Below are 56,976 nucleotides of genomic sequence, written 5' to 3' on the forward strand. Positions count from 1 at the left end.
TTGTCGTTGGTGGCGATCGGCTGGGAGAAGCCGCGGCCTTCGACAAAGAAGCGCTGCGAGTTGACCCCGTTCTGGGACAGCACGCGGGCCACCGAGGTGGCGCGCTGCTGGGAGAGGGTGAGGTTGTAGCTCGCCGAGCCGGTGGAATCGGTGTGGCCGATGATGTCGACCAGCGTCTGATTGTACTTCTGGAGCACCAGCGCCACCGAAGTAAGCGTCGACTGGAACTGGGGCTGGACGTCGGACTGGTTGACCCCGAAGGTGATGTTGGAGGGCATGTTGAGCACGATGTTATCGCCCATCCGGGTCACCGAAACGCCGGTGCCCTGAAGCTGGGCGCGAAGCTCGGCTTCCTGCTGGTCCATGTAGTTGCCGATGGCGCCGCCCGCCAGCGCGCCGACGCCCGCCCCGATCAGAGCACCGATACGCGCATCGCCAGCCGCCGCGCCGATCAGGGCGCCGCCGAGAGCTCCACCGCCCGCGCCGATCAGCGCTCCGCCCGCGGTGTTGGAGATCTGGCTCTCGCCAGTGAACGGATTGGTCGTCGTGCACCCTGCCAGCAAAAGTGCCGATAACGCTGCGAACGCGACTGCCTGTTTTCTCATGATTCTTCCACCGCTTTGAAATTGTACCGGATGTGTTGCAGATCAATTGCGGCAGGAACTTGGTTGCCGCCTTGTTTCGACACCTTTGTACCCCGATTTGACCTCGATGTCAGGCCGTCGTGCGAAACGCGTTGAGACGCTCGCGCAATTCGGCCACTTCGATCGCCAGATCGCGCCCCGCCTCGCTAGCCCTGCCCACGAACCCGGCATTCTCCTGGGTCAGCCGGTCGAGTTGGACGATGGCGGAGTTGATTTCGTTGAGCACGTTGGCCTGCTGCTTGGTGGCGTTGGAGAAATCTCCCATATGTTCGGAAATCCTCCCCACTCGCGTAACGATGTCGGTCAGCGCCTCGCCGGTTTTCTGCACCATGCCCACCCCGTTCTCGACCTCGCCCGAGGACTGCTTGATGAGGCTCGACACGTCCCGCGCGGCCTGGGCGCTGCGCTGGGCGAGCGAGCGCACTTCGGTCGCGACCACCGCAAAGCCCCGGCCTGCGTCGCCAGCCCGCGCCGCCTCGACCGCCGCGTTGAGCGCCAGAAGGTTGGTCTGGAAAGCGATTTCATCGATCACCGAGATGATCGAGGAGATCTTGGCCGAGGATTGCTCGATCCGTCCCATGGCCTGGACGGCCTGCTCGACCACCGCGCCACCGCCCTCGGCGGCGGCGTTCGCCCCTTCGGCGATGCGGGCGGCATCGGCCGTGCCCGAGGCCGTCTCGTTGACCGTTCCGGTCACCTCGTCGAGCGCGGCGGCGGACTGCTCGATGGCCGAGGCCTGCCGCGTCATGCGGTCGGAGAGATCACCCGCCGTTTCCGCAACGGTATCGGCATCCCGGCCCATGGCGTCGACGGAGCGGCGAATCGAGATCAGCGCCTCGTCGAGCCCCGATGCGGCCACGTTGAAATCGGTCCTGAGCTTGTCGAATTCCCCGGCGAACGGCGCTTCGATCCGCACCGAGACCTCGCCCTTTGCCAGCCGCTGCAGAGCATCCCCCGTAACGCCCAGGACATGCTGCTGGGCCCGCGCGGTCTCTTCGGCCTCGGCCCGACTGGCTTCGAGTTCGGTTTCAAGGCGGGAGAAATAGGTCGTGACGGCAATGTCGATATCGACCATCACCGCCTTGATCAGATCGGCCAGCCCGGCGGCCATGGCATGGGTGGCATCCATGATCTCGGCGGGCTTGCGCCTGCGCATCTGGGGCAACTCCCCCGCCATCCAGTCCGCCAGCGCGCCCTTGACGATGGTTTCGATGATGAGGCCATACCCGCCGATATACCATTGCGGCTCGAGCCCGATCTTTGCGTGCCGCTCACCGATGGCAAGGCTCGATGCGTAATAGGCCTCGTCGAGCTTTCCCGTAGCGATCACGCCCCAATGGCCGCCCTGCTTGTCCTTGGCGTGGTCCATATGGGCGGGGTCCGAGAAGAATCTGGAGACGTCCGGGGTGCGCGCGATGCTGGCATAAAACCGCGTCAGTGCCGGTGCGATATGGGGCACGACCAGCGGCGATATCTTTGCGATGCGGTCCTGGGCCGCCTTGTCCAGTCCGAGAAATTCAAGTCGGTCCGCCAGCGGGGACGGATCGTAAGCAGGCACTGCACTCATGGGGGATGTCACTTCAGGCCGAAAGGTTGTTCTTGAACCTCCAAGCTAGAAGTTGCAGGGTTAACAAAGGCTTCATTGCGCAAAGTTCGGGGGATGGATGTTCGCGCGTCATTGCGTCACGCTGGTCAAGGTGGATGACACGCCCTATCATTCGGCTGTCAGCGCGTTGGGCTGGGGACTGCCGTATCGTCTTGTGGCGATTAACGGTTTGATCTGAATCATGGCCCGGATTACATACTGGCAATAAGCCCCGATGCGGCGGTGCCAGCCGCGCCGGACACAAACCTTGCAAGGTGCCCATGCCCGGCAGGCCGCCGGGTATTTCAAGAGGCGCCGCTGGAGTAGGCCTCATGGACTATCGCGGCATTTTCGACGACGCGGTCGATGCTCTTCGCAGTGAAAAGCGTTACCGGGTCTTTGCCGACCTCGAGCGCGTGGCGGGCGATTTCCCCCGCGCCATCTATCGCGACTCGGCGGACAATGCCCGCGAAATCACCATCTGGTGCTCCAACGACTATCTGGGCATGGGCCAGCATCCCAAGGTCATCGCCGCCATGCAGGAAACGGCGGGCCGGATCGGGGCGGGCGCGGGCGGCACGCGCAACATCTCGGGGACCAACCGCCCGCTGGTCGAGCTCGAGCGTTCGCTCGCCGATCTGCACCGCAAGGAAGCCGCGCTGGTTTTCACGTCGGGTTTCGTTTCCAACGAGGCTTCGATCTCGACCATTGCGCGGCTCATTCCCAATTGCCTCATTTTATCCGACCAGCTCAACCACGCCTCGATGATCCAGGGCGTGCGGCAATCGGGCATGGAAAAAAAGATTTTCCGCCACAACGATGTCGCGCACCTGCGCGAATTGCTGGCGGCGGCGGGCAAGACGCGACCCAAGCTCATCGTTTTTGAATCGGTCTATTCCATGGATGGCGATATCGCGCCCATCGAGGCGATCGCCGATCTTGCCGATGAATATAACGCCCTCACCTATATAGACGAGGTGCATGCGGTGGGCATGTACGGCCCGCGCGGCGGCGGCATCTGCGAGCGCGACGGGCTGATGGACCGCATCGACGTGATCGAAGGCACGCTCGCCAAGGGTTTTGGCGTCATGGGCGGCTATATCACCGCCAACGCCTCGATCGTCGACGCCGTGCGCTCCTATGCGCCCGAATTCATCTTCACCACCGCCCTGCCCCCGGCACTCTGCGCGGCGGCGCACGCCTCAATCGAACACCTCAAGACCTCGACGGCCGAGCGCGACGGCCACCAGCGTCAGGCCAATCGGGTGAAGCATGTGCTGGCCGAGGCCGGGCTGCCGGTCATGGCGACCAGCACCCATATCGTTCCGCTGATCGTGGGCGATGCGCGTCAGTGCAAGGCGGCCAGCGACATGCTGATGGAACGGCACGGTATCTATATCCAGCCCATCAACTACCCCACGGTCCCCAAGGGCACCGAACGGCTGCGCATCACGCCCACCCCCTACCACACCGACGAAATGATCGCCGAATTGCGCGACGCGCTCAATTCGGTCTGGGAGACGCTCGATCTCAAGCGCGATTTCGACATGACGAAACTCCAGGCCAACAAGCTGACCGCAGGCGACCTGACCTTGCCATCAGTGGGGGGCTGATCCGAGGGCTGTATCGATATTTACGATCGCGGGGCTAGCATCGCTGGCCCCCTCACCCCCAGCCCCTCTCCCACGAGGGGAGAGGGGGGCTCACATGGCAGCCCCATGCCTCCCCTTCTCCCCTTGTGGGAGAAGGTGGGCTTTCGCGCAAGCGAAAGGTCGGATGAGGGGGCTGCGATGCCGGCAACAGAGCAAATGCTCTAACGCCCCGCAAACCACCCCGCACCACCGCCCTGCGTGTTCGTCGCCATCATCTCAAGAAGGCGCGAGGTCGTCTCGAAGCTCGACATTGCCGTGCTCAGCATGTTTTCCGAAAACCCGGCGGCCTGCCGCACCTCGGGGGTCAGGGACGAATAGATGGAGATGATGTTGCGGGCAAAGGCCGTCGGATCGCTGCTTTTGGCGGCGTCTCGGTAGCCTTCCGAGAGCGCCACGTTCGCCCTGTTGCGGATTTCGGCCGTCGCGGCCCGCACTTTCTCGCCCGAGAACAGGCCGTTACGGTTGTGCACGATCGCCGAGACCGTTTCAGCATCGAAAATGCCCAGATCGATATAGGCGCCGCGCGTATTGCTTGCGTCGAAGGTGGGTATGCGCCCCTCCTGCCGGGCTTTTTCATATTGCTTGTCGAGCGCAGCGCGCAGCCCTTCTTCGAGCGAAACCGGATCAGTTGCCGCTTCCTTCTCCGTCGTGGCCCGCTTTTCGAGCCATGCCGCGACAGGATCGTTCGCGATACCGGCGGGCGATGTGCCCTTCTCCCCGGCCAGTCTGGCGAGCGCAGTATCGATCGCGGCGCGGGCATCCTTCCATTGGGGCGATGCCTTCTGCTCGGGGCCGAGGGCATCAAGCCAGGTGGCGGCGGCGCGATAGAGGGGGCGGTAGTCGGCGGTCAATTCGCTTATCGCGATGGGGCCTGTCATCGCGCTGTCGAACCGGCGCTGCATCTCGATCTCGGCGGCTTTGCGCTCATCGGAGGTGAAAAGGCCGTCATCGTTCACGGTAATGGCGTAAAGCTCCCGCTCGCCGAGGCGGGTCATGTCGAGGGCGAGCTTGTCGTTCTCGAGCGGCGATGCCCGTTCGGCCTCGGCCAGCAACTGGTTGAGCGTTTCGCGCGCGGCGGCGAGAACCTGGGAGAAATCGGGCACCGATGCCGCGCTGCGGGCCGCCTCGGACAGCGTCACCACCGTGGCCTGGCTGTCATCTTCCTGCCGGGGCGCGATGTTGCGGGCTTCGGCGCCGCCGTGAACGGGATAGCCCTGGGTGTGCCGCGCGTTGGCATACGCATTGGTGCTGTAAAATCCGACCTGCATGGCCCTGTCCTGATCGTGGTCGAATTGATCAAAGCAAGTTCCATGCCCACCCCGCAACGCCCCGGTTTGCGGCTGTCTTCGCCGTTCCGGCACAATATCATCCGTGCAGATTTTGCCGATGGTGGGCAAATCCGGCCCTGCATCGGCCGGAATTTCAACTCGTCAGGACGATCCGCATCAGGTCCGCCGTGTTCCGCGCACCCAGCTTTTCCATCACCCGCGCGCGGTGGACCTCTATGGTGCGCGGGGATATGCCCAGTTCCCGGCCTGCTTCCTTGTTGGACTGGCCGTTGGTGATGAGCTGGAGCACTTCGCGTTCGCGGGGGGTCAACTGGGTGAAGCCGCGGATTTCCACCTGCCGCTGCCCGTTCTGGACGGCGGCAATATGGACGTCGCGGCGCAGGGTTTCGCGCACGGCGGCGGCCAGTTTTTCGCCATCGACCGGCTTGGTGAAGACATCGCTCGCACCCAGCCGCATGGCTTCGACCGCAAGGCTCACATCGCCCTCATCGCCCAGCATGAACACCGCGATTCCCGCCCGCATGTCCTTGATACGCCCCAGCATGGGCAGCATGTTCTCCCGATGGAGACTAAAATTGAGCACCACGATATGGGGCCGCCGCCGCTCGAACGTGGCAACGAACGCCCCCGCATCGTTGGATGTAGCGATCTGGAAGCCATCGAGCCTGAAAAGCGTCGCAAGGCTGTCGCACACTGCCACGTCCGCATCGGCGATATGGATCAGCCGGTCGCGATTTAAAAAAGAGCGATAGAAAAAGTCATTGTTCATGCCGTTCTCCCTTGGGGCACGGCGCGGGGAGGCATGGACACAGGAAGCCTCTCCGCACCAGCCTCGTCAGATCAACTCATGAAGCGGCGCGCCTTGGTTCGCCGCAACGCGCTCAGGTCCGTCATGCGGCCCCCCCCCTTGAGTGAATCGCGTAAACAGTCTGCTATAGGTAATCTTTCTTGCCGACCGGAAGAATACGTAGGAGTGATTAGGCGATTATACCTTTGACACACCCATGAAAGTATGGTTTAACTGAATCAAGGAGTTAAGCCATGTCTATTCTCAGCGCCGCATATTTCCACGACGAAGCAGCAGCCTTCGAACATGTGGAATCCATTCTGTGGGCCAATGGCCCTGTCTGTCCTCATTGCGGCGGCTATGATCGGATCTACGCGCTCAAGAATGTGACTGGCAAAACCGGCAAGGTCCGCCACGGTCTGCGCAAGTGTGGCCAGTGCCGTAAGCAGTTCACTGTTCGCATCGGCACCATCTTTGAAGAAAGCCACTTGCCCATGCATAAATGGCTACAGGCCATCTATCTCATGGCGTCCAGCAAGAAGGGTGTTTCCGCCCACCAGCTTCACCGCACCTTGGAAGTGACCTACAAGACTGCATGGTTTCTGGCCCACCGTATTCGCGAAGCGATGCGCGCTGGCGATCTGGCACCGCTTGGTGGCAACGGCAAGGCTGTGGAGGCTGACGAAACCTATTTCGGCAAGTCCGATGACCAGCCCACCATGCGCACCGATGGCAAGCCCTTCCTGACCCGTGGCAAAAAGCGCCGCGGCCCTGCTGGCAAGCGTTCCGTCGTTGGTCTGGTTGAGCGCGGCGGTTCTGTCCGCACCTTCCACATTGACCGCGCCACCAAAGCCGCAGTCGGTGAAATTGTCGCAAACAACGTGAACCGCGAAACGGTTCTGAACACCGATGAAAGCCGCCTCTATACCGAGATTGGCCGCGAGTTCGCGGGTCACGAAACGGTCATGCACACCGCTAATGAATACGTTCGCGGCGATGCGTACACCAACACCATTGAAGGCGTGTTCAGCATCTTCAAACGGGGGATGAAGGGCGTTTACCAGCATTGCAGTGAGAAGCATCTGCACCGGTATCTGGCGGAGTTCGATTTCCGCTACAACAACCGCATTGCCCTAGGGATTGATGATAAGGCCCGCGCTGGCCGCGCCCTTGAAGGCGTGAAGGGAAAGCGGCTCACCTATAAAAGGACTTACGAAACCACGATCTCCGCGTAAGGGATTCACAAACGAAGACGGCGGTGATAGAACACCGCCGTCCCAAGTCTCGCTGATTTGGCCCACGATTGAGGCTCTGCAACCCTGCCAGGTTGTGGAGCCTTTTCAGTTAGCCCGCGCCGCGTCCGTGAGCGTGACCACGGCTAGAGCAACCCTCCTGTTCATCATCAATCTCCTTAGCGGTTGAACATCGGCAATGTGCCTTAGATTCGCCGCCCCCGTCAACAGGCAATCAATACGGACGTAAAACCAGTGTGGCGCTCCTTGTTGACGTGTCAGAGGTTTTGGGCGATATTCACTCCCAACAGGAGTGACGCCATGACCGAAAAACAGACTAAGGACCGAAGCCCGTCTTTCCCGTTCATTCCCCTTGAGGAGGTCGTTAAGCGGCTACAAGCCTTCGAGCAAACATTCGGCCGCCATCCTGCTCCGGCATCCAAAGCGGGGCTCGCGTGGGGAATGAAGGAAAATAGCAGCCAAGCCAACCAGACGCTGGCGGCAATGCGCGCATTTGGTCTGGTGCGCTACGAAGGTAGCGCTGCGGAACGCAAGGCTTTACTCACAGACGACGCCCGCACCTATCTTCGCGCTCAGCAGGAGAGTTTGAAGCGGGACGTATTGAAAAAGATTGCGCTGGAACCTGCGCAGATAAAAAAATTCTGGTCAGTTTGGGGCGCTGATCGTCCCCCTGACCCGGTATGTCTGGACGATCTTGTGCTTAAACATGCGTTCACCGACAGCGCTGCCCACACCTTTTTGAAGGTATATGACGCTACTATTGACTATGCAGGGCTGACGGATTCTGATACGATCGTAGAGCCAACTGACGATGACGCCGATGCCGCTCCCCCGGCTTCTGATATTAAAGTTGGCGATCTTGTCCAGATCGAGATCGGAGGCGCGTTTCAGCTTTCAGAGCCGAAGCGCGTACGGGCGATTCAAGGTCATGAGGGGCATGATTGGGTGTTCATTGAGGGGAGCGAAACGGGGTTCGAGATGAGCCAAGTTGTTTTGCAAGAGCCAGCCGCCGCGCCCACAGCGAAGTCGCCGCCTCGCCTCGCAATTGACCAACCTTTGGCACCTAGCGGCGGGTGGAGCGAAGAAACACTCATCGATGACGCGGGCGATGAGATCAAGATACGCTATCTCGGAAAGGCCTCCGTTGAGCGATATGAGTTTATCCGTGATTATCTTGACTTTAAGATCGCGCGCTTGAAGCCGAAACCCGCGAAGGCCACCGATGACGCACAAGGACAAGGATAGGCGATCTCAGTCCGACAAATTCAAAGAGCTTGCCCGCGAGCTTGAGGCGGACGAGTCCGCCGAACACTTCGACCGCAAGCTAAAGAAGATCGTGAAGTCGCCCCCACCCAAGGATGGCGATAAACCCAAGAAGGACAAGCCCGGCCAGTGAGCCGGGCTTTTTAGTGGAGATAGAAATGGCGAAGAAAGCGGCTCGGCTACTGGTGATATGGATGGCTCGGTTGTTGAGAGTGCCTGTAGCCATCCACCAGAGCCACTATCGCGAGTCCATAAAAGCCTTAAAGCGCGTCAAGTCCTGAACTCCCCTCGACGCATGTCCTTTAGGGACTGACAGGTTGATGACCAGCAGTAGGTCGTCAGAATTGGTGCGAGAGTTGGCGACAATTTCATCCTTCAAACCACTGGAATTCTTGTCCGACTCCAGCAGGTAGAACGACGTTGGTTCATCCCAATAGGCGTGCCCGCCAGCGGCTTCGATTGCTTCGGTCAATGAAATGTATCGGGCATCGTAATTGGGCCCGTCTTGGATTCTGAACGCTACAGCAAATAGAGCCATGTCCCCCTCCTTTGGCTACACCAAAAGTTAACCAAATTGGAGCGGGTGTGTCAAAGGTATAATCGCCAGTGATTACCTAAGTACTAGGAATAAACACCTACAACAAGAAAGGCAAGTACCGCGCAACCGGGGCTGCGCGGTCTATGTATGTTGAGCGGGATTGGCCGGTTCCGTCGTCGAGAGCGTTCAACTATTGATGAGATACCATCAGCCTACCTCGCCGTTATCCCGAGCTTGATCCGGGATCCATAGCGAGCCATCCACTTTTGCGGGTGTCGCGGCGTGGCCCCCGGCTTTCGCCGGGGAAGGTAAAACACCCAAACGCTATGATTCTACCCCTTGGCCTTGAGAATATCGCGGATCTCGGCGAGCAGCACTTCCTCGCGCGGGGGCGCGGCGGGTTCGGCCGGCGCTTCTTCCTTTTCGCGGCGCAGCATGTTGATGCCCTTGACCAGCATGAACAGCGCGAACGCCACGATAGTGAACTTGACGATTGCGTTGATAAACAGCCCGATATTGAGCGTTGCAACGCCGGCCGCCTGCGCGACAGCGAGCGATGGCACGGCCACGCCGTCGGGATTGGAGAGCACGATGAACAGGTTGGAAAAATCGACCCCCCCAAGGATCAACCCGATGAGCGGCATGAAGATGTCGTCGACCAGCGACGACACGATCGTGCCGAACGCCCCGCCGATAATGATGCCGACCGCCATGTCGACCATGTTGCCCTTGACGGCGAATTCCTTGAATTCCTTTAGAATGGACATGTCCTGTCTCCCTGGCCCTGCTGCTCTGGCCGATATAGCTAGCCCCGATTTGTGCCGCTTGTCCATTGGGATAACTTGACAGTCGGGGCGTTGGGGTGGACCAAGGGGCGACAGGTTTTGAGCCGGCCATGAGCGAGACAGTCCAGACGATACCTAGCGCGCTTGCCGATCCGCACTTGCGGGCGGCCCTCGAGCATCTGCCCTATGGCTTGGCGCTTTTCGACGAGAACCTCGATCTGGTGCTGGCCAATGCTACCTATCGGGCGGGGCTGTCACTGCCTTCAACACTGGTCGCGCCTGGCACGCCGATCGACGATATATTGCTGTTTCTTGCCCGGCGCGGCGATCTGGGGCCGGGCACGCCACAGGTTCTGGCCGATCAGCGCAAGCGCCTCATCGCGCACGAACCGGCGACGCTCACCCGGCGCCAATCGGTGCTCGGGCGGCATCTGGAGATCCACACCAGCGCCCTGCCCGGTCAGGGGCTGGTCATCTCCTTTTCCGACGTCACCGACCGGATAAAGGCCGAGGCAGCGCTCGAACAGGTCAACCATACGCTCGAGGAGCGGGTCGATGACCGCACCCGCGCGCTGACCCTGCTCAATGCCGAACTTGAAAAAGCGCGCACCAAGGCCGACGCGGCCAATCACGAAAAGACCCGCTTTCTCGCCGCCGCGAGCCACGACCTGCTCCAGCCGCTCAACGCGGCGCGGCTCTATACCTCGACCCTTTACGAGCGCACGCGCGGCACGCCCATGGCCGGAATCGCCGAATCGATCGATGCCTCTCTCAACGCCGTCGAGGACATCATGTCGACCCTGCTCGACATCTCGCGCATGGATTCGGGCGCCCTCAAGGTCACCCCGTCCAATTTCAACGTGCTCGATCTTTTAAAGAAGATCGAGATCGAGTTTCAGCCCCAGGCGCTCGAAAAGGACATCGACCTGCGCGTCGTGGGGGCCAGCCTGATCGTCCGGTCAGATCGGATGCTTCTGGCGCGCGTCGTCCAGAATCTGGTCTCGAACGCCATCAAATACACCAAGCCGGGCGGCCGCGTGCTGGTGGGCTGCCGCAAGCGCGGAAACATGGTCAGGCTCGATGTGATCGATACCGGCATCGGCATCGACCGGCGGCAGCACAATCTCATCTTCACCGAGTTTTCCCGGCTCGAACAGGGCGCGCGCATCGCGCCCGGGCTGGGGCTGGGACTCTCCATCGTCCAGCGCATCCTTGCCGCGCTCGATCACGCCATGGAAATCGAAAGCGTGGTGGGCCGCGGCTCGCGTTTTTCGGTCTCGGTCCCTCTGGTCGCCGCCGACGCCCGGCCTTCCCAGGCAAGGGAGGCCGCTCCGCCGCGCACGGAAAACCAGCTTGCCGGGCTGCATGTGCTTTGCGTCGACAACGAGCGCAACATCCTTGACGCCATGTCGGGCCTGCTCGAAAACTGGGGGTGCGACGTGCGCACCGCCACCTCGCTCAAGGAAATCGCGCAACTCAACATGCTCGAGGGTTGGGTGCCCGATCTGGTGCTGATGGATTACCACCTCGACCAGACCTCGGGGCTCGATGCCATCGAATGGCTCAAGCAGATCGTGGGCGGGCACCTGCCGGCCATCCTCGTCACCGCCGACCGCACTGCCGCCGTACGCCAGCTTGCCGAGACCCGGGGCACCGCGGTGCTCAACAAGCCGGTAAAACCCGCCGCGTTACGGGCGCTGCTCGCGCAGATGAGCAAGAGGGGATAGCCTCCATCGCCTCCTCCCCTCAACGGCGAGGGGGCGAAAGAGCGGGGGCATTCGCCATCTTCCAAAAGCCCAAGGCAACACTCCCCTTTAACCGCCCGGCCCGCCCTTTTTCTCCATCGCGTGCATCCCGCTATGGTGGGTCTTGGCCCAGTGATAGGGCCGCCGGATCAGTTCGATCACCGCGCGGGCGGTCGCGACCCAGGCCAGCATCCAGTAAACGGGGAGCAGGGTCTGCCATGCCCACAGATCCCGGCGGCCGACCCGCGCCAATCCGATCACGCCGATGGCAATGGACCCCACATAGCCGACCCCCAGCACCACGAGACTGGCCCGGACAGAGCCGCCCGGCATCCCGAAACGGATCGTCTCGATGATCGCCTGAGCCAGCGTTGAAACCAGCAGCAATCCGTGCACCGAGATCGAAAGCACCATACCTGCGACCATCACCTGAAAGCCGAGCAGCCGCACCCAGCCCAGATCGCCCAACAGCCGCCCCGGATAGGCCGAATGGACGATCAGCGTCTGCATCCAGCCCTTCATCCAGCGGCTGCGCTGGCGCAACCAGGCATGGACCGTCACCGTCGATTCCTCGGATGTATAGCTGGCAAAGCTCGCGATCTTGTGCCCCAGCCGCGCATAACGCACGCCCAGATCGGCGTCCTCGGTCACGTTGAACGCATCCCATCCGCCCGCGCGGCGCAGAATATCGATGCGGAAATGGTTCGATGTACCGCCTAGCGGAACTGGCAACCCCAGCCGGCTGATGCCGGGCAGCAGCACGCCGAAAAGCCCGGCATATTCGGCCGCGAACAGCCGTGTGACCCAGTTTCGCCGGGCGTTGGTGATAAGCAGTTGCGCCTGGAGGCAGGCAATATCGGGCCGTTCGGCAAGGAGCGAGGCCGCCTTGCGCAATTGGTCGCGCTCGGGCACGTCCTCGGCGTCGAACACCGTCACATGACGCCCGCGCACCAGCGGCAGGGCGAAATTGAGCGCCTTGGGCTTGGTATGCGGGGGCATTTTCGGCACGACGACCAACGAGAACCGTGCATCGCCGAGATAGCGCTTCACCGCCATCACCGTACGCTGGCTTGCACTTTCCACCACGAATTTGATGTCGAGCTTTTCGGGCGGATAATCGAGCCGGCGCAATGCCCCGGCCAACTGGGGCACCATATGAGCCTCGTCGCGCAACGGCACCAGCACCGAATAGCAGGGAAGCTCGGCATCGGGCAGCAACCGGCGCGGGGCAAGCGGTACGTTCTCGCGCGCCGTCAGCGCCGCCCATATCCGCAAGGCCGAAGGGGAAACCAGAAGCAGCGCCAGAACGGGCAATACGACGGGCTGGGCCGTCGTCTGGGCAAAGAGCGCGGCAAAGGCGATCGCCAGCATGATGGCCAGCAGTCCGTAGCAACAGGGCCTGCGCAGTTCGGTATTGGCGCTGCCATGGGGATACTGGCGCACGATGCGCTGGATAGCGTCTTCGGCGAGCCGTGCCGCATTGACCCTGACGATAGCGTCGGTCAGTGCACGCGGGCTCGTCACGATGACCTGGCGGGCGTTCGCGTCCCGGCCCGCCAAATCCACGAACTGCCTGAGGCCGGGAGCAAGGAACACGACTTCCACCCCGCGCCAGCACCCCCGCACCGAGGACAACTGGCCGAAGCTATCGATATTGGCCATGGGCCCGAAAGGGACGATGAAGGGTGCGATGTCATCGACGAAGGCCAGCCCGAACATGGAAGCGACGCGGGCATAGACCGCATCCTGATCCTCTCCGCTCGCATGGATCAGCGCCGTCAGCGGGTCGCAGCCCAGTTCCCGCGCCCGGCAAAGGATCGCCTCGGCCTTTCCCGGTTCCGCATTGGCGCCGAGCAAAGCCTCGATGATGGCCGCATCCGTCTGGAACCGGTCAAGCCGCCGCATGCTCGCTCCCCCAATGCAACGAACCTACCAATCGGCTCTCAAATGCGCCATAAACGGGGGAGACCCAACCCGACCCTGTGGAAAATACGTATGCTCCGCTCCCTGTTGCGCGTCCTCGTCATGGCCACGCTCATTGGCGCTTCCACTCTGTCAAGTGCGCAGAATCCTCCTGTGCATGTGGACCCTGCCGCGCGTGACGACCTGGTCGATCCGGCGATGGTCCCCGCCCTGCGTTTTCTCACCACGACCGATTTTCCGCCCTTCAACTACACCGACGGCTCGGGGCGGCTCGTGGGATTCAATGTCGATCTTGCCAATGCGATCTGCATGCGCCTTTCAGCGCGCTGCACCATTCAGGCCTGGCCTTGGAACCGGGTGCAGCAGGCGCTGGCCGACAATCAGGGCGATGCTCTGATCGCGGGGCTCGCGATGGAAGACGAAGCGGCCGAACGGTTCGATTTCTCCCGCATCTATCTCGAACTGCCCGCCCGCTTTGCCGTGCGCAAGGGCATTGCCCCCGGTCTCGATCCCGCCCGCCTTGCCGGCCCCATAGGCGTGCGCGAGGGCTCGACCCACGCCAGGCTTCTCGCCCGCACCCTGCCTGATGTCGAGGTCATCGACTTTGAAACCGAATTTGCCGCCCTCGACGCTCTCGGTGAAGGGCGGGTCGAAGCCGCCTTTGCCGACGGGATGCGCATGGCCTTCTGGCTCAACGAAAACCCCGATTGCTGCGCGTTCGCGGGCGGCGCCTATTTCCGGCCGGACCTGTTCGGCGACGGCATGACCGTCGCGGTGCCCGCCGGGCTCGACAATGTGCGCACCGCCATCAACTGGGCCCTGGTGCGGCTCGAGCGCGAAGGGCGGATCAACGAGCTTTACCTGCGGTGGTTTCCGGTGAGCTTTTATTGATATCCTTGCGTTGCAATCGCGATCAAAGGAGGGTCCCGTGACCCATCGCATCTATTCTATGAGCGTGGCGAGCGTTTATCCGCTCTATATCGCCAAGGCCGAAAAGAAAGGGCGCACGAAAGCGGAGGTCGACGAGATCATCTTCTGGCTGACCGGCCACGACCATAAATCGCTTAAGCAGGAGCTGGAAAAAGGCACCGGTTTCGAGGATTTCTTCGCCCGGGCGCCCCGGCTCAATCCTTCGCGATCGCTGATCACCGGCGTCGTCTGCGGCGTGCGCGTCGAGGAGATCGAGGAGCCCACCATGCGCGAAATCCGCTATCTCGACAAACTCATCGACGAGCTGGCCAAGGGCAAGGCGATGGAAAAGATTTTGCGCGCCTAGATCGTTTCAGGTTTTGCCTGGATCAGTCCCACACCTCTTCGCTACCCCGGCCTTGAGCCGGGGTCCATGCTGCAACGCTCTCCGTGATCGAGGGTCCGCTATGGATCCCGGCTTTCGCCGGGAAAGCGACGGGGGGGCAAGGCAATCGCTTCCATCAAAAGCTGAAATGTTCCAAGAGGGGGCGAGCGATGCCAGCCAAAGGCATTGCCTCTTCCACCCTATAACCGCCGATGCCGAATCCGCGCCGATGTCTCCAGTGCCGCCGTCGTCAACCTGTCGATGGAAAATGCGTCGCGGATCATTTCGAGCAGCCGCAGTTCCTCCTGGTTGAGCCTTAGATCGACCGTTGCGACCTCCACGGCCAGCGCATAGGCGGTTTCCTGCAGGCGCGGCTCCAGCGTATCGGCGATTTCGGCGAGAAGCGCGTCCAGCCCGCCCATATTGAGTTGCTCGACGCACCGGCTGGCCACTTCGGGCAGCCGGGCGGTATCGAAACCGGCAAATACCGGCCAGCGGCCGATCAGCGCCGCGAAACGATCGAGTTCACCGTCCGATACGTCGGTGTCCGACACGGCAGTGACGACCATGGTATAAACAAGGGCATCGACGGGCGAGAGGGTCATGGCGGCTCTGGAAAGCTGGTGGTGGTTGCCCGACCCTAGAAATACCCGCGCGCCCGCGCAAGCCCAAAGCCGGGAAGCCATTGACCTTTCAGGGCCGATGATGCAACACCAGCGCCGCATACTCCCTTTTTCTTTTCACCTTTTGAGGATGGACCGTACCGTGTCCCGTACCCTGCCCCCGCTCGACCCTTCCGCAGTCGCCGCCGCGCCCAATGCGCGCGCATGGCCGTTCGAGGAAGCGCGCAAGGTGGTCAAACGGGCCGAAAAGCTCGGCAAGGACGAGGTAATCTTCGAGACCGGCTACGGTCCCTCCGGCCTGCCCCATATCGGCACCTTCGGGGAAGTGCTCCGCACCACCATGGTGCGCACCGCGTTCCGGCTGTTGACCAACGATCAGATCAGAACCCGGCTCATCTGCTTTTCCGACGACATGGACGGGATGCGCAAGATTCCCGACAACGTGCCCTCGCGCGAAGCGCTCGAACCGTACCTGCAGATGCCGCTGACCGCCGTTCCCGACCCCTGGGACAAGGGCTATCCCAGCTTCGGGGAACACAACAACGCCATGCTGCGGCGCTTTCTCGATACCTTCGGGTTCGATTACGAATTCGCCAGCGCCACCGATTACTACAAGTCCGGCAGGTTCGACGACATGCTGGTGCGCGCGCTCGAGCGTTATGACGACATCATGGCCGTGATGCTCCCGACCCTGGGTGCCGAGCGGCAGGCGACCTATTCGCCCATCCTGCCCATCTCGCCCATTTCGGGCCGGGTGCTCTATGTGCCCATGAAGGAGGTGAACGCAAAAGACGGCACCGTCACCTTCACCGATGAGGACGGGCGCGACGTGACGCTTCCGGTCGCGGGCGGCAACGTCAAGCTCCAGTGGAAGCCCGATTTCGGGATGCGCTGGGCCGCGCTCGGCGTCGATTTCGAGATGTTCGGCAAGGACCACCAGACCAACCAGATCGTTTATGACAAGATCTGCTCGATCCTTGGCGGCACCCCGCCCGAGCACTACGTTTATGAGCTGTTCCTTGACGATCAGGGCCAGAAGATTTCCAAGTCGAAGGGCAATGGCATCTCGATCGACGAGTGGCTGACCTATGCCTCCTCGGAAAGCCTGGCGCTGTTCATGTTCCAGAAGCCCCGCACGGCCAAGCGGCTCTATTTCGACGTCATTCCCAAGGCGGTGGACGAATACTTCTCCTTTGCCGCCTCGGCGCAAGGCCAGGATGCCGCGGCGCTTCTCGAAAACCCTGCTTTCCACATCCATTCGGGGCTGCCGCCGGCCTATGACATGCCGGTGAGTTTTGCGCTTCTGCTCAATCTCGCCACCGCGTCGAACCCCGAGACACCCGAGGTGATGTGGGGCTATATCTCGGCCTATGCGCCGGGCGTCACGCCCCAGACCCATCCGCACCTCGATGCGCTGGTCGGCTATGCCATGCGCTATTTCGCCGATTTCGTCGAAAAGAACTACCGCGCGCCCGACGAAGTGGAGCGCAAGGCGCTCGAAGACCTCTCAGAAGCCTTCGCCGCCCTCTCCCCCGACGCCGATGGCGAGGCGATCCAGAACGCCGCGCTCGACGTGGCCCGCGAGATCGAGCGCTATCAGGACCATTCCCGCACCGGCCCGCGCGGCGGTCCGGGCGTTTCGGGCGCCTTTTTCCAGATGCTCTACCAGGTCCTGATCGGCCAGCAACGCGGCCCCCGCTTCGGCTCGTTCGCCGCGCTCTACGGGGTGGAAAACACCCGCAAGCTCATCGCGCGAGCGCTGGGCGGGGAGTTGGCGGGGGATGGCTGAGGCCGTTCTCGTTTAGATCGTTTCAGGTTCTAGATCATTTCAGGTTTTGATTGAACCGGCACAGAGCGGCGCGTTTTGAAGGATCGCGCTGGATTGCCGGGAACGGGTCCCGGAATGACATTGGTGGCTTTGGCCAATACCTGCCCTATTCCCACCTGTCACCCCGGGATTTATTCCCGGGGTCCAGACCGAACCCGCCGCAATTAGGGAAGCTCGACGATTCCGTCAAACACTGATCTGCTCTAAAACGTTCCCCGCCCCTCGGCCCAATCGGCGACCGCCAGCCCCGTGAGGTCGGATACCGAGGACAGCCCCCGCGCGGTGATCGCAGCCGACAACCCCGTCTTGATGTCCTCGACCATTTCCATGCCGCCATAGACCAGTGCGGAATAGAGCTGGATGACGTTGGCGCCCGCTTCGAGCTTGGCGACGGCACTTTGGGGCGAGTGGATGCCGCCGACCCCGATGATGGGGAAATCGGCCCCCAGCCGCTGGCGCATCTGGGCGAGGCGTTGCGTCGAGAGCGTGAACAGCGGCTTGCCCGACAAGCCGCCGGCTTCATCGGCATGGGGAAGGCCCATGACCGTATCGCGCGAAAGCGTCGTGTTGGAGACGATCAGCCCGTCGATGCCGCTTGCGAGCACGACGCGGGCGATGCCGTCCATCTGTTTTTCATCGAGATCGGGGGCGATCTTCAGAAGGATCGGAGGCTGGCGCTTTTGGGTGGTGCGGGCCTCGATGATGGCCGCGAGCAGGCGCGTGAGCGCTTCATCGGCCTGAAGGTTTCTCAGGCCCGGCGTATTGGGCGAGGAGATGTTGGCGGTGAGATAACCGGCGATCGGCGAGAAGGTTTTGACGCCTTCGACGTAATCGGCGACGAAATCCTCGCTGTCCTTGTTGGCCCCGATATTGATGCCAATGGCGACCCCGGCATCGCGCGCGGCAAGACGTTCGAGCGCTGCGGTGTGCCCTTCATTGTTGAAGCCGAGCCGGTTGACGATGCCCATGGCCTCGGGGATGCGGAAGACGCGGGGAGAAGGATTGCCCGGCTGCGCGCGTGGGGTAAGCGTGCCGACTTCAACGAAACCGAAGCCGACTTTCCCCAACGCACGCGGCACCTCGGCGTTCTTGTCGAACCCTGGCGCCATACCCAGTGGATTGGGGAGGTTAAGCCCCACAAATTTGACCGCCAGGTGGGCCGGGTCGGGATTGCCCCCGGGCGCAAGACCCATGCGCAGCGCGTTGATAGTCGCGCGATGGGCGGTTTCCGGCTCCATCTTCAAAAGTGCATCGCGCGTGAGACGGCCGAGGGCGGGAAGCTTGAGAAGATCGGTAAGGCTCATCGGACCATCTCCGGCAGATCGAACCCGCCATCCGCCCGCGCATCGAGGGGCCTATGAGCCGTCACCGCGCTCATGGGCAGGGGGGCGTAAAGATGGGGGAAGAGCTGGCCACCGCGCGAGGGCTCCCATTTGAGCGCCTGCGGCAGCCGGTCTTGATCGACGATGGCGAGCACGAGGCCCGATTTTCCGCGATAGTGCTTGTCGAGCGTTTCGGAAAGCTGGGCGGCGGTTGAGAAATGGATATAGCCATCGGCAAGATCGGCCGCGGTGCCCGCAAGCTCGCCGGCTGCCAATGCAGCGTCCCATTCGGCTTCGCTGGCGATCTTGTATATCGGGTCGGCCATGCGCTCGGCTCCTTTCGTGATGGGCAAAGCTCTAGAGCGTTTCCAGAATAAGCGTCACCACTCATCCGGTTCGGAAACGCGCTGAAACAGAGACTTAGCGCTTCTGTTTTGATTCCAGCAAAACAGGTAAAGCTCTAGGCAATTTGCGGGCGCAGGGAAACCCTCGTCAGCGGCCAGCTATTCACTCGACCCGCCATTTGTGGTTTCCTGTCGGCCATGAGACTGTTTGCTTTAGTGCTTATGTGCATCTGGACGGTTCCCGCCAGCGCTTCCGAAGACCTGACCGGAACTCTCGTGCCGCCCTATCCGGACGGCATGTCGAGCCAGATGGGCGCGTGCATTGCCGCGGATGACGATGTTTGCGCATATTCCATTGCCGCGCTCAGCGGACCGGATGGCGCGGTGGTGGCGATTTTTGCGCAGAAGCTGGTCGGGTTTTCCGATGACGGGCCTGTCTGGGAAGTCCTCGATACGCTCGATGCTCCCGAGCAGGCGGAAGGGCAGATATGGGCGTTCGAGGAATGTCATCTCGATGGAGCAATCGACCCTGCGGTGATCGGCCTCGTGACGGCGCGCGACATGGGCGGGTGGCTGGAGACGAAAGACACCATCTGGGCGGTGCGGCTCGAAACCGACAGGAGCGAACTGGTGGCGCTCGACCCGGCAGATATCAGATGCGTGCTTCCCGGTTCCTGACTGGGGTAACCGGCGTCATGGGAAAATCATCCCAGAAAAACGAGCATCGAGGCTGTGGATGGGCTGTTGAAAAAGCGACGCGGCATAGGAAACGCCTTTACAAAAGTGTTAACTGACCCTAGACAGCCTTAGGATTAGTTTCCGATGCAAAGATTTAATTCCTTAAGGCGCATGGGCATGCTGTCACACCGCGCAATATGGGACGCCCTGGACACCCTTGCCGAACGGCACGGGCTGTCGGCGTCGGGGCTTGCCAAGCTGGCCGGGCTGGATGCGACCGCGTTCAACCCCTCCAAGCGGGTGAGCAAGGACGGGCGCGAGCGCTGGCCCTCGACCGAATCCATCGCCAAGGTGCTCGAAGCGACCAATGAATCCTTCGATAGCCTGCTCTCGGGCGCGGTTTCTTATTTCCAGCCCCCCTCGCAGACCGGTCAGGGAACCACCGTGCCGCTCCTGGGCTTTGCCCAGGCCGGATCGGGCGGCTATTTCGATTCCGCCGGCTTTCCGGCGGGACAGGGCTGGGACGAGGTGCGGTTTCCCGGCCTTGGAGACGGCACAGCCTATGCACTCGAGGTTGCGGGCGATTCCATGCAGCCGCTCTACCGCGATGGCGACGTGCTGATCGTCTCGCCCACCGAACAATTGCGGCGGGGCGACCGCGTAGTGGTGCGCACCCATGAAGGCGAGGTGATGGCCAAGATCCTCCACCGGCGCACCGAAAAGCAGGTGGAGCTCTATTCAATCAACCCCGATCACGCCCCGCGCATATTCAGACCCCAGGACGTGGACTGGATCGCACGCATCCTGTGGGCGAGCCAGTAGGGCGCGCTTGGCACGGGCGGTCCGGGGGCTGGGTAAGGACGGCAGAAAAAAGAGAATTCCGTGAGGGATATGGCATGGCTGGCGCCTCCCCCCACACGCCGGGCTCGACGCCCTACCCCCGCACCAGCCTGTTCAGCCCCACCCGATAAAGCCGGTCCCGCCCCATCACCATCACCTGCAGCCGCGCGCGGTTAAACAGGCCGCCGAACGCTTCGGAGAGGATATTGAGGCTCCCCGTCGAAGCGCCGTAGGCGGGCAGGATCAAGAGGTTCTCATCCCAGACGAAACACGGCCGCCGCGTCGATTTTCCGTTCATGGCGATGCGCGCCGCCGGGTGCAAATGCCCGGCGATGACCCCTTGTGCACCCAGCACCGGTTCGTGGCGCAAAACGCAGCCGGACACCGAGATCTCGCTCGTGCACAGCCCACCCAGCCGGTGTACCGAGGGATCATGATTGCCCGCCAGCCACACCCAGTCGATCGTGCCCGTCAGCCGGCAAATCCGCACCCTTTCCGCATCCGGCAGGGTATCTGCGCCCTCGTCGCGGTGAAAGCTGTCGCCGAGCGCGATGACCTTCCTCGCGCCCGTCAGCGCTATGTCGCGTTCGAGCCGTTCCAGCGTCATCGCCGTGTCGTAGGGCGGCAGCAACTGGCCCGACCGGGCAAAGCTCGACATCTTCTCAAGGTGCAGGTCGGCCACCAGAAGCGTTTCGTGGGCGGGCCAGTAGAGCGCGCCGGAAACCAGCGGCGCAAAGGCATGGCCGCGGAAATTGATCGTGGTGATTTCGTTATCGGTCAGTGGGTGCGCCGATGACATGCCGAATCGCCCGAAGACATCGAAGAAACGTTTGACTAAGTCAGTTTTCGCTGTAGGTCAAAACGCTGAGATTGCGTATATCCTGCCCGGAGGAATTTGAGATCATGGCGCTTTCCCCGGTGACCCTTTCGGGCCGTCATGTCGAACTCGTACCCCTATCGCGCGCGCATCACGACGGCCTCGTCGAGGCCGTCAAGGACGGCAAATTGTGGGAACTCTGGTACACCTCGATCCCTGCCCCCGATAAAATGGCCGCCGAGATCGACCGGCGCCTGGGCCTTCAGACACAGGGCACGATGCTTCCCTTCACGGTCATCGGCAGACCCTCGGGCCGGATTGTCGGGATGACCACCTACATGAATATCGACCTTGCCGGCCCGCGCGTCGAGATTGGCTCCACCTGGTACGCTAAAAGCGCCCAGCGCACCCCGCTCAACACCGAGGCCAAGCTGCTGCTGCTCACCCATGCCTTCGAGGCGCTGGGGTGCCTTGCGGTTGAATTCCGCACCCATTTCCTCAACCACAAGAGCCGCCGCGCCATCGAGCGGCTGGGCGCAAAACTCGACGGTGTGCTACGTCAGCACATCCGCATGGCGAACGGAACGGTGCGTGACACCTGCGTCTATTCGGTCATACCGGCGGAATGGCCCACGGTGCGGGCCAATCTTGAAACGAAGCTGACGCAGGCGTGAACCGGGCTTATTTCTCGTCCCGCGTGAGCAGGCCGGTAAAGCCCGTCACAGCAATCGCAATGAGAATGGCACCGAGGAACCGCTCCATGATGAACAGCCAATGGAGGAGATAACCCAGCGGGATCTTGAGGGTCGGGGGCTGATCGAGGCCCGGCCAGTCGAGCGTGACATTGGCCCAGGCCCGTGCATTGGGCCGCCAATAGGTTTCCGTCCCGAAATCGAACAGCGGCACGAACGCATCGAGCGAATAGGCGATGTGGCCGAACGCCGGATATCCACCGCTATCGACGAAACGGCCATCGACATCGCCATGCTGCACCGCAACGAACAACGGCTGGCCGCCGCACTCTCCTGACGCGCCGCGCAGATTGGGATCGCCGCAAAGCGCCGTTCCACCCCAGTAGAAGACGGCCCAGAGCAGCACCACACCCACCGAGATCGCCACGGTCTTCCACGGGTTGAAGCCGTAATCGGCCACAAGGTGCAAGAGCCAGCTCACGAATTTCTGCCGCTTGGGCATGTCGCGCGCATAGCGCTCTCTCACCCGCCTCTCGATGGAGATGATCTGCGAGGAGCGGTCATATCCCATGGCCCTGAGAACCGCGGATGCCTGCCGCCAGGGCTGGGGGTTGAACCGTTCCGTCAGATCGTCGGCCGACTGAGCCGCGAGCCAGTCGACCCGCGCCTCTGCCACATCCTTGTTGCTGTGCTGATCTTCGGCGCTGTTCCCGTCGGGAAATTCGAAATAGTTGTATTCAAACCCGTCGAGCACGAGGTGCTGGATGTCGGTTTTCGTTCCGTCTTCCGTCACGTAAAGACGGCCAGGCAGGGCGCGGCGCTTATAGTCGATCGGGGCCGGCCATGCGGCTGCATGATCCTCGAGAACATTGCAGCACGCATGGGAGAAATCGATGATGCCCCGCGCCGGAATCCTGGACAGAACGAGCCGCCCACCGATCCTTGCCTCCTTGAGCAGCAGCGCGTGATGGCGCAGGCCGTGCACGATCTTGCGAGCGAGCGCGGTGCCCCAGTCGTTGGCCTGTTCGGGGATGAGCTTTTCCTCGACAGCGATGAAGGGAGCGATCAGCACCGAATCCCAGACCGTCAGCCGGCCATCGAACTTCGCCCTTGTGCAGTCAACGATCCCCTTGAACGTGGATGATGTGAAGAGAGTGTCTCCCTGAACATGAACTTCCTGCAGTCGTACCGCGATGTATCGGGCGGCGCTGAAGCTCGATTCCCCCAGATCGAGAGCCTTGCCGATCGTTGCGCCGGAAAGATCGAGATCGCCTATGACGGTCACGCCATCCCTGAGAAAAACCCCACCGCCAATTCGTGCGAAACAAGCCTCGAACGCACATCCGCCCGGGTTCTCGAACGTTGCGCCGGGCGCTGCGAAATACCCCTCTATGTTGACGGCATAGAGGTTGAAATTGCCCTTGACGATCGCGGACGTCATCGACCAGGACGCTGCCCTTGCGCCATTGGCCGAGAACGCGAGTTCGGCGTGCTCGAATTGCGCGCGCTCGGCGCTGAAATGGCCTTCGATATTGGCGCTGCTGATGTCGAAGCGTCCCTTTACGACGCTTTCATCCATGTACCAGCTGTTCACTTGTGCGGCATAGGCGAAGACGGCGGCGTCGGCTTCACCGAACGTCGTTTCGCTGGCCGCGAACTGGCCGCTGATCAGGGCGCTGTTGATGTCGAAGGTGCCGGCAACCATCGCATTGCACATGAACCAGCTCGACACCCTGACCCCCTGGGCCCAGACGGCCACGCCGCCGGGATTGAGGAATTTTACGGTGTTCGCATTCATCTGCCCGCCGATTTCGGCTTCATGCAGGTCGAACCGGCCTTCCACCGTGGCGCCGTACAATACCAGGGTCCCGGCCTTTGTGCGCTGCGCCCAGATGGCATCGCCGCCCGGATTGCTGAAATGGGTGTCTCCGGCATAAAAGCCATCATCGAAGTGAGAGCCATTGAAGACAAAGCCGCCCTTCACTACGGCCGAGCTCATGAACCAGCTGGATGCCTTGACGCCGAACGCCTGAACGGCCACGCCTTCGCCCTCGAACCGGGCTTCGTTCGCGCTCACCTGGCCGCCGATTTCCGCGCTGTTGATGTCCATGACGCCGTTGAACGTTGCTCGGTTGATGAACCAGCCCAATGATTTGACGTCCTGGGCGTTGAGCGCCACGCCCCCAGGGTTGTCGAATACCGCTCCATCCGCCGAAAACTGTCCCGCGATCGCCATCGAGACGAGGCTGCACCCCCCTACAACACGGCATCGCCTCAAAAACAGGCTGCCATTAATGCTTGCGCCATCGAAATCGAAGCCCGCCCGGAACTCGCATTGGTCGAAACTGAGCTTGATCGGGATATTGCGATTTTCAAGGACCAGGCGATCGCTCACGATCGCCCCGCGCAGATAAAGGCCGTAAGGGTGCTGGCGCCAGCCCTTCCAGTTGGCGTGGCTGAACGTGCCGGTCGCAATGGCCTCGATCAACTCGGCGGAAACCGCTTTTTCCTCGTCTGCAAGCTCCTCGCAGAAGGCACCGGCTCCCTTCCGGGTCGCCTCGATCAGCAGGCGTTCGGCCTCGGTCGGCTTACCGTCCGACCCGGAAAAAGCGCTGAAATCCCCGTCGCTGTCCTGCGTCATGCGTCCCCCCTCCCGACATGGAGTCAACACATCATAAACCAATAATTTTCTCGCGAAATCAAGCGCCGGTCATCGGCCCACCGCCTCCGCGATCAGATCCTCGGCCGCTTCCCTCAGCACTGCCTCGCGCGCTTCCCCGAAGATCGGCTCCTTGCCGATATCGAGCATCACCGGCACGGCAAGCGGGGAGATGCGATCGAGGGGCTTGTGCTGGATGTGGCGCCGGATGCGTTTGAGCGCCACACCCAGCCGCTCGATGTCCAACAGCCCGCGCGCCGCATCGCGGCGGGTGGCTTCGATGAGAATGTGGCCGGGTTCGTGGCGGTAAAGGACATCGAAGATGATGTCCGAACTCATGGTCAGTTGCCGTCCCGATTTTTCCTTGCCCGGATGGCGGCGCTCGATCAGCCCGGAGATGATCGCGCAGTTGCGGAAGGTGCGTTTCATGAGCGCGGATTCATCGAGCCAGGCTTCCAGATCATCCCCCAGCATGTCCTCGTCGAACAGTTGATCGAGCGAGAGCCGCCCGGTCCGTATCTGTGCCGAAAGGTCTGTCGCGCACCAGATGGCGAGTGCGTAGTCGGTGGCAACGAACCCCAGGGGCTGGGCCCGCGCCCGTTCGAGACGGCGGGTCAGCAGCATGCCCAGCGTCTGGTGCGCCAGCCGCCCCTCGAAGGGATAGCAGACGAGATAATGCTTGTCGGCACGCGGGAAGGTTTCGACGAGGAGACTTTCACGGCCCGGCAGCACCGAGGCCGCCTCCTGCAACTCGAGCCATTCGCGCACCTGATCGGGCAGCACCCGCCAGTTGTCGCGGTCCGCCAGTATGCGCCGCACTCCGTCGGCCAGAAAGGTAGAGAGCGGGAACTTTCCACCCATATAGGCGGGTATCCTGGGGCTCTCGGAATAGGACCGCGAGACATAGGCTTCGGTCTCCACGACGCCCTCGAAGGCGACGATCTCGCCGCCGAACATGAAGGTGTCGCCGCGCACCAACTGGTCGATGAAATATTCCTCGATCTCCCCCAGCACCCGCCCGCCGCGTCCGATGGGGCCGGTCGTTGCGCCCTTCCTTACGCCCCGCGCCCGCACCAGCCGCACCTTGAGCATCGGTTCCTCGACGATGGTACCGACATTGAGCCGATATTGCTGGGCAACCTTGCCATTGGCGATGCGCCACAGCCCTTCGGGGGTCTTTCTCAGTTTCGCGAACCGCTCATAGGCCTTGAGCGCATAGCCGCCGGTCGCGACGAAATCCAGCACGCGGTCGAACTTTTCGCGCGGCAGGTCGCGATAGGGCCAGGCGCGCGTTATTTCGGCAAAGGCCGCATTTGCATCGAGCGGCGCGGCACACGCCATCCCCAGAACATGCTGGGCCAGGACGTCGAGCCCGCCGGACAGCGGACGCTCGCTGTCCTGAGCGCCCGCCGCCACCGCCTCAAGCGCCGCTTCGCATTCGAGCACCTCGAAGCGATTGGCGGGGACGAACATGGCTTTGGAGGGCTCGTCCATCCGGTGGTTGGCGCGTCCCACCCTTTGCAGCATTCGGCTCGCCCCCTTGGGCGCGCCCACCTGCACCACGAGGTCCACGTCGCCCCAGTCGATGCCCATGTCGAGCGTCGAGGTGCAGACGACGGCGCGGATATTGCCCGCCACCATCGCGCTCTCGACCTTCCTGCGCTGCTCGACCGAGAGCGAGCCGTGGTGGAGCGCGATGGGCAGGGCGTCGTCGTTGATCGCCCACAGGCTCTGGAACAGCACTTCGGCCTGGGACCGGGTGTTGACGAACAGCAAGGTGGTGCCGTGCGCCTTGATGGTCTCGAGCAATTGCGGCACCGCATAGGCCGCCGAATGGCCTGCCCAGGGCACGCGATCCTCGCTTTCGAGGATCGAAAGCTCGGGCGCCGCCCCGCCCGGTGCGTTGATGAGGACGGCGGGGCGCGGAAAAACCGGCGCGGCAATCCAGTCGCGCAGGATATCCGGCTCGGCGACGGTCGCCGAAAGCGCGGTCACGCGCACATCCGGCGAAAGTTTGGCCAGCCGCGCCACGCCCAGCGCCAGCAGATCCCCACGCTTCGAGGTAACCAGCGCATGCAGTTCATCAAGGACGACCCGCTTGAGATTGCCGAACAGTCTTGCGCTGTCGGGATGGGAAAGCAGCAGGGCCAGTTGCTCGGGCGTCGTCATCAATATGTCGGGCGGATCGAACCTTTGCCGCTGCCGCCGCGAGGCGGGGGTGTCTCCTGTCCGCGTCTCGACCTTGATTTTCAATCCCATCCCAGCAATCGGGGCGTCGAGATTTCTCGCCACGTCCACGGCCAGCGCCTTGAGCGGCGAGATATAGAGGGTGTGCAGCCCATCATGAGGGTTGACGATCAGATCCTCGATGGAGGGCAGGAATCCCGCCAGCGTCTTGCCCGCCCCTGTCGGCGCGATCAGCAGCACTGAATTGCCCGCTCGGTCGGCTGCCAGCACGTCTAGCTGATGCGCCCGCGCCGCCCAGCCCTTGGCGGCGAACCAGTCCTCGACGATGGGTGAGAGTTGAGACACGCGGAATGGCGTCCTATATTCAGAATCACGATCAGAAGGCGGAACCGGCCATGCCCGAGACTATCGAGAGAAACGAGCCGAGGGAAAGACCTTCCCCCCTTGTCGCCATTCTGGGCGATACGCCGGGCCGGGTGGCGGTGCGGCTGATCCTGATGAGCCTGCTCATGGGTTTCCTCATGGCCATGTTCGGCATTTCGCCGCAGGACATCTTCCGCTCGATCGAGCGCCTGTTCTCAGGCATTTTCGAGAACGGCTTCGGCGTGCTGCGCGACGCCTGGGGCTATGCGCTGACCGGCGCGATGGTCGTCATTCCCATCTGGATCATCCTGCGGCTGGCCTCGGCAGGCCGCAAACGCTAGCCGTGCAGGAGCGGTTGACCCTTAATGATGATGAAATTGCGGCGGTATTGACGCGGCGGATTTCGCAGCGTGTGGCCAACATCGCAGCGACCTCTCCGCCCCGCCGTTTCCTCATCGGCATCATCGGCGGCCCGGGTTCGGGCAAATCGACGCTCGCCGCCCGCCTCGCCGAAACCCTTGCCGCCGCCGTGATCCCCATGGACGGCTTTCACATGCGGCAGGAAAAGCTTAAATCCCTTGGGTTTGCCGCGCAGAAGGGCGCGCCCCATACCTTCGAGGCCGAAGCCTTCGCCGGTTTCCTCGCCCATCTCAAGTCCGCGACCGGCCCCGTTTCAGGCCCCATCTATACCCGGGATATCGAAGAGGTGACGGAGAACGGCTATACCGTCCCGCCGCAAACCCCTATCCTTATCGTCGAGGGCAATTATCTCCTCCTCGATACCCCGCCATGGAACCGCATCCGTCCGCTGCTCGACCTTGCGGTCCATCTCGAGTTGCCCCGCGACACGGTGCGGGCGCGCCTGCTCCGCCGCCACGCCGAACACGGGCTTTTTTCGCCCGAACATGTCGCCACCCATGTTGAGCAAGTCGATCTTCCGAACTACGATCTGGTTTCCGCCACGGCCCGCCACGCGGACCTTGTGATCGTTTCCCGCCAGATTTCGAGTCCCCTGCCATGAAACCCGTCATCTTCATCACCGGCGCAACTTCCGGCTTCGGCGCCGCCACCGCACGCCAGTTCGCCCGCAATGGATGGAAGGTCATCGCCACAGGGCGGCGGCGCGAGCGGCTGGCCGAGCTAGAGGCCGAATTTCCCGAGATCGTCCACGGCATCGAGATGGACCTCACCGATCCGGCTTCGATCAAGGCGGCGGTGAAGGCGATCCCGGAAAACTTCCAGCCGGTCAGGTGCCTGTTCAACAATGGCGGGCTGGCACTCGGGGTCAATCCGGTCCCCGATATCGATCCGGCCCAATGGCGCACCATGGTCGAAACCAATGTGATGGGGCTCATCCACACGACGCTCGAATTGCTGCCCATGCTGAAATCGGTGGGCAAGGGCGCGTCCATCGTCAATGTGGGCTCGATCGCTGGGCGCTATGCCTATACGGGCGGCAACGTCTATGGCGCGACCAAGGCGTTCGTCCACCAGTTCACCGCGAACCTGCGGACCGACACCATGGGCACCGGCATCCGCATCACCTCGCTCGAACCGGGGCACGCCAAGTCGGAGTTTACAGCCGTGCGCACCGGCGGGGATTTCGAGGCCAATGAGAAGATGTACGCCGACAACGATCCCTTGCTGCCCGAGGACATCGCGGACACCGTCTGGTGGCTGGCCAACCTGCCCGACCACGTCAACGTCAATATCATCGAGATGATGCCGGTCTGCCAGGTGCCCCAGCGCCCCGTACTCCTCAAGCGCGACGAGTTCCCTAGCGCCTGATCCAGCCTGGTTGAAACTGGTTCAAGCTCTAACCTTATTGATTTATCGTGCGGCCGAACCGGAAAAGTCTGCAACTTTTCCTGACCGCACTCTTACCGCCTGAACAGCACGCCGCCGAACCAGCCGGTCACCAGCGCCAGAAGAACGCAGGCAAGGCCGTAGAGCAGCGGCTGGTTGCGTGAGGCATCGCCCAGAAAGCGCTCGAAGCCGGTTTTCTGGACGATGAACTGCTGGGCGTTCCGGGCCACCACCTCGCCGTCCCGCACAACGAATGCTTGCGCAAGGAACAGTCCGCTGGAGACGTTGGAGGGCAGCGCGGCGCGGGCCGTAAAGAAGGTGGGGGACAAAAAGCTCACCCCGCGTTCGGCGGTGCCGAACAGGCTGGCCTTTTCCATGAGCCGTATCAATTCGTTCTCGAACATCGGCACGTTGCCGGTCGTCGTCTCAAGGGCCGCTGAAGCCTGCGCCTCGACGGTAAAGCCCATCTCCGCGATCGCCTCCCGGGTGAGGATCGTTTCCAGCGGGCGGCTCGAAAGCACGCGATAATAGGAGGGAAGCTGGCCGAACAGGGCGTAGTCGGCATTGAGCATGATGCCGAACTGGCGCGCCTTGCGCCGCACCACGCGGTCACCCACCGGGCCGCGAATGACCACGACGATATCGTAATGGCCTTGCGGCGCCTGTCCGGCGAGGTCGGGCTCTATATTGCCGAACAGCGTGATCGTCTCGCCGGTGAAATTGGAGTGGATCCAGACCGTGCGGTTCGAGGTCGAAAAGACCAGATCCTGTGCATGGCCCGTCTGGGCCATGGCCAGCACCAGCATGAGGATGAGAAGCCCGCGCAGCGCCATCACACTGTCTCCCCGAAGCCGATGGCCGCCATCGAGAAAGGATCGGCGGGCGTCAGGAACAGCGAGAGTCCGAAGCGAATCGCAACCCCAAGCACGATCAGCGCCAGCAGGGCGCGCAACTGGTCGCCGCGCAGATACTGGCCCGCCGAGGCGCCGAACTGCGCACCCGCAACGCTGCCCACCATGAGGCAGAAGGCGAGCAATATATCGACGCTCTGGCTCTGGACGGCGTGGAGCACGCAAGTGACCGCCATCACCGCCAGTACGTGCAGCAGCGACGTGCCTACCACGACCGAACCGGGAATGCGCAGGAGATAGACCAGCGCGGGCACGAGGATGAACCCGCCCCCGATGCCGAGCAGCGCGCCCACGATCCCGATCAGAAAGCCGATGACGATAACCGGGATCACCGAGATATAGAGCTGGGATTTCTTGAACCGCATGCGCAGCGGCAGGCCGTGCACCCAAGTGTGTTGCCCCGGCATCTTGGGCCGCTGTGGCCCCCGGCGCGACCGGATGATCGAGCGAATGGCCTCATAGAGCATCAGCGAGCCGATGGCGCCCAGAAAAATCAGGTAACCCAGCGAGATGGCGAGATCGAGCTGGCCCAGGCTCCGCAGGAGCGAGAATATCCACACCCCCACTATCGACCCCACCGCGCCGCCCAGCACCAGGAACGCGGCGAGCATCAGGTCGATACCGCCGCGCCGCCAGTAGGACAGCGCCCCCGAGGTTGAGGCCGCCACCACCTGGCCCGTCACCGAGGCCACCGCCACCGGCGCGGGCACGCCCGAAAAGATCAGCAGCGGCGTGAGCAGGAAGCCGCCCCCGACCCCGAACAGGCCCGAGAGAAAGCCGATCGCGCCCCCGATCCCGACAAGGAAGAACAGGTTGACCGACAATTCAGCAATGGGCAGGTAGATCTGCACGCCGGGGGACCAATCGAATAGAACACAGGTTCACGACCAGGGTAGTACACCCGGGTTATGACCACTTTAACGCCAGAGTCGTTTTCATTACCGGCCCGGGTCCCCCGACGGGTGGCCGGATTTTTCGACCTCAGACCGGCTGGCTGCCCAGCACGGCGAGCAGGCGCGGGTTGACCTCGCCCTTCTCGTTCATACCGGTTGCGCGCTCGAATGCAAGGATGGCCTCGCGGGTGCGCGGGCCGGCGAGACCGTCGGGCTGGCCCACATCGTAGCCCAGCTTGCCCAGCAGCATCTGCACGCGCTCGACCACCTCGCGATTGGCGATCGCCTGTCCCGGGTCGAACGCTGCGTCCCAGGTGCCGATGGGCGCGAAATTGGCGGCCATGTCGATTTCGGCGGGCTGCCATGCGGCGAGCCGGTCGGACAGGACATTGATGGTTTCCGCTTCGAGCGAGCGGGCCACGTCCTCGCGGGCGGTCACCGCGTCCTCGTCGCCCGAGCGGGCGGCAAGCGAGAACCAGAAATAGGAATCCTCGAAACTCTGCTCGACCCCGAGCCCGCGCGCATGAAGCATGCCGAGGTTGAACTGGCTGTCGGTCAGCCCGCGCGCACCCGCTTCCTCGAACCAGTGCGCGGCGGCCTCAAAATCCTGAGTCTGGAGTTCCCCGCCCGCATAGAGCGAGGCAAGGTTGTGCATGGACATGCGGTTGCCCGCCTCGGCGGCGCGCTGATACCAGAGCCGGGCCAGTTCGAGGTCGCGGTCGACCCCGCGCCCGCTCTCGTAAAGATTGCCCAGCCGGTACTGCGCCGGGGCGAAGCCCTGCGCCGCCGAGCGTTCGTACCAGGCGGCGGCCTGAGCGAAATCCTGCTCGACCACATGGCCCTCGGTAAAGATCGCGCCGATCTCGAACTGGGCTTTGGAATCCCCCGCTTCGGCGGCGGTGCGGAGCAGTTCGGGTTCGATGGTGTCGGGCACGCTGATCTCGGGCAGCACCGCCGTGGCGGGCGGCGTATCGGGGATGCTGGCGGTCATCGTGCGGTCGATATAGCGGTCAGGCGGGTTGCCGAGCGCGGCGGTCTGGATGGGATCGACTGCTCCGGCATCGAGCGTTGCGGGCGAGAGCGCGGACGGCGCATCGATCATCCGCACGCCCGACATGAGGCTGCTGACATCGCCGGCGGCCTCGACGGGCTCTTGGGCGGGTGCCTGCGGCTCGGGCGCCGGGGCCTCGGCGGGAACAGGAGGCGTTGCCGCCTGCCGGATGGGCGCATCGCCGCCTGTAACGCGGTTGAGCACCAGCGGCACGGCAAGAGCGATGACGACGACCAGCGCGGCGCCGAGCAAAAGGGCGCGGCGGTTGCGGGCGATGAACCCCGGCTCGAACCCCTCCGCCTCTGATGCAGTCTCGACCGGCGGGGCAACGAACGGATCGGCTTGAGGCTCGATGGCCGGTGCGGGCTCTGCTTCCTGCGGCGCGTAAGCCTCCTCGGCCTCCGCTTTCTGGAACCGGGACAGCGCGCGGGCGATCAGCGATCTGGAGGCGCTTTCCTCCTCGGGCTGCTGGCGGGCGGAGCGCCGCGCGGCTTCGATGAAATTGGAGCGGCTGGCAAGGGGGCGCGACCCGGCTGTCTCACCCGGTTCGGCGCGTTCGGCGGCAAAGGGCCGCTCGGGCTCGTCGGCAAAGCTCGACTGCGGCTTGACCGGGCGGGCGATGGTTTCGGGATCGAGATTGAAGCCGGGCGCCGCCTGGGTCCGCGCGGTCTCAAGAGTGATGGCCGGGTCTTCGGACAGCACCTTGCGCGGCGCGCCCGATACCGGATCGGCGGGCATGGTGTCGGACGGTTCGCGGCGGCGCGGCCGGGCCTCGGCAGCGGGCGTCTCATGCCGCGTGTTGAGCATGGCCTCGAGGCGGCCGAGCCGGTTGTCCACCTGCGCGATGGAATCGCGCACGATATTGAGGCCGGGATCGGGTTGGGCGGTCTCGGGCTCGGCGGAAAAAAGCGCGGCCAGCCGCTGCTCGAGCGCATCGAGATCGGCCTTGGCGATGACCGGTGTACTTTCCGCCCCCGAATCGATGCCGCCGCGCGTGCGCTCGACGATGAGGTCGGCGAGCGCGTCGAGGTCGGGGGCCTGCGCCTCGACGCCACGCAGCGCGGCAAGGGTTTCGAGCTGGGCGCTGGTCTTTTCGACCGTCTGGGCGATGTGGCGAAGCTGGGTCTCGATATCGCCCGGCATGGCGGGCGCGGCAAGGGCCGCCAGTTGGGGCTCGATGGCCGAAACGATCGCGTCGCGCAGTTCTTCGATGGAAAAACCGAGATCGGCGCCAGCGCCCCCGCTCGGCGGCATCGCCGCGATCCGGTCCTGCAACGCATCGATACGCGCCAGAATTTCACCGGCATCGCTGCCCGAAGCGGCGATCGCCGAGGAGATCGCGCCGACCTCGCGGCCGATCCGCTCGATCTCGGGGGAATCCCCGCCTCGCGCCATTTCCAGCGCGTCGATGCGGTCATAGATGTTGCGCACCGTTTCCTGGATGGCCTTGAGCCCGGCATCCTGACGGTCCTGAAACTGCTGGTTGCGCCCGGTGGATTCGACCTGATAGGAGGCCAGCCGGTCGACCGTATCGGCGAGCTGATCGATGCGCTGGACTTCGCCATTGTTGCTCACCGCCCCGGCCAGCATCTCGATGACTTCGCTGAGCTGGGCAACCTGGGCGGCGATATCGGGCTGGTTGGCGAACCGGTCGAACCGCGAGGCCATCTCGGCCTCGAAGCGTCCGATCCTCTCACCCAACGCGTTGAGCGTATCGGCAAAGCCGGAAAGCTCCGCGGTCTGGGCGGCGGGAGCCGGACTGCGCGCGCCGGTCTGGCGGGCGCGGATCTGGTTTATGGCATCGGCAACGCTGTCGCGGACCACCCGGTTCGCCGGATCGGGGCTCGGAGGCGTTTCGGGCTCGGACCGGTCGGCGAGCCGGTCGACCGCCAGACGCACCGAGCGCAGGGCCTCGTGGCGGCGGCCTGTATCCCGTGGGCGCGCGGCGGGCGGCGGTGGAGGCGGCGGCGTATGCCGGGGCTGCCGGACGCCCGCGACCTGATCCTCGACATGATCGAGCAGCGCCACGATCTCGTTACGCAGGCTTTCCCATTCGGCGCCGTCCTGCCGGACCCCGCCCCGGCTGGTTCTGGCTGGTTCGTCCCAGTCGTGATGTGGATTCGTACGCGCCATGATCAAGTCCCAACAGGCTCCCGCAGGCGCCATTTCGTGACAGTGGAATCGCCCCGCTGTACAGTCCCGTTTTTATGGTAAATATCGCGTTAACTTAGCCTGCAATCTGCAAAATTTGCTATTTCCCCAGGCATCGGCATATGCACAATCCGGCGAACCGGGCAAAATGAAGGTGCGGCGTGGACTCAGATTACGATCTCATCATCATCGGGGGCGGGATCAATGGATGCGGGATCGCGCGCGATGCCGCAGGACGTGGATTTTCGGTATTTCTGGCCGAGATGAACGATCTGGCCTCGGCCACGTCCTCGGCCTCGACCAAGCTCATCCATGGGGGGCTGCGCTATCTGGAACACTACGAGTTCCGGCTGGTGCGCGAAGCGCTCAAGGAGCGCGAGGTCCTTTGGGCCATGGCACCCCACATCATCTGGCCGCTGCGATTCGTGCTGCCCCACCACAAGGGCCTGCGTCCCGCCTGGCTGCTGCGGCTGGGCCTGTTCCTTTACGACCATATCGGGGGCCGCAAGCGCCTGCCCGCCACCGCAACGCTCGATCTGTCCAAAGACCGGCTGGGCGCGGTGCTCAAGCCCGGCCACCGGAAGGCGTTTGAGTATTCCGATTGCTGGGTGGACGATGCCCGGCTCGTTGTCCTCAACGCCCGCGACGCGGCGGCACGCGGCGCAACAATTCGCACCCGGCTCAAGGTGGTGTCCGCCACCCGCAAAGACGGGCACTGGGAAGTCGATCTGGTCGATACCCTGACGGGCAGGACCCAAACCGCGACGGCGCGCATGCTGATCAACGCCGCGGGCCCATGGGTCGATACCGCGCTGGCCGGATCGGCCGATCAAAAGGACGTGCATCGCGTGCGGCTGGTCAAGGGAAGCCATATCGTCGTGCCGAAACTCCATGACGACCCGCGCTGCTTTTTCTTCCAGAATTCGGATGGACGCATCTTTTTCGCCATCCCCTATGAGCGCGATTTCACGCTGATCGGCACCACCGACCAGGACTATGAAGGCGACCCCCATAAGGTTGCGATTTCGGACGAGGAGATCGACTACCTGCTCGCCGCGCTCAACGGCTATTTCAAGCAGACCGTAGGCCGGGACCAGATTGTCTGGACCTATGCCGGGGTGCGCCCGCTTTACGACGACGGCGCGTCCAAGGCGCAGGAGGCGACGCGCGATTACGTCCTCAAGCGTACCGGCGAGCCGGCGCTGCTCACCGTCATCGGCGGCAAGATCACCACCTACCGGCGGCTCGCCGAATCCGCGCTGGACCATATCGAGGCGGTGCTGGGCAAACGCGGGGACCGGTGGACCGGCCAGTCGCACCTGCCGGGCGGAGATTTTTCCATCGATGGCTATGGGGAACAGGTTGCCGCGCTGCTGGCCGATTATCCGTTTCTTGAGCCGGCCACCGCGGAAAGGCTCGTCCGGCGCTACGGCACCGAGGCGCGGACGATATTGGGCAAGGCCACCGGCACCGCCGATCTGGGGACCCATTTCGGTGCCGGGCTCTACGAAGCCGAAGTGCGCTTCCTGATGGACCACGAATGGGCGCGCGATGTCGAGGACGTGCTGTGGCGTCGCACCAAGATGGGACTGCGCGATGTGGACAAGCCGGCGCTCGACGCTTTTATCAGGGGGCGGGCATTGCAGGGCGCGGCGGGATCGCCATAGGTTGCTATGCTCATTGGCCTGGGCTGGCACCGCTGCACCCCTCATCCGAGCTTTCGCTTCAGGCGAAAGCCCACCTTCTCCCGCAAGGGGAGAGGGTTGGGAGTGAGGGGTGTTGCGATGCTGACCGGGAGGCTTCAATGCCGACTGAGCCGGACAGGCAGGAATAATCGGGAGGAACGCAGTGGCAAAACACATCATTGCCATCGATCAGGGCACCACATCGTCGCGGGCCATCATATTCGGCCCCGACATGGCGCCCATTGCCTCGGCGCAAAAGGAGTTCACCCAGCATTTCCCGCAATCGGGCTGGGTCGAGCACGATCCCGAGGAGATCTGGGAGAGCGTCGTCTGGTCGGTGAGGACCGCGCTGGAAAAGGCCGGGATCGGGGCGGAGGACGTCGCGGGCATCGGCATCACCAACCAGCGCGAGACGACGCTTTTGTGGGATCGGGCGACCGGCACGCCGATCCACAACGCCATCGTCTGGCAGGACCGGCGCACCGCGCCTATCTGCGAGGCCCTGCGCACGGAAGGGCACGAGGCGAAATTTTCCAACCGCACGGGGCTGATCCTCGACCCCTATTTCTCCGGCACCAAGATCAAATGGCTGCTCGATAGCGTCGATGGCGCGCGGGAAAAGGCCGAAAAGGGCGAACTGGCCTTCGGAACGGTCGATGCCTTCCTCATCTGGCGGCTGACCGGGGGCAAGAAACATCTGACGGACGCCACCAACGCCAGCCGTACGCTCATCTACAACATCCGCGAAAACCGCTGGGACGAGGAACTGGCCGGACTTCTCGACGTGCCGCTTTCACTGCTGCCCGATGTCAGGGACTGCGCCGATGATTTCGGGGAAACCGATCCGGCGCTGTTCGGCGCGGCCATCCCCATTCTCGGCGTGGCCGGCGACCAGCAGGCGGCGACCATCGGGCAGGCGTGTTTTGCGCCCGGCATGCTCAAATCGACCTATGGCACGGGATGCTTTGCGGTTCTCAACACAGGTGAGCAATTCGTTGCGTCGGAAAACCGATTGCTCACCACCATCGCCTACCGGCTCGATGGCAAGACCACCTATGCGCTCGAAGGCTCGATCTTCATCGCCGGGGCGGCGGTGCAATGGCTGCGCGACGAACTGGGGATCGTCAAATCCGCCGCCGACACGGGCCCGCTGGCGCAAGAGGCCGATCCCAACCAGCAGGTCTATCTCGTCCCGGCCTTTACCGGGCTCGGCGCGCCCTGGTGGGACCCGGACGCGCGCGGGGCGATCTTTGGGCTGACGCGCGGGTCGGGGGCGGCCGAAATCGCGCGGGCGGCGCTCGAATCGGTCTGCTACCAGACTTATGACCTGCTTTCGGCCATGCACAAGGACTGGGCGGGCAAGGACGGCCAGACCGTCCTGCGCGTCGATGGCGGCATGGTCGCCTCGGACTGGACCATGCAGTTCCTCGCCGACATCCTCCATGCGCCGGTCGACCGGCCCACCAACCTCGAAACCACCGCGCTGGGCGCGGCATGGCTCGCCGGATCACGCGCCGGGGTCTGGCCCGACGCGGAGGGCTTTGCCCAAAGCTGGGCGCGCGACAAGCGGTTCGAGCCGGAAATGGACGGGGCGTTGCGCGCGCGAAAGCTCGAAGGCTGGGCCGATGCGGTGCGGCGTACGCTTTCGGGGTATGGGCGGCAGGAGTGATCGGGATGCGGTGCATGTTGTGGGCACCGCTGCCCCCTCACCCCCAGCCCCTCTCCCTCAAGGGGAGAGGGGGGCTCGTAAGCCGAAAACATCCGCAGGGTTCCCTTCTCCCCTTGAGGGAGAAGGTGGCCGGAGCGTAGCGGAGGCCGGATGAGGGGTGCTGCGGTGCCAACCGGAAACCCGAGCATCAATACAACCCACTCCCCCCTTGCGTCCGGCCCCGGATCGTGGTGATTTGCTTTCCCTTTGTGCTTTGCACGTAAACCATTTGCAGATCAGACGACCGCCATGAAAAGTGCCGCCCGCAAGGCCGCTGCGCGCCGCAGCGAAGGGCCTGCGATCTTTACCATTGCCGAACTGGCCGATGCGTTCGGCATCACCCACCGCACGCTGCGCTTTTACGAGGACAAGGGCATGCTGCGCCCGCGCCGGATGGGCAATCGGCGGCTCTATTCCAACCGCGACCGGCTGCGCCTGCGCATCATCCTCGATGGCAAGCAGGTCGGCCTGACCCTGCGCGAAATCCAGGAATATCTCGATACCTACGACCTGCGCGACGGCTCCTACGATCACCTGCGCCGCGCGCTCGACAAGGTCCACCACCAGCGTCACCTGCTCCAGCAGCGCCGCGCGGCGATCGAGAAATCGCTCAGCGAACTGGCGCGGGTGGAAAAGATCATCGAGGGCATGCTCGCCGAACCGCAGGACCCCGACGGGCGGGGGGATATTATTTAGCATCGCTGCCCCTCACCCCAACCCTCTCCCCCCGTGGGAGAAGGTGGGCTTTCGCGCAAGCGAAAGGTCGGATGAGGGGGCCAGCGGCGCTCGCCGCTATCCAACCAAACCACCAGCTCCTTATGTCGAACTTGTGTCGCCGCCCCCGATCCGCTAGACGCGAACAGATCAGGCGGGGAAACGGCATATGAGCCATCGCATCATCATCGTTGACGACCACCCACTGTTCCGCTCGGCGCTGCGCCAGACGCTCGAGGGCGCGGGGAACGGGTTTGCGTTCGAGGAAGCGGGCGATATCGAGGGGCTTTTGGCGGTGCTCGAGGCCAACCGCGATTGCGACCTCATCCTGCTCGACCTCAACATGCCCGGCGTGCGCGGATTTTCGGGGCTGCTTCTGCTACGGGCCCAGTTCCCGGAAGTGCCGGTGATGATCGTTTCCGCTGTCGAGGATCCGGCGGTGATCCGGCGCTGTTTCGATCTGGGAGCCTCGGGGTTTCTCTCCAAGTCGGAAAGCGCGGCGCGCATCCGGCAGTCTATCGATACCGTGCTCGGTGGCGGGCTGTGGCTGCCCGAGGACGTTACGCTGGCGCGCGATGCCGAGGAGAGCGAGCAGACCGAAATGCTCTCGCGCCTCGGCACCCTCACCCCCCAGCAGGTACGGGTGTTGATGATGCTGTCGGACGGGCTGATGAACAAGCAGATCGCCTATGAGCTTTCCATTTCGGAAGCGACCGTCAAGGCGCACGTCTCGGCGATTTTGCAAAAGCTCAATGTCGACAGCCGCACCCAGGCGGTGATCGCCGCCTCCAGGATCGAGCAGGGCCAGTTCGAGCAACTTGTCGAATCGGACGGCTAAAGCGTTTCCAGAATAAGTGGGCACCACTTATTCTGGAAACGCGATAAATCAAAAACGCTAACCCTTTCCCGTTATTGCCCGGGTTCTGAGCGCCAGAATGTGGCGGGCGATGGCCCAGAGGGCCGGGGTCTGCTTGATGGTGCGCTTGAGGCGGCGTGCCGCAAGAAGCAATGGCGCGACGAGGCGGCCGGCGAGGGAAACCGGGATCACGCTGTCATAAACGGTCGTTGCCTTGGTCCAGTCCGTCTTGTAGTCGAAATCGCCCAGGCCCATGTCGAACGAGCCGACGCCGTCCCGGCGCAGGTCGTCGATGAGGAACGAGAGCATCACCCCCATCAGCGAATATTTGGCCGCCGGGCCATCGGCGGTCGAATTGATATATTGCGAATAGTGGGTGGGGGTCGTCACCCCCAGGCTCGTGGCAAGAATCTCGTCGCCCGCATAAAGCGCGTGATAGCGGAAAATGGGCTTTTCATTCCCCAGCGATGCGATCGCAAGCGAACGGAACAGGGTCTGGAACGGTGCTTGGGCGAAGATGTTCTCGACCCCCATCTTCCTGAAGCGCCGGGCGCGCTGGTCGAGAAAGACGGCATGGATGCGTTCGACCTCCGCCACGCTGGCCGCGGCGCGCACCGAAAGTTCGCCATGCCCCTCGATGAGCCGGCGCCGCGAGCGGCGGATATTGGTGCGGCGCTTGTGTGGAAGCGCCTCATCGATAAACAGGCCATCGCCGGTGTCGAGCGTACCAAGATAAAGATTGTTGGGCGCCGGCACATGGGGGAAGGCGAGCAGCGGATTGGCGTGACCCTGCCACTCGGGCACGAGACAATGGAAGGAAACCAGATCGGCCCGCGCCCTGGCCCTGTTGAGCGCGCCAAGCGCGTCCCCGAGCACCTCGGGCGTCAGCCGTGCGGCATAAGCGGGGTCGTAAACCAGCGCGTCGGAATTGGAGATCGGCATGCCGATCAGTTGCGCGATGCGCACCCCGAACCGCCGCGAAATACCGAACGGCATGAGCGCCACCGGCCTCGCGCCCTCGGAAATGACCACAATGGCGATAGTATCGGGAAGGTCGAACCCGGCGCTGCAATAGGCGGAAATCCACTCAAAGCGCTGATAGGGCGTCATCGTCGCGCGGGTCTGGAGCGCGCGCCAGACCGGCTCGGCTTCGGCAAGGCCGAAAAAGACCGACACGGTCAACCCTTCCGCCGCAAGGGCGGAGTGGGAAAAGGTCATCGGCGCATCGGTAAGGGCCTGGGTTGTCATCGTTCCCTGTCTTTCGTCCGTTCCGGGAACTATGACGGAAATTTCCTATCTAAGCCTGAACCTTGCGCCGTGCGGGGCGGGCTATCGGACCTGTTGGTTAAAGATCCGATAACCCCGACAATAAAGAGCGGCGAACCGTGCCGTCAGGCGGCCGCGACGACCTCGACGAGTTCGACGTCGAACACGAGGTCCTTGCCGGCCAGTGGATGATTGGCGTCGACCGTGACCTCGGCGTCGTCCACCCCGACAACCGTCAATTGCATCGGCTGGCCATCGCCGCCGGTCGCCTGCAGGCGCGCGCCGATGCTGAGGTCGATGCTGGGCGGAATGCGGTCGCGCGGCACGGTCTGGACCGCTTCGGGCCGGTGGGGGCCATAGGCGTCATCCGCCGGGATCGAAACCGTCGCGCTGTCGCCGACGGCCATGCCCTGCACCTGCGCGTCGAGGCCCTTGATGATCTGGCCGGAACCGAGCTGGAACTCCAGCGGCTCGCGGCCTTGCGAGGAATCGAACTGGGTGCCGTCAGTGAGGCGGCCAGTATAGTGAATACGCACAGTGTCCCCGTGCTTTGCCTGGGTCATGCTGTGTCCTTTTTGGGCTTGTGTTTGCTCGGGGCACGACGGGCGCAATGGCCAGCACTGTCCTGCCCGGCGAAAATGGACGCGAACCGCCCGGTTCGCGCCATGCGGCTCCCAATGTAGGGGGCGAGCGCGCGATGTAAACCGCCCGCCGGTCATTTTATCGAAGCTCTAGAAACTGGTGCGGGCCTTCAGCGCCTGGGCCAGCGTGCCCTCATCGAGATAGTCGAGCTCGCCGCCCACCGGCACGCCATGGGCAAGGCGGGTGACCTTGACGCCGGTTCCCGCGAGCCGGTCGGTGATGTAATGGGCCGTGGTCTGCCCCTCGACCGTGGCGTTGACGCCGATGACGATCTCGCTGTAGTCGGCGGCCCGCCGCGCCAGTGCATCGATGGAAAGATCGTCGGGGCCCACCCCGTCGAGCGGAGACAGCACCCCGCCCAGCACGTGATAGCGCACCGGCCCCACCCCCGCCCGCTCGAGCGCCCAGAGATCGGCAACGTCCTCGACAACGATCAGCAGGCCCGATTCGGCGCGGCGCGGATCGGCGCAGATCGTACAGGGCGAGATCGTATCGATATTGCCGCAGGTCTGGCACACCTTCACCGCCTCGACGGCGCGATCGAGCGCCGCCGAGAGCGGCACCATCAACTGCTCTTTTTTCTTGATCAGATGCAAAACCGCCCGCCGCGCCGACCGCGGCCCCAGCCCCGGAAGCCGCGACAAAAGCTGGATAAGCTGCTCGATCTCCGGCCCGCCGGATGCGTGGGACATGGTCAGGAGGCCTCGGAGCTGAACGAAACGGAACGGGCCCCCGTCGAAATTTGTCCTCGGGGTAACATCGCACCCCCCTCATCCGACCTTTCGCTTGCGCGAAAGCCCACCTTCTCCCACGAGGGGAGAAGGGGAACCGTGGGGCCACCCCTTTCGCCATCTCCCAAGAGTCCAAAGAAAACACCCTCCCCTTGATGGGGAGGGCTGGGGAGGGGTGAAGCCACGCGCGCGAATCCATGAGCGCCAACCCTGACGGTGACGGAAGGTATTCGGGCGGGCTCGGAGGACTTCATCGCCATCAGAAAGGAAGCTTCATCCCCGGCGGGATGGGCAGGCCGGCGGTAATTTCGTTCATTTTCTGCGTCATGAATTCCTCGCCCTTGCGCCGCGCATCGGCGTGGGCGGCGACCAGCAGGTCCTCGACGATCTCGGCCTCCTCGGGCTTGAGCAGCGAAGGGTCGATCCTGACCCCCCGCAACTCGCCCCGGGCGGTCATCGAGACGGTCACCATGCCCGCCCCGGCGTTCCCTTCAACAAGGGTCGCGGCGGCTTCGGCCTGGATGTCCTGCGCCTTTTTCTGGAATTCCTGGGCCTTCTGCATCATGCCCATGATGTCTTTCATTGGTCGTCCTCCGGGTCGAGCGGGATATCTTGGCCGTGCGCATCAGCCTCGTCTTCGTGGTGGCTGCGTGTCCTGATATTGACCAGCCGCGCGCCGGGAAAGGTTTCCATCACGGCCTTGACCAGCGGGTCGCGCAGGGCCTCGGACCGCGCGTCGTCCTCCTGGGCTTCCCGCGCCTGACGCAAGGTGGGCCCGTCGATCTCGCGGTTCGAGATGGTGACGAACCACGGCTTTCCGGTCCATTCCTTGAGGCGGGCCTGAAGCACGGGCACGATGGCGTTGTTGGCACCGGGCACCATGGCCACCTCGATGCGTCCCACCTCGAAGGTCACCGGCTTCATGTCGGCTTCGAGCGCATGCTTGAGCATCACGTCACGCTTTTCGCCTGCCAGCGCAACCAGTTCGGCATAGGTGCGCGGGTTGGCGAGCGCGGCAGGCTGGGGCTGCGGGGCGGGCGCATATTGGCGGCTGGCGAGAGGGGCGGCCTGGGCGCGGGTCTGATAGCCGCCGCCATTGGAGGGCGGCGAGGCGGTGGGGCTAGAAGAAGGCGCATCGCTTCCCTGCGCGCCGAGCTTTTCGATCAGCTCGTCCGGGCTTGGCAGGTCGGCGGCGTAGGCCAGCCGGATCAGCACCATTTCGGCGGCCTGCAAACCGTTGGCCGACTGGGCGATCTCGGCAAGGCCGCGCGAAAGAATTTGCCATGTGCGCGTCAGGATTCTCAACCCCAGTTTTTGGGCAAATTCGGCCCCGCGCGTCCGCTCGTCGGGGGTCAGCACGGGATCGTTGGCCGCCGCAGGCACGATCTTGATGCGGGTGACCAGATGGGTGAATTCGGCAAGATCGGTAACAATGGTCGCAGGGTCGGCACCCGAATCGTAAAGCCCGCGCGCCTCATCGAGCGCAGCGGCGATGTCGCCACCCATGAGCTTTTCAAAAAGGTCCACCACCCGCGCGCGGTCGGCCAGCCCCAGCATGTCGCGCACCGCCTGTGCGGTGATCGCGCCATTGCCATGCGCGATGGCCTGGTCGGTCAGCGACAGGCAATCGCGCACCGAACCCTCGCCCGCCCGCACGATCATGGCCAGCGCCTCGGGCTCGACCGAAACCTGTTCCTTTTCGAGCAGCCCGCCCAGATAGTCCGCCATCACCTCGGGCGCGATGCGGCGCAGATCGAAGCGCTGGCAACGCGACAGGATCGTCACCGGCACCTTGCGGATTTCGGTGGTGGCGAAGATGAACTTCACATAAGGGGGCGGCTCTTCGAGGGTCTTCAGCAGTCCGTTGAAGGCCGAGGTCGAGAGCATGTGCACTTCGTCGATGATGAACACCTTGTAGGGCGCGCTCATCGGCGGGGTGCGGGTCATGGCATTGATTTCGCGGATCGAATCGATGCCGGTGTTGGACGCGGCGTCCATCTCCATCACATCGACATGGGTGCCCGCGATGATCTCGGCGCAGTGGAGCCCCGGTTTTGAAAGATCGAGCGTTGGGTGCGCCCCGCTCTCGTCGGCATAGTTGAAGGCGCGCGCAAGGATGCGGGCCGTCGTCGTCTTGCCCACACCGCGCACGCCGGTGAGGATAAAGGCGTGGTGGATGCGGCCAGACGCAAAGGCGTTGCCCAGCGTGCGGACCATGGCGTCCTGCCCCACAAGGCTTTCAAAGCTCGATGGCCGGTACTTTCTGGCCAGAACCTTATACGGCGTCTGTGGGGTCTCGGGGGTCGCCATCGCATATCGCTGTGAGGGAATCGCTGAATCGGCGGTTAGAGTGGCCGATAAGTGGGAGGCTGACAACGACCCGCGCCGTACTCGTTAGGGCTGCTTCCTTCCGGACCTGACCCGGTTGGCGAGCGGTTCGTCCGCCACCAACCTCCCGGACCCTATGTGCGGCATAGAAAGGGGTATTGCAAGAGGGAGCAGAAGTCAGAATACAGGTATCAGGTATCAGGTATCAGAGGAGTACCTTCTGATACCTGGCTTCTGATTTCTGACGTCTGATCACGGCGCCGAATCGGCGATCGGGTACACCCCCAGCAGCTTGATGTGGTCCGAGAAGAACCCCAGTTCCTCAAGCGCGTATTTGACGTTCTGGTCGTCGGGATGGCCCTCGATATCGGCATAGAACTGGGTGGCGGTGAATGAGCCGCCCACCATGTAGCTTTCCAGCTTGGTCATATTGACGCCGTTCGTCGCGAACCCGCCCATGGCCTTGTAGAGCGCGGCGGGCACGTTGCGGACGCGGAAAACGAAAGTCGTCTTGACCTTCTGCCCGTTTGATTTGGGCGTTCGGGGTTCGCGCGACATGATGAGAAAGCGCGTGGTGTTGTGCGCCGCGTCCTCGATATTTTCGGCGAGCACGTCGAGCCCATAGATATCGGCGGCAAAGCGCGAGGCGATCGCCGCCACCGACCTGTCGGCCTTGCTTGCGATCTCGCGGGCCGAGCCGGCGGTGTCCACCGCGTTGATCGTGCGCAGATTGTGCTTCTTGATAAAGGTCCTGCACTGGCCCAGCGCCACCGACAGCGACTGGACGGCCTTGATATCGGAGAGCGTTGCGCCGGGCACGGCCAGAAGGTTCATGCGCACCGGCAGGTAATATTCCCCGATGATGTAAAGCCCGCTTTCGGGCAGGATGTGGTGGATATCGGCGATGCGGCCATAGAGCGAATTTTCCACCGGCACCACGGCGTAATCGGCCGTGCCGGACTGCACCGCTCCGATGGTCTCCTCGAAGGTGACGCAGGGCAGCGGCTCGTCATCGGGGAAGACGGCAACGGCCGTTGCGTGGCTGAATGCGCCCAGTTCTCCCTGAAATGCGATCTTGCGGCCCATGTCGATTGTCCCGGCAGTTTTGGAAAGGCCCGTTCTATTGACCCTTGCGGCGTTCAAGTCAATTGCACAAAGGGGCGCTTTGGGTTAGGGCTCGGGGGGAATTGTCGCATCTGGATGATCCCGGTTGCACGGGCCAAAGCTTCTATTATAAGGTCCGCGCGCGGGCAGGTTTTGCTGATCTGCCGGCGCCGGCGGGTAACGGTACGGAGAGACCGAGATTATGAATTCATTCGAACTCAACAAGATTTTCGGCGCCATTCTTGGCACGCTGGTTTTCGTCATGGGCGTGGGCTTCATCGCCGACGAGGTTTATCGCCCGATCGAAAATCGCGGTTCGACCTACCTTCTGCCCGAGCCCGAAGCCGGCGAAACGACCGAAGTGGCCGAGGCGCCCGGGGTTGAGCCCATTGCCGTACGCATGCAGACGGCAACGCCCGAAGCGGGCCAGAGCCTGATCAACCGCTGCCAGTCCTGCCACGACTACTCGCCCGAGAACGCCAACCGCACCGGGCCCGGCATCCACGATATCGTGGGGCAAGAGATCGCCCATCACGAAGGTTTTGCCTATTCGGACATCCTGACCGAAATGGGCGCTGCTGGCGAAGTCTGGGATTACGAGCATCTCGATGGCTTCCTTGAGTCGCCCCGCACCTATGCACCGGGCACCAAGATGACCTTTGCCGGTCTGTCCAACCCGATGGACCGCGCCAATCTCATCGCCTTCCTGCGCTCGCTGTCCGACGATCCCTATCCGCTGCCCGAGGCCGAGGCTCCCGCGGCAGAAGAGAGCGGCGATGATGCGGCACCCGCCGACGACGCCCCTGTCATCGATACCGAAGATACGCCGAGCGCCGAGGAAGAAATCGACCAGCCCGGCAACTGATCGGCGAGGCGGACAGCTTCATTTGAAATCAACAAGGAGCCGTGCGAAATTCGTTCGGCTCTTTTTATTTGCGGGAGGATACAATGGCGCTGCTCATCCATCTTACGGGCGTCAATGAAAAAGCCTGGGCGGAAGGATTTCGGGGCGCCCTGCCCGGCTATCCGGTGTTCCTGCGCTCGGATGATTACGACCCCAAGGCCATCCATTATGTCTTTGCCTGGAAGCCGGAGGCGGACGCCTTCGAGGGCATGGACAACCTCAAGGCCATTCTCTCGCTGGGCGCGGGGGTCGATGCGCTGATGCAGCACCCCGCATTGCCGGACGTGCCCATCGTCCGGTTCGTCGACAAGGAACTCACCCATTGCATGAGCGACTATGTGATCGCCAATGTGATGATGCACCAGCGGCTTTTCACGCGCTACGCCGCGCACCAGAAAGCAAAGGTCTGGAACCAGTTCTACCCGCCCGCCTCATCGGAAATCTCGGTCGGCATCATGGGGCTCGGCACGCTGGGGCTCGACGCGGCGGAAAAGCTCAAGGTCATCGGGTTCGACGTCTGCGGATGGAGCCGGAGCAAGAAAGAGGTGGAGGGCGTCGAGACGTTTGCGGGCGACGGCCAGCTCGATGCCTTCCTTGCGCGCACGGATATCCTCGTGTGCCTCTTGCCGCTGACCCCCGAAACGCACGGCATCCTCAACATGGACACCTTCAAGAAACTCCGGCGCGGGCCGCTGGTCGGCGGGCCGGCGCTCATCAACGCGGCGCGCGGCGGGCATCAGAAGGAAGCCGATATCGCCGCAGCGCTGGAAGACGGAACGCTTGCCGCGGCCAGCCTTGACGTCTTCGAGGTCGAACCGCTCCCCAAGGACAGCCCGCTCTGGGACCTCAAGACCTGCTTCATCACCCCCCACATCGCCGCGATCTCCAACGAGCGTTCGGGCGTCGAATATTTCAGCCAGATGCTCAAGGACCACGAAGCCGGTCAGCCCCTGCGCAATGTGGTGGACCGGAAGCGGGGGTATTGAGGCCAACCTCGTTCACTCCAATACCTTCTCAGTGGTTGCCCGGCGCTGTCCGGGCAATCAAGCTCTCCGGAGCGTTAGAGCGCGTCAGTATTGATGAAAACAGCCAGCATTATGATGGCGGCGGCATCGTTCTGGCAATAAATCCCGGAATGACACCTGGTTTTTTGCGGATTTAACCGTCTCTCCCATGTCACCCCGGTATTCATTACCGGGGTCCAGTGCAGGGCTTCCACAAGCGTGGAAGCCTAGCGATTCCACGAAAACCTAATACGTTCTGGATAAACCGGGTGATGACGGATTGGGAGGAAATCAGGTCACGTGGACTCATGCCGTGCCGTATTTCTCCCTCAACACCGCATAAAGCGACCTGATGCCCTGATCGGTGCCGCCGAAGGGGCGGCCGGGGCGGGCCTCGGGGGCCCACCCGAAGATGTCGAGGTGGACCCAATCGGTTCCCGGATCGACGAACTTTTGCAAGAACAGGGCCGCCGTAACCGAACCGGCCATAGGGGCGCTGGTGATGTGGTTCACATCGGCGATCTTGGAGGCCAGCATTTTCTCGTAACCTTTCCAGAGCGGCATGGGCCAGACCGGATCGTCCTCCGCCAGCCCCGCCTCAACGATCTTGCGGCCCAGTTCCTCGTTGCGCGCGTATAGCGGGGGCAGTTCGGGGCCAAGCGCGATGCGGGCCGCACCAGTCAGCGTGGCCATATCGATGATGAGATCGGGGTTTTCCTCGTCGGCCAGCGCCAGCGCATCGGCAAGGATGAGGCGGCCTTCGGCATCGGTGTTGCCGATCTCGACGGTCAGCCCTTTACGCGATTGCAGCACGTCGCCGGGGCGGAAAGATGCGCCCGAAATCGCGTTCTCGACGATGGGCAGCAGCACCCGCAGGCGGACCTTGAGCCTTGCATCGATGATCGCGTGAGCAAGGCCGAGCACGTTGGCGGCCCCGCCCATGTCCTTTTTCATCAGCGCCATGCCCGAGCCCGGCTTGATATTGAGCCCGCCGGTATCGAAGGTCACGCCCTTGCCCACCAGCGTCAGTTTTGGATGGTTTGCCTGCCCCCACGAGAGATCGATCAGGCGCGGCGGCGCGGCGCTGGCCCGACCCACCGCGTGGATCATGGGGAAATTCTCGTCGATCAGCGTATCACCCGCGATGACCGTGACCTCCATCTTGCGCGCCCGGGCAAAATGGCGGACCCATGCCTCGAAATGCTCAGGGCCGAGATCGTTTGCAGGCGTATTGATGAGGTTGCGCGCGATCGTTCCCGCTTCGGTCAGCCGGGCGACTTCCGCACCGTCCGCCCCCTCGGGCAACTCAAGCACCGGCGCCTCGGGCCGGGAGGCATAGCGGCCGAACCGGTAGGCGCCCAGCGCGAAGGCCAGCGCGGCGCGCGTCGGGTCGCCATAATCGCCTTCGAGCCGATAGCTGCTGGGGACAAGCGCGGCCGCGGCGAGCCCGAGCACCAGGGGCGCGGGTTCGGCCGATGCGCCCATGCCGAACAGATACCCCTTGAGCGTGCCGTCCGCGCCGGGAAGGGCCAGAAGCTTGCCCTGCTGGCCCCCGAACCCGTTGGCCTTCGCCCATTGCCGCACGGCCCCCTCAAGCGGGGTGGCCTCGAAACGGTCCTCGAATATGCAGGTGATGGGGCGTGTGGCGGTCATGGGCAAGGCATCCATTTCACTTTGGTTCGTTGGTCTTCGGCTTCCCCGGCAGTCATCGCAACACCCCTCATCCGACCTCCGCTTCGCTCCGGCCACCTTCTCCCTCAAGGGGAGAAGGGTGACCCTGCGGATATTGCGGCTTTTGAGCCCCCCTCTCCCCTTGAGGGAGAGGGGTTGGGGGTGAGGGGTGCTGCGATGCCAGCCAAATCTGACGTCGCCATAAGCTAACGCGCCGCGCCCGCACGGGCAATCGCGGCACTGGCCGTTTTAACCGCCTGTTAGGGTTAATAATTTACTTCTCGCCAAGTGAACAGCCGCCCTTGCCCGGGGCGTTCTTGTTACCGATCAGGAGTGTGCGATGGGGCTTGCCCCGCTTTCCCGCATGGTGCGGACACTGGTTGTGGCTGGCGCCGCCGCGCTGATCCTTTCGGCCTGCGCGGCCAACCGCGCGGGGCAGGCCGTCAACGCCGACTATTCCAATCTTTCCGGCCCCCAGATCCAGGCGAGCGTGGCCGATCTTGCCGCGCGCTATCGCGCCGATCCACGCAACAAGGCGCTGGGCATCCATTACGCCGCCGCCCTGCGCGCCGCCCAGCAGAACGCACAGGCCATCGCGGTGATGGAAAACCTGATGACCGCATACGGCACCGACGCCGATGTCAGCCTCGCCTATGCGCGAGCCCTCGCCAGCGAAGGCCGCTTCACCCAGGCGCTCAACGTCGTCGATCAGGCGATCAACCCCGTGGCGCCCGATTGGGACGCGCTCTCGGTCCGGGGTGCCGTTCTCGACCAGATGGGTGAACACGCGCTGGCCCGGCAGGCCTATTCCCAGGCATTGCTGCTGGCGCCCCATCAGCCGGGCCTTCACGCCAATCTGGGTCTTTCCTATGCCATGACCAACGAACTGCCCCAGGCCGAAAGCCACTTGCGGCAGGCCGTAGCGCTGCCCGGCGCCTCGACGCGGGTGCGCCAGAACCTTGCATTGGTCGTGGGGCTGCAGGGCCGCTTCGATGAAGCCCGCACCCTTTACGCCGCCGAACTGCCACCCGATGCGGTGAGCGCCAACATGGACTACATCCGCGCCATGCTGACCCAGCAGAACCGCTGGGAGGCGATCAGGGGGGACATAGCGGGGTAGGCAAAGCCAAGCTCCCCCGGCTGGCATCTCCGCACCCCTCATCCGACCTCCGCTTCGCTCCGGCCACCTTCTCCCGCAAGGGGAGAAGGGATTCCCGGGGGTGCCTCAGCTTACGAGCCCCCCTCTCCCCTTGCGGGAGAGGGGTTGGGGGTGAGGGGTGCTGCGGTGCCAGCATCAACGACGTCAGGCATTTAGAGCGCCTAACAGAACCAGAGATGGCCACGATGGGGTTTGGACGAGTCGGATGCAAGGACAGGCGCGCGGGCGATACCGGGGTATCGCCAAGCGACTGGACACGGCAGGCGGCCGTCCAAACCCCACCTGCGGCGCGCGGAATTTGTCCATCCGCTGCGTTCCCGCGCTTGCCGATACCTTGGTATCGGCTGCACGCGGCGCCTTGCGGGCTGAACAAATTGCGCGCGTCGTGGCCGTCTCTGGTTCTGTTAGGCGCTCTTAATCAGGCGCTGTTCTCCGAAGACCTTGATTGTGACGGCAAGCTGCGTCATAAGGGCCGTGGTGTGCATGGCTGTGTGCCGCGCGTGTCAAATCGTTGAAACAACTAGAGACTTTAACCCGATGGACGACCCTTCCAGTCGTATCTGGACCGTAAATGGTGTCGCCCCTTACGCGCTGCGTCTGAGCTTTCCGGGTTAAGCCCGCCGCCTCGGTCGCCGTTCGTAAAGGACGGCGCGGAATCAACCGAGGTGCCCTATGACCTTCGATACCCTCGCCCGCGAGCTTGAATCCGGTTCGGATGCCGATGCCCGCATCAACCGCGAATTTCTCGCAAACCAGCACGCCGCTGACATTGCCCAATTCATCACCGACCACCCCGCCGACATAGACTGGCAGGTGCTCGACATGCTCGATTTGCCCCGGCAGTCCGAGGTTTTCGGTTATCTCGACCGTGACCTGCAGGTCGAGCTTGCCAATTGCGTGCCGCGCAAGCGCCTTGCCGAAATCGTGACGGAAATGGATTCGGACGACCGGGCCGACCTTTTCAATGCACTCTCCGAAAGGGAGCGGGAGGCGCTGCTTCCGGCGCTCTCCCATGCCGAACGCGAGGACATCCGCCGTCTTGCCTCCTATGAGGAGGGCACCGCCGGGTCGATCATGACTTCCGATTATGCGGTGCTCACACCCGAGCTGACCGCCCGGCAGGCCCTCGACAAGCTGCGGCTCGAAGCGCCTGAAAAGGAGACCATCTACCGCGCCTATGTGGTCGATGAGGACCGCAAGCTTGCGGGGTCCGTGCGCCTGCAGGACCTGATCCTCGTTGCTCCGGCAACCAGGATCGAAAAGATCATGGAGCGCAATACGCTCGCAGTGCGGGTCGATGAGGACCAGGAAGAGGTCGCCCGCAAGATCGCGCACTATGACCGGCTTGCCCTGCCGGTCATCGATGCGGATGGCCGGATCGTGGGCATCGTCACCCATGACGACGCGCTCGACGTTCTTCAGGAAGAGGCCACCGAAGATTTTCACAAATCGAGCTCGGTCACCGGTCTTGCGGAAGGTATCAAGCAGGCGACGATCTTCATGCTCTACCGCGCGCGGGTGGCGTGGCTGGTGCTGCTGGTGTTCGGCAATATCTTTTCGGGCGCAGGGATCGCCTATTTCGAGGACACGATCGCCGCTCATCTGGCCCTGCTGTTCTTCCTGCCGCTCCTCATCGCCTCGGGCGGCAATGCCGGGGCGCAAGCCGCGACCCTCATGGTGCGCGCCATGGCCACGGGCGATGTCCGCACCAAGGACTGGGGCCGGATGCTGGGCCGCGAGACGCTGGTGGCACTGCTTTTGGGGCTCACCATGGCGGTGGCGATCTACGGCATCGGCGCCTGGCGCGGCGGCATCGAGATCGCGGGGGTGGTGTCGGTCTCGATGATCCTGATCGTGCTGGCCGGTTCGCTGATCGGCATGACGCTGCCATTCATCCTCACACGGCTCAAGCTCGACCCGGCAACCGCTTCGGGCCCGCTGGTCACCTCGATCTGCGACATCGTGGGTGTGGTGATCTATTTCTCGATCGCACGGATGGCGTTGTTCTGAAACGGCTCAATAATTGCGCATTTTCCGATGCGGAATCCCGGCGTCCATGAACTCATCGCCATAAGCGATGAACCCCAGACGCTCGTAAAATCCCACCTTGTCGGATTGGGATTCGAGGTAGCAGCACTCCTGCCCCTTGCCGGCGGCGTGGGTCACCGCAAAGCGGATCATCTCCGCGCCCAGCCCCAGCCCGCGATGGGACTCGGCCACCGCCACGCGTCCGATCTTGGCGTGATCCCCCTTCCAGAGCACGCGCAGCACCGTAACCACCGCCCCATCGGCTATCCCCACGATATGGGTTGCGGTCATGTCCTCGGCGTCGATCTCGAGGTCCTGGGGCACCTTCTGCTCGATGACGAACACCTCGCGCCGGAGCGCAAAGCCCAGATTGGCCAGCGGGGAGAAGACCGGGACCGCGAGGATGGTGAGGTCAGGCAAAAACGCTCGCCCCCCTGTCCGCCGCACCGACGAGTTGGCGGAAACCGGCGAACAGTTCGCGCCCCATGCCGTGATGCGCCTCCTCGAGATTTTCCGAGGCCGGGGTGCGCGCGAGGAAAGCGTGCTCGTCGCCCAGATAGGAGAGCGTTCCGGCCGCGGCATCGAGCCGGAGCATGTCGCCATCGCGGATCTTGGCGATCGGCCCGCCATCCGCCGCCTCAGGGGTCAGGTGGATCGCGGCGGGTACCTTGCCCGAAGCGCCCGACATGCGCCCGTCGGTCACCAGCGCCACCTTGAGCCCGCGATCCTGCAGCACGCCCAGCGTGGGGGTGAGCTTGTGCAGTTCGGGCATGCCGATGGCCTTGGGGCCCTGAAAACGGATCACTGCAATGAAATCGGAAGTCAATTCGCCTGCCTTGAAGGCGTCCTGCAAACCCTGCTGTGTGTGAAAGACGCGGGCCGGGGCTTCGATGACCTGATTTTCCGGCTTGACCGCTGAAACCTTGATGACCGATTTGCCGAGATTCCCCGAAAGGAGCTTTAGCCCGCCATTGGGCGAAAAGGGCGCCGAAGCGGTGGTCAGCACCTTGGGATTGCCGCTCTCCCTGGGGGCGGGCTCGTAGCTCAGTTCCTCGCCGATAAAGCGTGGTTCCTTGGTATAAGCTTCCAGCCCCTTGCCCCAGACGGTGGTCACATCGTCGTGCAGATAGCCTGCGTCGAGCAGTTCGCGGATGAGGAAGGGCACACCGCCCGCCGCATGGAAATGGTTCACGTCCGCCAGCCCGTTGGGATAGACGCGCGCCAGCAGCGGCACGATGTCGGACAGCGCCGACATATCGTCCCACGTCACGTGCAGCCCCGCCGCTCTGGCCATGGCGATCAAATGCATGGTGTGGTTGGTCGAGCCGCCCGTTGCGTGCAGGCCCACAAGCCCGTTGACGATGGCTTTTTCGTCGATGATGTGCCCGGCGGGGGTATATTCGTTGCCCTGCGCGGTGATGGCCAGCGCGCGTTTGGTGGCGGCTTTGGTCAGCGCGTCGCGCAGCGGCGTGCCGGGGTTGATGAAGCTCGAACCGGGCAGGTGCAGGCCCATGATTTCCATGAGCATCTGGTTGGAGTTGGCCGTGCCGTAAAAGGTGCAGGTGCCGGGGCTGTGATAGGATTTGCTCTCGGCTTCGAGCAGTTCGGCCCGCCCCACCTTGCCTTCCATGTAAAGCTGGCGTACGCGCGCCTTTTCGTCGTTGGGCAGGCCCGTGGTCATCGGCCCGGCGGGGATGAAGACGGCGGGCAGATGCCCGAAGGTCAGCGCGGCGATCAGGAGGCCGGGCACGATCTTGTCGCAGATACCCAGGTACACCACCGAATCGAACATGTTGTGCGACAGGCCCACGGCGGCGGCCATGGCGATCAGATCGCGCGAAAAGAGCGACAGGTCCATGCCGGCCTGCCCTTGGGTCACGCCATCGCACATGGCGGGCACACCGCCCGCCACCTGCGCCACCCCGCCCGCCTCGCGCGCCGCTTGTTTGATGAGCGCCGGGTACGTTTCATAAGGCTGATGGGCCGACAGCATGTCGTTGTAAGAAGTGATGATGCCCAGATTGGGGATGATGTCCCCGGCCAGCGCCGCCTTGTCGCGCGGGCCGCAGGCGGCAAAACCGTGCGCGAGGTTGCCGCAGGAGAGCACGCCGCGGTGCACACCCTTGTCGCGCGCTTTTTCAAGCCGGTCGAGATAATCCCGGCGCGAGATTTCGGAGCGGGCCGCGATGCGGTCCGTCACGTCCTTGATTGCAGCTTTGACGGTCATTGGAGCCTCCTTGCGAGGTCAGGGACACCAGTAGAGTTGAACGGGCATGATCGATTGCGAGAGAACGGCGCGGACGGGCATGACGTCCACCGGGCCGGTTTCGAGGGCCTTGTCGAGAACTTTCGCCTTTTCCTCGCCCTCGATATGGAGATAGAGCGCGCCGGTGTCGAGCAGGCGCGGCAGGGTGAAGGTGACGCGCGGCTCGCCCGCGCCCGGTGCGCGGATGCCAACAAGCGGCCCCTCATCCGACAGGGCCGCCTCCAGCGCATCTCCGCCGGGAAAGAACGACGCCGTGTGCCCGTCGGTGCCCATGCCCAGAATGACCGCGTCGAACGGCGCCGGGGCGGCGGCAACTGCAAGATTGGCCTTGTCGATACCCATCGCGTCGGGCTCCGGGCCGCCTGCATAAAGCGGAATGAACCGCGCGGCGGCGGCAGGGCCTTGCAAGAGGGTATCCTTGACCAGCCTTGCGTTGGACCGGTCCGAAGAATCATCGACCCAGCGCTCGTCGACCAGCGTGACGGTCACAAGCTCCCAATCTATATCCTCGCGCCGGGCGAGTGCTTCAAAAAATTTCCGGGGCGTCGAGCCCCCCGATACGGCAAGCGAACCCGCGCCGCGTTTTTCGATCCCGGCAACGAGATTGTCCGCCACCGCCTCCGCCAGCGCTTCGGCCAGCTTGTCCTTGGTGGAAAAAACATTGCGTTCGATGGTCATTTTTCTTGTCCTTGTTTTTCGTCAGCAAGCATCGCTGCCCCCTCATCCGCCCCTTCGGGGCACCTTCTCCCACGAGGGGAGAAGGGAACCTGTGGGGTGGCAACATCCGCCCCCCTCTCCCCCCGTGGGAGAGGGGCTGGGGTGAGGGGGCGGCGCCGAAGGCGCCGGTCACCGCTCAATCCGCCGTTTCGTGCCAGGTCCGTCCGTCACGCTCGATGAGTGCCACCGAGCCGGTCGGGCCCCAGGTGCCCGCCGTATAGGTCTGGGGCGCGTCCGTGGCGTTGTCCCAGGCTTCGCGGATCGGGTCGATCCAGCGCCAGGCGGCTTCCAGTTCGTCGCGGCGCATGAAAAGGGTCTGGTTGCCGCGGATGACGTCCATCAAGAGCCGCTCATAGGCTTCGGGCGTCCTTTCGGTGAACGTTTCGGCAAAGGAGAGGTTCAGCGGCACTTCGCGCAGCCGCATGCCGCCGGGGCCGGGGTCCTTGATCATCAAAAAGAGCTTCACGCCCTCGTCGGGCTGGAGCCTGATGACCAGCTTGTTGGCCCTGGGCGCGCCCTCGGCGTGGTCGAAGATCGAATGGGGGATCGAGCGGAACTGGATGACGATTTCCGACACCCGGTCGCCCAGCCGCTTTCCCGTCCTCAGATAAAACGGCACGCCCGCCCAGCGCCAGTTCTCGACCTCGGCCTTGATGGCGGCAAAGGTCTCGGTCCTCGAGCCCTTCTTTTCCTCGGGCAATTCGTCCTGATAGCCGGCGACCGAGCCGCCATTGACCGCCCCGCCCTTGTACTGGCCGCGCACCGTAAACTTCGTGACGCTGTCCCCGGCGATCGGCTTTAGGGAACGCAGGACCTTGAGCTTTTCGTCGCGCAGCGCGTTCGCATTGTCCGAGGCGGGCGGCTCCATCGCAACAAGGCACAAAAGCTGCATCATGTGGTTCTGGACCATGTCGCGCAGCGCGCCCGATTCATCGTAATAGCCGCGCGTGCCCGCGCCCACTTCCTCGGCGACGGTGATCTGCACGTGGTCGATATGGGCGGCGTCCCAGATGGGCTCGAACAGCACGTTGCCAAAGCGCAGGGCCAGAAGGTTCTGGACCGTTTCCTTGCCCAGATAATGGTCGATCCGGTAGACCTGATCCTCGGCGAAAACCTCCGAGATCGCGTCGTTGATCTCCATGGAGGAGGCCAGATCGTTGCCCAGCGGCTTTTCCACCACCACCCGCGCGTCGCGCCGCCAGTAGCCCTTTTCGTCGAGATAGGCGCAGATCGGCCCAAACAGCGAGGGGGCCACCGCAAGATAGAAGGCGCGCACGATTTCTGGATCGTCGCGCAACGCGCCGTCGAGATCGGTCCACTTCTCCCTGTCGCCGACATCGTTGGGCACATAGGAAAAGCACGACACGAACTTTTCCATGATCGCCTTGTCCTGATATTCCTTCTCGACGAACTCGGTCACCGCGTCGCGGGCGAATTTCTGGAAATCCTTGTCCGAGAGCTTCGAGCGCGACACCCCGATGATGCGCGATCGCTCGTCGAACTGCCCATCGTAAAAGCGATGGAACAACGCCGGGATCAGCTTGCGCCGGGTAAGATCGCCCGTGGCGCCGAACACCACATAGTCGAATGGGGTAACGGGAATGATGCGTGCAGACACTGGGCTCGAAGCCTCCGGCTTTAAAGGGTTCAGGATCGGATAGACCCTATGCCGATGCGGCATTCTGGCGGGCCAGAATGAGCGCACCGTGTAGCGGTTCTCTGCGGGGCATGCACACATAGTCGCCATGGCGCGCTTCGAGCAACGGCATCAGCCGGTGCCCGAAACCACCCACGACGGCCAGCGAATGCGCACCGCATTTTTTGAAATAGGCGACGTAGCGGTCGATATGACCAAGCTCGATCTCGATCATTTTCGCAGCGACCGAATCGCCATCCTCGAAATATTCGACCAGCATGGGCATCAGCGCGCCGTAGTCGGCGGGCTGGCGGCCATCGAAGCTCCAGCCCATTACCGCATCGAGCGATCCGCCGAGCCGTTCGATGACGGCATCGGTAAGGGGCGATCCTTCCACCAGCCCGTCCCTGGCCTCAACCGCGTAGCGCACGAGTTCCCGGCCCAGAATGGCGCCCGACATCTGGTCCCCGATGTGAAATCCCCAGCCGCCGACCTGGAACCGTTCGCCTTTTACGAGCGCCAGACCGGCCGAGCCGGTGCCCACGATGATCACCGCGCCGTCCTTGCCCTCATGGGCGCCGGCGCGGGCGATGTCGATGTCGTCGTAAACCGAAACGCTCGCAAAGGGCCAGCC

Annotated in this window: 50 protein-coding genes and 1 other RNA gene (2 of these 51 only partly in view); 22 read left to right on the forward strand and 29 right to left on the reverse strand. The window is 63.3% G+C overall.

Translation table 11 applies throughout. The features are described from left to right. Positions 1-605: the 5' portion of a YiaD family glycine zipper/OmpA-like lipoprotein gene (locus tag DQG18_RS05125; protein ID WP_116653152.1), read on the reverse strand. The gene continues 64 nt to the left of window position 1, outside the view; the window shows 605 of its 669 coding nt (coding positions 1-605); the start codon lies at positions 603-605; its stop codon lies off the left edge, out of view. 109 nt (positions 606-714) lie between these two features. After that, positions 715-2,211 carry a methyl-accepting chemotaxis protein gene (locus DQG18_RS05130; protein ID WP_116653153.1) on the reverse strand — a complete coding sequence of 499 codons (1,497 nt, stop codon included), beginning with the start codon at positions 2,209-2,211 and terminating at the stop codon, positions 715-717. A gap of 350 nt (positions 2,212-2,561) precedes the next feature. Here DQG18_RS05130 and hemA point away from each other — a divergent pair, with 350 nt between their 5' ends. Further along, the gene (gene hemA / locus DQG18_RS05135; RefSeq protein ID WP_116653154.1) at positions 2,562-3,842 is read left to right on the forward strand and encodes a 5-aminolevulinate synthase; all 1,281 of its coding nucleotides are present in this window, start codon (positions 2,562-2,564) and stop codon (positions 3,840-3,842) included. A gap of 200 nt (positions 3,843-4,042) precedes the next feature. Here hemA and DQG18_RS05140 read toward each other — a convergent pair whose 3' ends face one another. After that, entirely contained in the window at positions 4,043-5,149 is a 1,107-nt protein-coding gene (locus DQG18_RS05140) for a hypothetical protein (RefSeq protein ID WP_116653155.1), read from the reverse strand. A gap of 154 nt (positions 5,150-5,303) precedes the next feature. After that, positions 5,304-5,939: a response regulator transcription factor gene (locus DQG18_RS05145; RefSeq protein ID WP_116653156.1), complete on the reverse strand. Its 636-nt coding sequence runs from the start codon at positions 5,937-5,939 to the stop codon at positions 5,304-5,306. A gap of 272 nt (positions 5,940-6,211) precedes the next feature. Here DQG18_RS05145 and DQG18_RS05150 point away from each other — a divergent pair, with 272 nt between their 5' ends. The 3 genes from DQG18_RS05150 to DQG18_RS16290 all read left to right on the forward strand — a co-directional run bounded on the left by DQG18_RS05150 (position 6,212) and on the right by DQG18_RS16290 (position 8,606). After that, entirely contained in the window at positions 6,212-7,192 is a 981-nt protein-coding gene (locus DQG18_RS05150; RefSeq protein WP_116653157.1) for an IS1595 family transposase, read from the forward strand. A 318-nt stretch (positions 7,193-7,510) separates the two neighbouring features. After that, positions 7,511-8,455, forward strand: coding sequence for a hypothetical protein (locus DQG18_RS05155; protein ID WP_116653158.1), 945 nt, complete (start codon positions 7,511-7,513; stop codon positions 8,453-8,455). Further along, positions 8,433-8,606: a hypothetical protein gene (locus tag DQG18_RS16290; protein WP_198669664.1), complete on the forward strand. Its 174-nt coding sequence runs from the start codon at positions 8,433-8,435 to the stop codon at positions 8,604-8,606. Before DQG18_RS05155 ends, DQG18_RS16290 begins: the two co-directional genes overlap by 23 nt. Before the next feature lie 105 nt (positions 8,607-8,711). Here the strand turns inward: DQG18_RS16290 and DQG18_RS05160 are convergent, their stop codons facing one another. Next, entirely contained in the window at positions 8,712-9,011 is a 300-nt protein-coding gene (locus DQG18_RS05160) for a hypothetical protein (RefSeq protein ID WP_116653159.1), read from the reverse strand. 332 nt (positions 9,012-9,343) lie between these two features. After that, a complete protein-coding gene (gene mscL / locus DQG18_RS05165; RefSeq protein WP_281270391.1) occupies positions 9,344-9,778 on the reverse strand; it encodes a large conductance mechanosensitive channel protein MscL in 435 nt (144 codons plus the stop codon). Positions 9,779-9,906: 128 nt separating this feature from the next. On the opposite strand from mscL, the gene DQG18_RS05170 reads away from it, so the two are divergent. Continuing rightward, positions 9,907-11,523, forward strand: coding sequence for an ATP-binding response regulator (locus tag DQG18_RS05170; RefSeq protein ID WP_116653160.1), 1,617 nt, complete (start codon positions 9,907-9,909; stop codon positions 11,521-11,523). An 87-nt stretch (positions 11,524-11,610) separates the two neighbouring features. On the opposite strand, the gene DQG18_RS05175 is transcribed toward DQG18_RS05170, so the two are convergent. Continuing rightward, a complete protein-coding gene (locus DQG18_RS05175) occupies positions 11,611-13,446 on the reverse strand; it encodes a glycosyltransferase family 2 protein (protein ID WP_116653161.1) in 1,836 nt (611 codons plus the stop codon). 90 nt (positions 13,447-13,536) lie between these two features. On the opposite strand from DQG18_RS05175, the gene DQG18_RS15980 reads away from it, so the two are divergent. Both DQG18_RS15980 and DQG18_RS05185 read left to right on the forward strand, forming a co-directional pair. Further along, the gene (locus tag DQG18_RS15980) at positions 13,537-14,355 is read left to right on the forward strand and encodes a transporter substrate-binding domain-containing protein (RefSeq protein WP_157970009.1); all 819 of its coding nucleotides are present in this window, start codon (positions 13,537-13,539) and stop codon (positions 14,353-14,355) included. A gap of 58 nt (positions 14,356-14,413) precedes the next feature. Then, positions 14,414-14,740, forward strand: a complete 327-nt coding sequence (locus DQG18_RS05185) for a DUF2200 domain-containing protein (RefSeq protein WP_116653162.1) — start codon at positions 14,414-14,416, stop codon at positions 14,738-14,740. A 218-nt stretch (positions 14,741-14,958) separates the two neighbouring features. On the opposite strand, the gene DQG18_RS05190 is transcribed toward DQG18_RS05185, so the two are convergent. Next, on the reverse strand, positions 14,959-15,444 hold the full coding sequence (locus tag DQG18_RS05190) for a tellurite resistance TerB family protein (protein ID WP_245958368.1): 486 nt from the start codon (positions 15,442-15,444) through the stop codon (positions 14,959-14,961). A 79-nt stretch (positions 15,445-15,523) separates the two neighbouring features. Here DQG18_RS05190 and DQG18_RS05195 point away from each other — a divergent pair, with 79 nt between their 5' ends. After that, complete coding sequence (locus DQG18_RS05195; protein ID WP_245958369.1) at positions 15,524-17,170, forward strand: lysine--tRNA ligase; 1,647 nt, start codon at positions 15,524-15,526, stop codon at positions 17,168-17,170. Between the two features lie 242 nt (positions 17,171-17,412). On the opposite strand, the gene DQG18_RS05200 is transcribed toward DQG18_RS05195, so the two are convergent. Both DQG18_RS05200 and DQG18_RS05205 read right to left on the reverse strand, forming a co-directional pair. Beyond that, positions 17,413-18,513 carry a quinone-dependent dihydroorotate dehydrogenase gene (locus DQG18_RS05200; RefSeq protein ID WP_116653165.1) on the reverse strand — a complete coding sequence of 367 codons (1,101 nt, stop codon included), beginning with the start codon at positions 18,511-18,513 and terminating at the stop codon, positions 17,413-17,415. After that, a complete protein-coding gene (locus DQG18_RS05205; protein WP_116653166.1) occupies positions 18,510-18,857 on the reverse strand; it encodes a DUF952 domain-containing protein in 348 nt (115 codons plus the stop codon). Before DQG18_RS05205 ends, DQG18_RS05200 begins: the two co-directional genes overlap by 4 nt. Positions 18,858-19,073: 216 nt before the next feature. Between DQG18_RS05205 and DQG18_RS05210 the strand changes: the two genes are divergently transcribed. After that, positions 19,074-19,553: a hypothetical protein gene (locus DQG18_RS05210; protein WP_198669665.1), complete on the forward strand. Its 480-nt coding sequence runs from the start codon at positions 19,074-19,076 to the stop codon at positions 19,551-19,553. Positions 19,554-19,730: 177 nt separating this feature from the next. Further along, a complete protein-coding gene (locus tag DQG18_RS05215) occupies positions 19,731-20,375 on the forward strand; it encodes a S24 family peptidase (protein WP_116653384.1) in 645 nt (214 codons plus the stop codon). Positions 20,376-20,487: 112 nt separating this feature from the next. Here DQG18_RS05215 and pdeM read toward each other — a convergent pair whose 3' ends face one another. Next, positions 20,488-21,192, reverse strand: coding sequence for a ligase-associated DNA damage response endonuclease PdeM (gene pdeM / locus DQG18_RS05220; protein WP_116653168.1), 705 nt, complete (start codon positions 21,190-21,192; stop codon positions 20,488-20,490). 104 nt (positions 21,193-21,296) lie between these two features. On the opposite strand from pdeM, the gene DQG18_RS05225 reads away from it, so the two are divergent. Next, entirely contained in the window at positions 21,297-21,884 is a 588-nt protein-coding gene (locus DQG18_RS05225; RefSeq protein ID WP_116653169.1) for a GNAT family N-acetyltransferase, read from the forward strand. Between the two features lie 7 nt (positions 21,885-21,891). On the opposite strand, the gene DQG18_RS05230 is transcribed toward DQG18_RS05225, so the two are convergent. Together DQG18_RS05230 and DQG18_RS05235 are read right to left on the reverse strand one after the other, a co-directional pair. Next, complete coding sequence (locus DQG18_RS05230; protein ID WP_116653170.1) at positions 21,892-24,543, reverse strand: hypothetical protein; 2,652 nt, start codon at positions 24,541-24,543, stop codon at positions 21,892-21,894. Between the two features lie 69 nt (positions 24,544-24,612). Then, positions 24,613-27,093, reverse strand: coding sequence for a ligase-associated DNA damage response DEXH box helicase (locus DQG18_RS05235; protein WP_116653171.1), 2,481 nt, complete (start codon positions 27,091-27,093; stop codon positions 24,613-24,615). Between the two features lie 5 nt (positions 27,094-27,098). Here DQG18_RS05235 and DQG18_RS05240 point away from each other — a divergent pair, with 5 nt between their 5' ends. From DQG18_RS05240 to DQG18_RS05250, 3 genes are read left to right on the forward strand one after another with little or no spacing between them, the layout of a single operon-like run. After that, positions 27,099-27,452 (forward strand): DUF6460 domain-containing protein, encoded by a 354-nt coding sequence (locus DQG18_RS05240; RefSeq protein ID WP_245958370.1) that lies wholly within the window; start codon positions 27,099-27,101, stop codon positions 27,450-27,452. A 14-nt stretch (positions 27,453-27,466) separates the two neighbouring features. Beyond that, positions 27,467-28,132, forward strand: a complete 666-nt coding sequence (locus tag DQG18_RS05245) for a nucleoside/nucleotide kinase family protein (RefSeq protein ID WP_157970011.1) — start codon at positions 27,467-27,469, stop codon at positions 28,130-28,132. Continuing rightward, positions 28,129-28,899: an SDR family NAD(P)-dependent oxidoreductase gene (locus DQG18_RS05250; RefSeq protein ID WP_116653173.1), complete on the forward strand. Its 771-nt coding sequence runs from the start codon at positions 28,129-28,131 to the stop codon at positions 28,897-28,899. The genes DQG18_RS05245 and DQG18_RS05250 overlap by 4 nt, the downstream gene beginning before the upstream one ends. A 92-nt stretch (positions 28,900-28,991) precedes the next feature. Here DQG18_RS05250 and DQG18_RS05255 read toward each other — a convergent pair whose 3' ends face one another. The 3 genes from DQG18_RS05255 to DQG18_RS05265 form a co-directional block, all read right to left on the reverse strand. After that, positions 28,992-29,750 carry a TIGR02186 family protein gene (locus tag DQG18_RS05255; protein WP_116653174.1) on the reverse strand — a complete coding sequence of 253 codons (759 nt, stop codon included), beginning with the start codon at positions 29,748-29,750 and terminating at the stop codon, positions 28,992-28,994. Then, positions 29,750-30,679 (reverse strand): sulfite exporter TauE/SafE family protein, encoded by a 930-nt coding sequence (locus DQG18_RS05260; RefSeq protein ID WP_116653175.1) that lies wholly within the window; start codon positions 30,677-30,679, stop codon positions 29,750-29,752. The genes DQG18_RS05255 and DQG18_RS05260 overlap by 1 nt, the downstream gene beginning before the upstream one ends. A 130-nt stretch (positions 30,680-30,809) precedes the next feature. Then, positions 30,810-33,905 carry an SEL1-like repeat protein gene (locus DQG18_RS05265; protein ID WP_116653176.1) on the reverse strand — a complete coding sequence of 1,032 codons (3,096 nt, stop codon included), beginning with the start codon at positions 33,903-33,905 and terminating at the stop codon, positions 30,810-30,812. Between the two features lie 179 nt (positions 33,906-34,084). On the opposite strand from DQG18_RS05265, the gene glpD reads away from it, so the two are divergent. The 4 genes from glpD to DQG18_RS05285 all read left to right on the forward strand — a co-directional run bounded on the left by glpD (position 34,085) and on the right by DQG18_RS05285 (position 38,868). Further along, on the forward strand, positions 34,085-35,590 hold the full coding sequence (gene glpD, locus DQG18_RS05270; protein WP_116653177.1) for a glycerol-3-phosphate dehydrogenase: 1,506 nt from the start codon (positions 34,085-34,087) through the stop codon (positions 35,588-35,590). A 181-nt stretch (positions 35,591-35,771) separates the two neighbouring features. Next, positions 35,772-37,277, forward strand: coding sequence for a glycerol kinase GlpK (glpK, locus tag DQG18_RS05275; protein WP_116653178.1), 1,506 nt, complete (start codon positions 35,772-35,774; stop codon positions 37,275-37,277). Between the two features lie 288 nt (positions 37,278-37,565). Next, a complete protein-coding gene (locus DQG18_RS05280; protein WP_116653179.1) occupies positions 37,566-38,012 on the forward strand; it encodes a MerR family transcriptional regulator in 447 nt (148 codons plus the stop codon). A 187-nt stretch (positions 38,013-38,199) separates the two neighbouring features. Beyond that, positions 38,200-38,868, forward strand: a complete 669-nt coding sequence (locus tag DQG18_RS05285) for a response regulator transcription factor (RefSeq protein ID WP_116653180.1) — start codon at positions 38,200-38,202, stop codon at positions 38,866-38,868. Between the two features lie 57 nt (positions 38,869-38,925). On the opposite strand, the gene DQG18_RS05290 is transcribed toward DQG18_RS05285, so the two are convergent. The 7 genes from DQG18_RS05290 to DQG18_RS05320 all read right to left on the reverse strand — a co-directional run bounded on the left by DQG18_RS05290 (position 38,926) and on the right by DQG18_RS05320 (position 44,939). Beyond that, positions 38,926-40,134: a GNAT family N-acetyltransferase gene (locus DQG18_RS05290; RefSeq protein ID WP_116653181.1), complete on the reverse strand. Its 1,209-nt coding sequence runs from the start codon at positions 40,132-40,134 to the stop codon at positions 38,926-38,928. Between the two features lie 143 nt (positions 40,135-40,277). Further along, a complete protein-coding gene (locus DQG18_RS05295) occupies positions 40,278-40,715 on the reverse strand; it encodes an FKBP-type peptidyl-prolyl cis-trans isomerase (protein ID WP_116653182.1) in 438 nt (145 codons plus the stop codon). Positions 40,716-40,883: 168 nt separating this feature from the next. Beyond that, a complete protein-coding gene (gene recR / locus DQG18_RS05300; RefSeq protein WP_116653183.1) occupies positions 40,884-41,486 on the reverse strand; it encodes a recombination mediator RecR in 603 nt (200 codons plus the stop codon). 298 nt (positions 41,487-41,784) lie between these two features. Next, a complete protein-coding gene (locus tag DQG18_RS05305; protein WP_116653184.1) occupies positions 41,785-42,108 on the reverse strand; it encodes a YbaB/EbfC family nucleoid-associated protein in 324 nt (107 codons plus the stop codon). Further along, on the reverse strand, positions 42,105-43,856 hold the full coding sequence (locus DQG18_RS05310; protein WP_425454215.1) for a DNA polymerase III subunit gamma/tau: 1,752 nt from the start codon (positions 43,854-43,856) through the stop codon (positions 42,105-42,107). The genes DQG18_RS05305 and DQG18_RS05310 overlap by 4 nt, the downstream gene beginning before the upstream one ends. Positions 43,857-43,886: 30 nt before the next feature. Beyond that, positions 43,887-43,981: signal recognition particle sRNA small type (gene ffs / locus DQG18_RS05315), an RNA gene on the reverse strand. 124 nt (positions 43,982-44,105) lie between these two features. After that, positions 44,106-44,939 carry a prephenate dehydratase gene (locus DQG18_RS05320; RefSeq protein WP_116653186.1) on the reverse strand — a complete coding sequence of 278 codons (834 nt, stop codon included), beginning with the start codon at positions 44,937-44,939 and terminating at the stop codon, positions 44,106-44,108. A gap of 220 nt (positions 44,940-45,159) precedes the next feature. Here DQG18_RS05320 and DQG18_RS05325 point away from each other — a divergent pair, with 220 nt between their 5' ends. Together DQG18_RS05325 and DQG18_RS05330 are read left to right on the forward strand one after the other, a co-directional pair. Continuing rightward, complete coding sequence (locus DQG18_RS05325) at positions 45,160-45,822, forward strand: c-type cytochrome (protein WP_116653187.1); 663 nt, start codon at positions 45,160-45,162, stop codon at positions 45,820-45,822. An 83-nt stretch (positions 45,823-45,905) separates the two neighbouring features. Beyond that, the gene (locus DQG18_RS05330) at positions 45,906-46,847 is read left to right on the forward strand and encodes a 2-hydroxyacid dehydrogenase (protein ID WP_116653188.1); all 942 of its coding nucleotides are present in this window, start codon (positions 45,906-45,908) and stop codon (positions 46,845-46,847) included. Between the two features lie 324 nt (positions 46,848-47,171). On the opposite strand, the gene DQG18_RS05335 is transcribed toward DQG18_RS05330, so the two are convergent. Further along, positions 47,172-48,518, reverse strand: a complete 1,347-nt coding sequence (locus DQG18_RS05335; RefSeq protein ID WP_116653189.1) for a leucyl aminopeptidase family protein — start codon at positions 48,516-48,518, stop codon at positions 47,172-47,174. 358 nt (positions 48,519-48,876) lie between these two features. Here DQG18_RS05335 and DQG18_RS05340 point away from each other — a divergent pair, with 358 nt between their 5' ends. Continuing rightward, a complete protein-coding gene (locus DQG18_RS05340) occupies positions 48,877-49,656 on the forward strand; it encodes a tetratricopeptide repeat protein (RefSeq protein WP_116653190.1) in 780 nt (259 codons plus the stop codon). A gap of 711 nt (positions 49,657-50,367) precedes the next feature. After that, entirely contained in the window at positions 50,368-51,705 is a 1,338-nt protein-coding gene (mgtE, locus tag DQG18_RS05345; RefSeq protein ID WP_116653191.1) for a magnesium transporter, read from the forward strand. A 6-nt stretch (positions 51,706-51,711) separates the two neighbouring features. Here mgtE and DQG18_RS05350 read toward each other — a convergent pair whose 3' ends face one another. From DQG18_RS05350 to DQG18_RS05370, 5 genes are all read right to left on the reverse strand, one after another. After that, a complete protein-coding gene (locus DQG18_RS05350) occupies positions 51,712-52,143 on the reverse strand; it encodes a GNAT family N-acetyltransferase (protein ID WP_245958371.1) in 432 nt (143 codons plus the stop codon). Next, positions 52,136-53,950, reverse strand: coding sequence for a phosphogluconate dehydratase (edd, locus tag DQG18_RS16485; protein ID WP_116653193.1), 1,815 nt, complete (start codon positions 53,948-53,950; stop codon positions 52,136-52,138). The genes DQG18_RS05350 and edd overlap by 8 nt, the downstream gene beginning before the upstream one ends. A gap of 18 nt (positions 53,951-53,968) precedes the next feature. Continuing rightward, a complete protein-coding gene (gene pgl / locus DQG18_RS05360) occupies positions 53,969-54,667 on the reverse strand; it encodes a 6-phosphogluconolactonase (protein WP_116653194.1) in 699 nt (232 codons plus the stop codon). A gap of 175 nt (positions 54,668-54,842) precedes the next feature. Continuing rightward, a complete protein-coding gene (zwf, locus tag DQG18_RS05365; protein ID WP_116653195.1) occupies positions 54,843-56,324 on the reverse strand; it encodes a glucose-6-phosphate dehydrogenase in 1,482 nt (493 codons plus the stop codon). A 46-nt stretch (positions 56,325-56,370) separates the two neighbouring features. Further along, on the reverse strand, positions 56,371-56,976 hold the 3' portion of the coding sequence (locus tag DQG18_RS05370) for a glucosamine kinase nucleotide-binding domain-containing protein (protein WP_157970012.1). The gene runs 273 nt beyond the window's last position; only the last 606 of its 879 coding nucleotides appear in the window; the start codon falls outside the window, past its right edge; the stop codon is at positions 56,371-56,373.

Source organism: Pelagibacterium sediminicola, assembly GCF_003390885.1.
Lineage (GTDB): Bacteria > Pseudomonadota > Alphaproteobacteria > Rhizobiales > Devosiaceae > Pelagibacterium > Pelagibacterium sediminicola.

What these genes read in the sequence shown, in the direction of transcription:
- DQG18_RS05130 (WP_116653153.1), bottom strand. Translation starts at nt 2,211, where the DNA reads ATGAGTGCAGTGCCTGCTTACGATCCGTCCCCGCTGGCGGACCGACTT.
- hemA (WP_116653154.1), top strand. Translation starts at nt 2,562, where the DNA reads ATGGACTATCGCGGCATTTTCGACGACGCGGTCGATGCTCTTCGCAGT.
- DQG18_RS05140 (WP_116653155.1), bottom strand. Translation starts at nt 5,149, where the DNA reads ATGCAGGTCGGATTTTACAGCACCAATGCGTATGCCAACGCGCGGCAC.
- DQG18_RS05145 (WP_116653156.1), bottom strand. Translation starts at nt 5,939, where the DNA reads ATGAACAATGACTTTTTCTATCGCTCTTTTTTAAATCGCGACCGGCTG.
- DQG18_RS05150 (WP_116653157.1), top strand. Translation starts at nt 6,212, where the DNA reads ATGTCTATTCTCAGCGCCGCATATTTCCACGACGAAGCAGCAGCCTTC.
- DQG18_RS05155 (WP_116653158.1), top strand. Translation starts at nt 7,511, where the DNA reads ATGACCGAAAAACAGACTAAGGACCGAAGCCCGTCTTTCCCGTTCATT.
- DQG18_RS16290 (WP_198669664.1), top strand. Translation starts at nt 8,433, where the DNA reads ATGACGCACAAGGACAAGGATAGGCGATCTCAGTCCGACAAATTCAAA.
- DQG18_RS05160 (WP_116653159.1), bottom strand. Translation starts at nt 9,011, where the DNA reads ATGGCTCTATTTGCTGTAGCGTTCAGAATCCAAGACGGGCCCAATTAC.
- mscL (WP_281270391.1), bottom strand. Translation starts at nt 9,778, where the DNA reads ATGTCCATTCTAAAGGAATTCAAGGAATTCGCCGTCAAGGGCAACATG.
- DQG18_RS05170 (WP_116653160.1), top strand. Translation starts at nt 9,907, where the DNA reads ATGAGCGAGACAGTCCAGACGATACCTAGCGCGCTTGCCGATCCGCAC.
- DQG18_RS05175 (WP_116653161.1), bottom strand. Translation starts at nt 13,446, where the DNA reads ATGCGGCGGCTTGACCGGTTCCAGACGGATGCGGCCATCATCGAGGCT.
- DQG18_RS15980 (WP_157970009.1), top strand. Translation starts at nt 13,537, where the DNA reads ATGCTCCGCTCCCTGTTGCGCGTCCTCGTCATGGCCACGCTCATTGGC.
- DQG18_RS05185 (WP_116653162.1), top strand. Translation starts at nt 14,414, where the DNA reads ATGAGCGTGGCGAGCGTTTATCCGCTCTATATCGCCAAGGCCGAAAAG.
- DQG18_RS05190 (WP_245958368.1), bottom strand. Translation starts at nt 15,444, where the DNA reads ATGGCTTCCCGGCTTTGGGCTTGCGCGGGCGCGCGGGTATTTCTAGGG.
- DQG18_RS05200 (WP_116653165.1), bottom strand. Translation starts at nt 18,513, where the DNA reads ATGAGCCTTACCGATCTTCTCAAGCTTCCCGCCCTCGGCCGTCTCACG.
- DQG18_RS05205 (WP_116653166.1), bottom strand. Translation starts at nt 18,857, where the DNA reads ATGGCCGACCCGATATACAAGATCGCCAGCGAAGCCGAATGGGACGCT.
- DQG18_RS05210 (WP_198669665.1), top strand. Translation starts at nt 19,074, where the DNA reads ATGAGACTGTTTGCTTTAGTGCTTATGTGCATCTGGACGGTTCCCGCC.
- DQG18_RS05215 (WP_116653384.1), top strand. Translation starts at nt 19,731, where the DNA reads ATGCTGTCACACCGCGCAATATGGGACGCCCTGGACACCCTTGCCGAA.
- pdeM (WP_116653168.1), bottom strand. Translation starts at nt 21,192, where the DNA reads ATGTCATCGGCGCACCCACTGACCGATAACGAAATCACCACGATCAAT.
- DQG18_RS05225 (WP_116653169.1), top strand. Translation starts at nt 21,297, where the DNA reads ATGGCGCTTTCCCCGGTGACCCTTTCGGGCCGTCATGTCGAACTCGTA.
- DQG18_RS05230 (WP_116653170.1), bottom strand. Translation starts at nt 24,543, where the DNA reads ATGACGCAGGACAGCGACGGGGATTTCAGCGCTTTTTCCGGGTCGGAC.
- DQG18_RS05240 (WP_245958370.1), top strand. Translation starts at nt 27,099, where the DNA reads ATGGCGTCCTATATTCAGAATCACGATCAGAAGGCGGAACCGGCCATG.
- DQG18_RS05250 (WP_116653173.1), top strand. Translation starts at nt 28,129, where the DNA reads ATGAAACCCGTCATCTTCATCACCGGCGCAACTTCCGGCTTCGGCGCC.
- DQG18_RS05255 (WP_116653174.1), bottom strand. Translation starts at nt 29,750, where the DNA reads ATGGCGCTGCGCGGGCTTCTCATCCTCATGCTGGTGCTGGCCATGGCC.
- DQG18_RS05265 (WP_116653176.1), bottom strand. Translation starts at nt 33,905, where the DNA reads ATGGCGCGTACGAATCCACATCACGACTGGGACGAACCAGCCAGAACC.
- DQG18_RS05280 (WP_116653179.1), top strand. Translation starts at nt 37,566, where the DNA reads ATGAAAAGTGCCGCCCGCAAGGCCGCTGCGCGCCGCAGCGAAGGGCCT.
- DQG18_RS05285 (WP_116653180.1), top strand. Translation starts at nt 38,200, where the DNA reads ATGAGCCATCGCATCATCATCGTTGACGACCACCCACTGTTCCGCTCG.
- DQG18_RS05290 (WP_116653181.1), bottom strand. Translation starts at nt 40,134, where the DNA reads ATGACAACCCAGGCCCTTACCGATGCGCCGATGACCTTTTCCCACTCC.
- DQG18_RS05295 (WP_116653182.1), bottom strand. Translation starts at nt 40,715, where the DNA reads ATGACCCAGGCAAAGCACGGGGACACTGTGCGTATTCACTATACTGGC.
- recR (WP_116653183.1), bottom strand. Translation starts at nt 41,486, where the DNA reads ATGTCCCACGCATCCGGCGGGCCGGAGATCGAGCAGCTTATCCAGCTT.
- DQG18_RS05305 (WP_116653184.1), bottom strand. Translation starts at nt 42,108, where the DNA reads ATGAAAGACATCATGGGCATGATGCAGAAGGCCCAGGAATTCCAGAAA.
- DQG18_RS05320 (WP_116653186.1), bottom strand. Translation starts at nt 44,939, where the DNA reads ATGGGCCGCAAGATCGCATTTCAGGGAGAACTGGGCGCATTCAGCCAC.
- DQG18_RS05325 (WP_116653187.1), top strand. Translation starts at nt 45,160, where the DNA reads ATGAATTCATTCGAACTCAACAAGATTTTCGGCGCCATTCTTGGCACG.
- DQG18_RS05330 (WP_116653188.1), top strand. Translation starts at nt 45,906, where the DNA reads ATGGCGCTGCTCATCCATCTTACGGGCGTCAATGAAAAAGCCTGGGCG.
- DQG18_RS05335 (WP_116653189.1), bottom strand. Translation starts at nt 48,518, where the DNA reads ATGACCGCCACACGCCCCATCACCTGCATATTCGAGGACCGTTTCGAG.
- DQG18_RS05340 (WP_116653190.1), top strand. Translation starts at nt 48,877, where the DNA reads ATGGGGCTTGCCCCGCTTTCCCGCATGGTGCGGACACTGGTTGTGGCT.
- mgtE (WP_116653191.1), top strand. Translation starts at nt 50,368, where the DNA reads ATGACCTTCGATACCCTCGCCCGCGAGCTTGAATCCGGTTCGGATGCC.
- edd (WP_116653193.1), bottom strand. Translation starts at nt 53,950, where the DNA reads ATGACCGTCAAAGCTGCAATCAAGGACGTGACGGACCGCATCGCGGCC.
- pgl (WP_116653194.1), bottom strand. Translation starts at nt 54,667, where the DNA reads ATGACCATCGAACGCAATGTTTTTTCCACCAAGGACAAGCTGGCCGAA.